At 71.7% G+C, this 56,688-nt stretch carries 50 protein-coding genes (1 of these 50 only partly in view); 30 read left to right on the top strand and 20 right to left on the bottom strand.

Going from position 1 to position 56,688, the window contains the following annotated elements; all coding sequences use genetic code 11:
- Both lpdA and sucB read left to right on the top strand, forming a co-directional pair.
- On the top strand, positions 1-641 hold the 3' portion of the coding sequence (lpdA, locus tag AQI94_RS04930) for a dihydrolipoyl dehydrogenase (RefSeq protein ID WP_031052248.1). The gene continues 748 nt to the left of window position 1, outside the view; 641 of the gene's 1,389 nt are visible here — the last part of the coding sequence; the start codon falls outside the window, past its left edge; the stop codon is at positions 639-641.
- Positions 642-707: 66 nt separating this feature from the next.
- Complete coding sequence (gene sucB, locus AQI94_RS04925; protein ID WP_062229597.1) at positions 708-2,501, top strand: 2-oxoglutarate dehydrogenase, E2 component, dihydrolipoamide succinyltransferase; 1,794 nt, start codon at positions 708-710, stop codon at positions 2,499-2,501.
- A gap of 58 nt (positions 2,502-2,559) precedes the next feature.
- Here sucB and AQI94_RS04920 read toward each other — a convergent pair whose 3' ends face one another.
- The gene (locus tag AQI94_RS04920) at positions 2,560-3,222 is read right to left on the bottom strand and encodes a hypothetical protein (protein WP_031049608.1); all 663 of its coding nucleotides are present in this window, start codon (positions 3,220-3,222) and stop codon (positions 2,560-2,562) included.
- A 213-nt stretch (positions 3,223-3,435) separates the two neighbouring features.
- Here AQI94_RS04920 and AQI94_RS04915 point away from each other — a divergent pair, with 213 nt between their 5' ends.
- The 4 genes from AQI94_RS04915 to AQI94_RS04900 all read left to right on the top strand — a co-directional run bounded on the left by AQI94_RS04915 (position 3,436) and on the right by AQI94_RS04900 (position 8,669).
- Positions 3,436-4,059, top strand: coding sequence for a GntR family transcriptional regulator (locus tag AQI94_RS04915; protein ID WP_020115869.1), 624 nt, complete (start codon positions 3,436-3,438; stop codon positions 4,057-4,059).
- 272 nt (positions 4,060-4,331) lie between these two features.
- Positions 4,332-7,034: a pyruvate dehydrogenase (acetyl-transferring), homodimeric type gene (gene aceE / locus AQI94_RS04910; RefSeq protein WP_031049612.1), complete on the top strand. Its 2,703-nt coding sequence runs from the start codon at positions 4,332-4,334 to the stop codon at positions 7,032-7,034.
- An 85-nt stretch (positions 7,035-7,119) separates the two neighbouring features.
- On the top strand, positions 7,120-8,094 hold the full coding sequence (locus AQI94_RS04905) for a helix-turn-helix transcriptional regulator (protein WP_031049614.1): 975 nt from the start codon (positions 7,120-7,122) through the stop codon (positions 8,092-8,094).
- Positions 8,095-8,150: 56 nt separating this feature from the next.
- Positions 8,151-8,669: a DUF4240 domain-containing protein gene (locus AQI94_RS04900; RefSeq protein ID WP_031049618.1), complete on the top strand. Its 519-nt coding sequence runs from the start codon at positions 8,151-8,153 to the stop codon at positions 8,667-8,669.
- Between the two features lie 65 nt (positions 8,670-8,734).
- On the opposite strand, the gene AQI94_RS04895 is transcribed toward AQI94_RS04900, so the two are convergent.
- The gene (locus AQI94_RS04895) at positions 8,735-8,977 is read right to left on the bottom strand and encodes a hypothetical protein (RefSeq protein WP_031049622.1); all 243 of its coding nucleotides are present in this window, start codon (positions 8,975-8,977) and stop codon (positions 8,735-8,737) included.
- 159 nt (positions 8,978-9,136) lie between these two features.
- Between AQI94_RS04895 and AQI94_RS04890 the strand changes: the two genes are divergently transcribed.
- Positions 9,137-10,264 carry a lipid II:glycine glycyltransferase FemX gene (locus AQI94_RS04890; protein ID WP_031049624.1) on the top strand — a complete coding sequence of 376 codons (1,128 nt, stop codon included), beginning with the start codon at positions 9,137-9,139 and terminating at the stop codon, positions 10,262-10,264.
- 21 nt (positions 10,265-10,285) lie between these two features.
- On the opposite strand, the gene AQI94_RS04885 is transcribed toward AQI94_RS04890, so the two are convergent.
- On the bottom strand, positions 10,286-11,038 hold the full coding sequence (locus AQI94_RS04885; protein ID WP_031049627.1) for a peptidoglycan recognition protein family protein: 753 nt from the start codon (positions 11,036-11,038) through the stop codon (positions 10,286-10,288).
- Between the two features lie 1,468 nt (positions 11,039-12,506).
- Here AQI94_RS04885 and AQI94_RS04880 point away from each other — a divergent pair.
- Complete coding sequence (locus AQI94_RS04880) at positions 12,507-13,691, top strand: MarP family serine protease (protein WP_031052978.1); 1,185 nt, start codon at positions 12,507-12,509, stop codon at positions 13,689-13,691.
- A gap of 154 nt (positions 13,692-13,845) precedes the next feature.
- Here AQI94_RS04880 and AQI94_RS04875 read toward each other — a convergent pair whose 3' ends face one another.
- Positions 13,846-14,334 (bottom strand): GNAT family N-acetyltransferase, encoded by a 489-nt coding sequence (locus tag AQI94_RS04875; RefSeq protein ID WP_031052980.1) that lies wholly within the window; start codon positions 14,332-14,334, stop codon positions 13,846-13,848.
- A 71-nt stretch (positions 14,335-14,405) separates the two neighbouring features.
- Here AQI94_RS04875 and AQI94_RS04870 point away from each other — a divergent pair, with 71 nt between their 5' ends.
- A complete protein-coding gene (locus AQI94_RS04870; RefSeq protein ID WP_031052987.1) occupies positions 14,406-15,299 on the top strand; it encodes a TIGR01777 family oxidoreductase in 894 nt (297 codons plus the stop codon).
- Between the two features lie 261 nt (positions 15,300-15,560).
- A complete protein-coding gene (locus AQI94_RS04865) occupies positions 15,561-16,985 on the top strand; it encodes an NAD(P)/FAD-dependent oxidoreductase (protein ID WP_062229596.1) in 1,425 nt (474 codons plus the stop codon).
- 102 nt (positions 16,986-17,087) lie between these two features.
- Here AQI94_RS04865 and AQI94_RS04860 read toward each other — a convergent pair whose 3' ends face one another.
- Positions 17,088-18,524 (bottom strand): hypothetical protein, encoded by a 1,437-nt coding sequence (locus AQI94_RS04860; protein ID WP_031061549.1) that lies wholly within the window; start codon positions 18,522-18,524, stop codon positions 17,088-17,090.
- A gap of 245 nt (positions 18,525-18,769) precedes the next feature.
- On the opposite strand from AQI94_RS04860, the gene lipB reads away from it, so the two are divergent.
- The 4 genes from lipB (at position 18,770) to AQI94_RS04840 (ending at position 21,848) form a co-directional block, all read left to right on the top strand.
- On the top strand, positions 18,770-19,570 hold the full coding sequence (gene lipB / locus AQI94_RS04855) for a lipoyl(octanoyl) transferase LipB (RefSeq protein WP_037945427.1): 801 nt from the start codon (positions 18,770-18,772) through the stop codon (positions 19,568-19,570).
- 74 nt (positions 19,571-19,644) lie between these two features.
- The gene (lipA, locus tag AQI94_RS04850; RefSeq protein ID WP_031061546.1) at positions 19,645-20,610 is read left to right on the top strand and encodes a lipoyl synthase; all 966 of its coding nucleotides are present in this window, start codon (positions 19,645-19,647) and stop codon (positions 20,608-20,610) included.
- A 267-nt stretch (positions 20,611-20,877) separates the two neighbouring features.
- Entirely contained in the window at positions 20,878-21,078 is a 201-nt protein-coding gene (locus AQI94_RS04845; protein ID WP_007381532.1) for an SCO2195 family GlnR-regulated protein, read from the top strand.
- A gap of 68 nt (positions 21,079-21,146) precedes the next feature.
- Entirely contained in the window at positions 21,147-21,848 is a 702-nt protein-coding gene (locus tag AQI94_RS04840) for a DUF4191 domain-containing protein (RefSeq protein ID WP_020115884.1), read from the top strand.
- A 72-nt stretch (positions 21,849-21,920) separates the two neighbouring features.
- On the opposite strand, the gene AQI94_RS04835 is transcribed toward AQI94_RS04840, so the two are convergent.
- Together AQI94_RS04835 and AQI94_RS04830 are read right to left on the bottom strand one after the other, a co-directional pair.
- On the bottom strand, positions 21,921-23,198 hold the full coding sequence (locus AQI94_RS04835; RefSeq protein ID WP_062229595.1) for a lipase family protein: 1,278 nt from the start codon (positions 23,196-23,198) through the stop codon (positions 21,921-21,923).
- Between the two features lie 148 nt (positions 23,199-23,346).
- Positions 23,347-23,817, bottom strand: a complete 471-nt coding sequence (locus AQI94_RS04830; protein ID WP_031048501.1) for an RDD family protein — start codon at positions 23,815-23,817, stop codon at positions 23,347-23,349.
- A 200-nt stretch (positions 23,818-24,017) separates the two neighbouring features.
- On the opposite strand from AQI94_RS04830, the gene glnA reads away from it, so the two are divergent.
- From glnA to pspAB, 5 genes are all read left to right on the top strand, one after another.
- Positions 24,018-25,427, top strand: a complete 1,410-nt coding sequence (glnA, locus tag AQI94_RS04825) for a type I glutamate--ammonia ligase (RefSeq protein WP_031048499.1) — start codon at positions 24,018-24,020, stop codon at positions 25,425-25,427.
- A gap of 130 nt (positions 25,428-25,557) precedes the next feature.
- Entirely contained in the window at positions 25,558-25,815 is a 258-nt protein-coding gene (locus tag AQI94_RS04820; RefSeq protein ID WP_031048496.1) for an SCO2583/SCO2584 N-terminal domain-containing protein, read from the top strand.
- A 91-nt stretch (positions 25,816-25,906) separates the two neighbouring features.
- On the top strand, positions 25,907-27,265 hold the full coding sequence (locus AQI94_RS04815) for a hypothetical protein (protein WP_031048493.1): 1,359 nt from the start codon (positions 25,907-25,909) through the stop codon (positions 27,263-27,265).
- A 168-nt stretch (positions 27,266-27,433) separates the two neighbouring features.
- Positions 27,434-28,351, top strand: a complete 918-nt coding sequence (gene htpX / locus AQI94_RS04810) for a zinc metalloprotease HtpX (RefSeq protein ID WP_031048491.1) — start codon at positions 27,434-27,436, stop codon at positions 28,349-28,351.
- Between the two features lie 2 nt (positions 28,352-28,353).
- Entirely contained in the window at positions 28,354-28,938 is a 585-nt protein-coding gene (pspAB, locus tag AQI94_RS04805; protein ID WP_031048488.1) for a PspA-associated protein PspAB, read from the top strand.
- 3 nt (positions 28,939-28,941) lie between these two features.
- On the opposite strand, the gene AQI94_RS04800 is transcribed toward pspAB, so the two are convergent.
- Complete coding sequence (locus tag AQI94_RS04800) at positions 28,942-29,253, bottom strand: hypothetical protein (RefSeq protein ID WP_031048486.1); 312 nt, start codon at positions 29,251-29,253, stop codon at positions 28,942-28,944.
- 103 nt (positions 29,254-29,356) lie between these two features.
- On the opposite strand from AQI94_RS04800, the gene AQI94_RS04795 reads away from it, so the two are divergent.
- Positions 29,357-30,988, top strand: coding sequence for an alpha/beta fold hydrolase (locus tag AQI94_RS04795; RefSeq protein WP_031048484.1), 1,632 nt, complete (start codon positions 29,357-29,359; stop codon positions 30,986-30,988).
- Between the two features lie 36 nt (positions 30,989-31,024).
- Here AQI94_RS04795 and AQI94_RS04790 read toward each other — a convergent pair whose 3' ends face one another.
- On the bottom strand, positions 31,025-32,368 hold the full coding sequence (locus AQI94_RS04790; protein ID WP_031048482.1) for a DUF2252 domain-containing protein: 1,344 nt from the start codon (positions 32,366-32,368) through the stop codon (positions 31,025-31,027).
- A 173-nt stretch (positions 32,369-32,541) separates the two neighbouring features.
- Between AQI94_RS04790 and AQI94_RS04785 the strand changes: the two genes are divergently transcribed.
- On the top strand, positions 32,542-33,741 hold the full coding sequence (locus AQI94_RS04785) for a winged helix DNA-binding domain-containing protein (RefSeq protein ID WP_199814340.1): 1,200 nt from the start codon (positions 32,542-32,544) through the stop codon (positions 33,739-33,741).
- 49 nt (positions 33,742-33,790) lie between these two features.
- Here AQI94_RS04785 and AQI94_RS04780 read toward each other — a convergent pair whose 3' ends face one another.
- Entirely contained in the window at positions 33,791-34,105 is a 315-nt protein-coding gene (locus AQI94_RS04780; RefSeq protein ID WP_031048475.1) for a hypothetical protein, read from the bottom strand.
- 165 nt (positions 34,106-34,270) lie between these two features.
- On the opposite strand from AQI94_RS04780, the gene AQI94_RS04775 reads away from it, so the two are divergent.
- Together AQI94_RS04775 and AQI94_RS04770 are read left to right on the top strand one after the other, a co-directional pair.
- Positions 34,271-34,633, top strand: a complete 363-nt coding sequence (locus tag AQI94_RS04775) for an arsenate reductase family protein (RefSeq protein ID WP_031048473.1) — start codon at positions 34,271-34,273, stop codon at positions 34,631-34,633.
- A 107-nt stretch (positions 34,634-34,740) separates the two neighbouring features.
- Complete coding sequence (locus AQI94_RS04770) at positions 34,741-35,391, top strand: RlpA-like double-psi beta-barrel domain-containing protein (protein ID WP_031048470.1); 651 nt, start codon at positions 34,741-34,743, stop codon at positions 35,389-35,391.
- 2 nt (positions 35,392-35,393) lie between these two features.
- On the opposite strand, the gene AQI94_RS04765 is transcribed toward AQI94_RS04770, so the two are convergent.
- On the bottom strand, positions 35,394-36,260 hold the full coding sequence (locus AQI94_RS04765; RefSeq protein ID WP_062229594.1) for an alpha/beta fold hydrolase: 867 nt from the start codon (positions 36,258-36,260) through the stop codon (positions 35,394-35,396).
- A gap of 67 nt (positions 36,261-36,327) precedes the next feature.
- Here AQI94_RS04765 and AQI94_RS04760 point away from each other — a divergent pair, with 67 nt between their 5' ends.
- Positions 36,328-36,777, top strand: a complete 450-nt coding sequence (locus AQI94_RS04760; protein WP_031040479.1) for a MarR family winged helix-turn-helix transcriptional regulator — start codon at positions 36,328-36,330, stop codon at positions 36,775-36,777.
- Between the two features lie 41 nt (positions 36,778-36,818).
- Here the strand turns inward: AQI94_RS04760 and AQI94_RS04755 are convergent, their stop codons facing one another.
- The 4 genes from AQI94_RS04755 to glnII form a co-directional block, all read right to left on the bottom strand.
- Positions 36,819-37,826 carry an NAD-dependent epimerase/dehydratase family protein gene (locus tag AQI94_RS04755; protein ID WP_031040476.1) on the bottom strand — a complete coding sequence of 336 codons (1,008 nt, stop codon included), beginning with the start codon at positions 37,824-37,826 and terminating at the stop codon, positions 36,819-36,821.
- A 60-nt stretch (positions 37,827-37,886) separates the two neighbouring features.
- The gene (locus tag AQI94_RS04750; RefSeq protein WP_031040473.1) at positions 37,887-38,441 is read right to left on the bottom strand and encodes a winged helix-turn-helix domain-containing protein; all 555 of its coding nucleotides are present in this window, start codon (positions 38,439-38,441) and stop codon (positions 37,887-37,889) included.
- Between the two features lie 77 nt (positions 38,442-38,518).
- Entirely contained in the window at positions 38,519-38,641 is a 123-nt protein-coding gene (locus AQI94_RS46195; RefSeq protein WP_020115901.1) for a hypothetical protein, read from the bottom strand.
- A 243-nt stretch (positions 38,642-38,884) separates the two neighbouring features.
- The gene (gene glnII, locus AQI94_RS04745; RefSeq protein ID WP_031040470.1) at positions 38,885-39,913 is read right to left on the bottom strand and encodes a glutamine synthetase; all 1,029 of its coding nucleotides are present in this window, start codon (positions 39,911-39,913) and stop codon (positions 38,885-38,887) included.
- Positions 39,914-40,227: 314 nt separating this feature from the next.
- Between glnII and AQI94_RS04740 the strand changes: the two genes are divergently transcribed.
- From AQI94_RS04740 to AQI94_RS04730, 3 genes are all read left to right on the top strand, one after another.
- Positions 40,228-41,490, top strand: a complete 1,263-nt coding sequence (locus AQI94_RS04740) for a sensor histidine kinase (RefSeq protein ID WP_031040467.1) — start codon at positions 40,228-40,230, stop codon at positions 41,488-41,490.
- Entirely contained in the window at positions 41,481-42,134 is a 654-nt protein-coding gene (locus AQI94_RS04735) for a response regulator (RefSeq protein ID WP_031040463.1), read from the top strand. The genes AQI94_RS04740 and AQI94_RS04735 overlap by 10 nt, the downstream gene beginning before the upstream one ends.
- Before the next feature lie 182 nt (positions 42,135-42,316).
- Positions 42,317-43,903, top strand: a complete 1,587-nt coding sequence (locus AQI94_RS04730) for a DUF1996 domain-containing protein (protein WP_031040462.1) — start codon at positions 42,317-42,319, stop codon at positions 43,901-43,903.
- A 59-nt stretch (positions 43,904-43,962) separates the two neighbouring features.
- On the opposite strand, the gene AQI94_RS04725 is transcribed toward AQI94_RS04730, so the two are convergent.
- Positions 43,963-44,397 carry a hypothetical protein gene (locus AQI94_RS04725; RefSeq protein ID WP_031040457.1) on the bottom strand — a complete coding sequence of 145 codons (435 nt, stop codon included), beginning with the start codon at positions 44,395-44,397 and terminating at the stop codon, positions 43,963-43,965.
- 129 nt (positions 44,398-44,526) lie between these two features.
- Between AQI94_RS04725 and AQI94_RS04720 the strand changes: the two genes are divergently transcribed.
- The 3 genes from AQI94_RS04720 to AQI94_RS04710 all read left to right on the top strand — a co-directional run bounded on the left by AQI94_RS04720 (position 44,527) and on the right by AQI94_RS04710 (position 47,779).
- Positions 44,527-45,036 carry a tetratricopeptide repeat protein gene (locus AQI94_RS04720; RefSeq protein ID WP_225890151.1) on the top strand — a complete coding sequence of 170 codons (510 nt, stop codon included), beginning with the start codon at positions 44,527-44,529 and terminating at the stop codon, positions 45,034-45,036.
- A 49-nt stretch (positions 45,037-45,085) separates the two neighbouring features.
- Positions 45,086-47,011: a hypothetical protein gene (locus AQI94_RS04715; RefSeq protein WP_031040451.1), complete on the top strand. Its 1,926-nt coding sequence runs from the start codon at positions 45,086-45,088 to the stop codon at positions 47,009-47,011.
- A 78-nt stretch (positions 47,012-47,089) separates the two neighbouring features.
- Positions 47,090-47,779 carry a TetR/AcrR family transcriptional regulator gene (locus AQI94_RS04710; RefSeq protein ID WP_078902654.1) on the top strand — a complete coding sequence of 230 codons (690 nt, stop codon included), beginning with the start codon at positions 47,090-47,092 and terminating at the stop codon, positions 47,777-47,779.
- On the opposite strand, the gene AQI94_RS04705 is transcribed toward AQI94_RS04710, so the two are convergent.
- From AQI94_RS04705 to AQI94_RS04690, 4 genes are all read right to left on the bottom strand, one after another.
- Positions 47,776-48,129: a 5-carboxymethyl-2-hydroxymuconate Delta-isomerase gene (locus AQI94_RS04705; protein WP_031040445.1), complete on the bottom strand. Its 354-nt coding sequence runs from the start codon at positions 48,127-48,129 to the stop codon at positions 47,776-47,778. The genes AQI94_RS04710 and AQI94_RS04705 overlap by 4 nt on opposite strands.
- A 28-nt stretch (positions 48,130-48,157) precedes the next feature.
- Positions 48,158-49,777, bottom strand: coding sequence for a SpoIIE family protein phosphatase (locus tag AQI94_RS04700; RefSeq protein WP_031040442.1), 1,620 nt, complete (start codon positions 49,775-49,777; stop codon positions 48,158-48,160).
- Between the two features lie 73 nt (positions 49,778-49,850).
- On the bottom strand, positions 49,851-55,256 hold the full coding sequence (gene pulA, locus AQI94_RS04695; protein ID WP_031040439.1) for a pullulanase-type alpha-1,6-glucosidase: 5,406 nt from the start codon (positions 55,254-55,256) through the stop codon (positions 49,851-49,853).
- A 245-nt stretch (positions 55,257-55,501) separates the two neighbouring features.
- Positions 55,502-56,688 (bottom strand): alpha-amylase (locus AQI94_RS04690; RefSeq protein WP_062229593.1); only part of this gene is annotated, 1,187 nt, incomplete at its 5' end.

Raw genomic sequence — 56,688 nt, 5'->3', positions numbered from 1 at the left:
TCGCCGACGGCAAGGAGTTCGAGGCCGAGCTGCTGCTGGTGGCCGTCGGCCGCGGGCCCGTCTCCGCCGGTCTCGGCTACGAGGAGCAGGGCGTCGCGATGGACCGCGGCTACGTCCTGGTCGACGAGTACATGCGCACCAACGTCCCGACCATCTCCGCTGTCGGAGACCTGGTCCCCACGCTCCAGCTCGCGCACGTCGGCTTCGCCGAGGGCATCCTGGTGGCGGAGCGTCTGGCCGGTCTGAAGACCGTTCCGATCGACTACGACGGTGTCCCGCGGGTGACGTACTGCCACCCCGAGGTCGCCTCCGTGGGCATCACCGAGGCCAAGGCCAAGGAGATCTACGGCGCGGACAAGGTCGTCGCTCTGAAGTACAACCTGGCGGGCAACGGCAAGAGCAAGATCCTGAACACCTCGGGCGAGATCAAGCTCGTCCAGGTCAAGGACGGTGCCGTGGTCGGCGTCCACATGGTCGGCGACCGCATGGGCGAGCAGGTCGGCGAGGCCCAGCTGATCTACAACTGGGAAGCGCTGCCGGCCGAGGTCGCCCAGCTCATCCACGCTCACCCGACGCAGAGCGAGGCGCTCGGCGAGGCCCACCTGGCCCTGGCGGGCAAGCCGCTGCACTCGCACGACTGACCCTCGGTCACAGCACGTCGTAGCGACGACTCAGACTTCCGCAATTCGTAAGGAGCAACCGAAACCATGGCGGTTTCCGTAACCCTTCCGGCGCTCGGCGAGAGCGTCACCGAGGGCACCGTCACCCGCTGGCTGAAGGCCGAGGGTGAGCGTGTAGAGGCCGACGAGCCGCTGCTCGAGGTCTCGACCGACAAGGTCGACACCGAGATCCCCTCCCCCGCCGCCGGCGTCCTGGCCTCCATCAAGGTCGCCGAGGACGAGACGGTCGAGGTCGGCGCCGAGCTGGCCGTGATCGACGACGGCACCGGCGCCCCCGCGGCCGCTCCGGCCCCGGCCGCCGAGCCGGTCGCCGAGCCCGCCCCCGAGCCGGCCGCTGCCGCGCCGTCCACCGAGCAGGCCGCCCCGGCGCCCGCTCCCACCGCCGAGGCCGCTTCCGGCGGCGGCTCCGCCGAGGGCACGGACGTCGTCCTGCCCGCGCTCGGCGAGTCCGTCACCGAGGGCACCGTCACCCGGTGGCTGAAGGAGGTCGGCGAGGAGGTCGCGGAGGACGAGCCCCTGCTCGAGGTCTCCACCGACAAGGTCGACACCGAGATCCCGGCGCCGGTCGCCGGAGTCCTGCTGGAGATCGTGGTCGGCGAGGACGAGACCGCCGAGGTCGGCGCCAAGCTCGCCGTCATCGGTGCCCCGGGTGCGGCTCCGGCCGCTGCCCCGGCCCCCGCCGCTCCGGCCCCGGCCGCCGAGGCCCCCGCCCCGGCTCCCGCCCCCGCGGCTCCGGCACCCGCTCCGGCCCCGGCCCCGGCCCCGCAGGCGCCCTCGGCTCCGGCTCCGCAGCAGCAGACGGCTCCGGCTCCCGACCCGGCGCCCGCCGCTCCGGCCCCGGCGCCCGCCCCGGTCACCCCGGCTCCGGCTCCCGCCGCGACCTCCGGTGACGACGGCGCCTACGTCACCCCGCTGGTGCGCAAGCTCGCCGCGGAGCACGGTGTCGAGCTCGGCTCCGTGAAGGGCACCGGCGTCGGTGGCCGGATCCGCAAGCAGGACGTGATCGCCGCCGCCGAGGCCGCGAAGGCCGCCGCTCCGGCTCCGGCCGCTGCCGCCGCACCGGCCGCCGCCAAGAAGGCGCCGTCCCTGGAGGCCTCCCCCCTCCGTGGCCAGACCGTCAAGATGCCGCGCATCCGCAAGGTCATCGGCGACAACATGGTCAAGGCGCTGCACGAGCAGGCGCAGCTGTCCTCGGTCGTCGAGGTCGACGTCACCCGCCTGATGAAGCTGCGCGCCCGTGCCAAGGACGCGTTCGCGGCTCGTGAGGGCGTCAAGCTCTCCCCGATGCCGTTCTTCGTCAAGGCCGCGGCCCAGGCGCTGAAGGCGCACGCGCCGATCAACGCCAAGATCAACGAGGGCGAAGGCACGATCACCTACTTCGACACCGAGAACATCGGTATCGCGGTGGACTCCGAGAAGGGCCTGATGACCCCGGTCATCAAGCACGCGGGCGACCTCAACATCGCCGGCATCGCCAAGGCCACGGCGGAGCTCGCGGGCAAGGTCCGCGCGAACAAGATCACGCCCGACGAGCTGTCCGGCGCGACCTTCACCATCTCCAACACCGGTTCGCGCGGTGCGCTCTTCGACACGATCATCGTGCCGCCGGGCCAGGTCGCGATCCTCGGCATCGGTGCCACGGTCAAGCGTCCGGCGGTCATCGAGACCGAGGAGGGCACGGTCATCGGCATCCGCGACATGACCTACCTGACCCTCTCCTACGACCACCGTCTGGTGGACGGCGCCGACGCGGCCCGTTACCTGACCGCGGTCAAGGCGATCCTGGAGGCGGGCGAGTTCGAGGTCGAGCTCGGCCTGTAAGCCTCAGAAGTGCCTGTACGGTGCCCCGTCCGGACCTCTCGGACGGGGCACCGTCGTCTCACCGGGGCGTCAGCGTCCGGTCCGACCAGCCCCACAGCTCCTCCACCCACACGTTGGGGACGGACAGCTTGGGCGCGGGCGTGAGGTGCTCGGTCCGGTACGCCTTCAGGACGTCGTAGGTGGCGTCCAGGCAGTCCCGGGAGGTGAGCTTGCCGGTCCTCGGATCGACCCCGACGAGGAAGCCGCGGGCCGCGACCGCGCGGATCACGGCCCGGGCGCGCCGCACGTCGTGCGTCGCCGACTTCGTGCAGCGGTAACGGCTGTACGGGTGCTCGGCGGTGCCGGGGTAATCGGCGTCCGTGGACATGTCGCTGAGCATGCGGTCGTACGACCCCTCCGCGTGCCAGGCTCCGATGTCGCCGCCCGGCGGGGTGTACAACGCGGCGCCGGGGTTCTCCACGGCGCCGTAGACCCAGCGGCCGGTGCCCGGGACCTTGAAGCCCCAGCCGACGTGGCCGAACTTCTGTGCCCCGTCGGGTTTGACGAACACACAGGCGGCCCCCCTGCCCGGCGCCGCACCCGCCATCCCGGTGATCGCTTCCGCGCTGCTCGGTGCCGTCGTCGCCGCCGCCCGCACGGCTGGCTGTGCGCAGCCCGCCACGCCGACGAGCGCGCCGATCACGGCCACGACCGCCAGTTGCCGCCGTCCCCCGATGTGCATGCCGTCCCCCTGTGGTGCGAAGGGGCGCCCCGTGCGGGTACCCCTGACGAACGCGACACTTCTCAGGGCCGTGGGGTTCCGTGTCTTGACAGAAGTCGTACGGCTGGGAGCGTGTAAGCCTCGTCTCACCTGCATGAAAGCGCCCCCGTGCGCCCCACCCGGACGGGCCCTCGGCCTTATTGTCTAAACGTCAAACGCCCTTAAGGAGCTCTCATGACCGCGCCCGTCGTCCACTCGCTGCGCGAACAGATCCGCGAGCACATCGTGGAGGGGATCGTCAGCGGGCGCTGGCAGCCGGGTGAGCGGATCGTGGAGCGCCGGATCGCGACCGAGCTGGAGGTCAGCCAGACGCCGGTGCGGGAGGCGCTGCGCGAGCTGGAGTCGCTGCGGCTGATCGAGTCCGCGCCGAACAAGGGCGTACGGGTGCGGAACCTGACGGCGGCGGACCTGGAGGAGAGCTATCCGGTCCGGGCCGGTCTTGAGGCGATCGCGGCGGAGCTGGCGGCGGAGCGGCTGGCGCAGGACTGCTCGGCGCTGGAGCCGCATGTGGCCGCGCTGTACGAGGCGGACCGGGACTCCGACGGCACCGGCCAGGTGCGGCACACGGTGGGTTTCCACCGCGAGCTGGTGCGGGCGGCCGGCAACTCGGTGCTGCTGCACACCTGGGAGGGCCTGGGCATCGAGGTCTTCACCGCGCTGTCGATCCGGTGGCTGGGGACGGTCCAGCAGTCGTACGCGGAGGAGCACGAGGAGCTGGTGGCGGCGTTCAAGCGCCGGGACCCGCGGATCCCGGAGATCGTGAAGGCCCATGTCCTGGGCTGCGCGCCGCGGGCTTGACGCAGCCGAGCGCACCTACGCTCACCTGCGAAAACCCTGCGAGAGCCCTTCGAAAACAAGGCACCCGGTGTCTCCCGTGGAGACACCCCGTGCCTACTTTCTCGTAATCAAGAAGTTTTGCCCCTCAACCCTTTGATCGATCATCGATCAGCGAGTTAGAGTCGCCGACGGGCCCTTACCGGGGCCCTCCGCCCTGTCCTGCCAAAGACAAAGGGCACCCCCGACACCCTGCCTGATTGAGGGAACCCCCTTCGACTGAGGAAGGCGGCGACATGACCGACCCCAACGCCATCCAGCCGAGCGAGCTCGACCAGCTCCCCGACCGGGACCCCGAGGAGACCGCCGAATGGCAGGCCTCCCTGGACGCGGTCGCCAAGGCGGCCGGCCCGCACCGTGCCGCGTACCTGATGCGCCGCACGCTGGAGAGGGCGGAGGGCAACGGCATCGCGCTACCGAAGCTCCTCGAGACGGACTACGTCAACACCATCCCCACCGCCGCCGAGCCGTCCGCGCCCGGTGACGAGGAGATGGAGCGCAAGATCACCGCGTGGAACCGCTGGAACGCGGCCGCGATGGTCACCCGCGGCTCCAAATACGGCGTCGGCGGCCACATCGCCACCTTCGCCTCCGCGGCCTGGCTCTACGAGACCGGCTTCAACCACTTCTTCAAGGGCAAGGAGGCCGACGGGTCCGGCGACCAGCTCTACATCCAGGGCCACGCCTCCCCCGGCATCTACGCCCGCGCCTTCCTCGACGGCAGGCTGGACGAGTCCCAGCTGGACAACTTCCGCCGCGAGTCGGGCGGCAACGGCCTCCCGTCGTACCCGCACCCCCGCCGCCTGCCCTGGCTGTGGGAGTTCCCGACGGTCTCCATGGGCCTCGGCCCGCTCTCCGCGATCTACCAGGCGCGCTTCAACCGCTACCTGACGGCCCGCGGCATCAAGGACGTCTCCGAGTCCCACGTCTGGGCCTTCCTCGGCGACGGCGAGATGGACGAGCCGGAGTCCACGGCGGCACTCGCGCTCGCGAGCCGCGAGGGCCTCGACAACCTCACCTTCGTCATCAACTGCAACCTGCAGCGCCTCGACGGCCCGGTCCGCGCGAACTTCAAGATCGTGCAGGAGCTGGAGGCGCAGTTCCGCGGCGCCGGCTGGAATGTCGTCAAGTCGCTGTGGGGCAACGCCTGGGACGAGCTCTTCCAGCTCGACACCACGGGCGCGCTGGTCCGACGCCTCCGCGAGGTGCCGGACGCGCAGGTGCAGACGTACCAGACGCGCGACGCCGCCTACATCCGCCAGGACTTCTTCGGCAAGGACCCGGCGCTCGCCGAGATGGCGAAGCTGCTGTCCGACGACAAGATCCTGGAGTGCTTCCACCTCTCCCGCGGTGGCCACGAGGCCCGCAAGGTGTACGCCGCCTACAAGGCCGCCGTCGAGTTCAAGGGCGCGCCGACGGTCATCCTGGCCCAGACGGTCAAGGGCCACACCCTCGGCGAGGGCTTCGCGTCGAAGAACGCCAACCACCAGATGAAGAAGCTGTCGGTGGACGAGTTCAAGACCATGCGCGACCTCCTTGAGCTGCCCATCAAGGACAGCGACTTCGTCGACGGCGTGGTGCCCTACGGCCACCCGGGCGCCGACTCCCCCGAGGTCCGCTACCTCCAGGAGCGCCGCGCGGCCCTCGGCGGCCCGGCCCCGGCCCGCCGGGTGCACCCGGTGGCCCCGCTGCCGGCCCCGGCGGAGAAGGCCTTCGCCTCCTTCGACAAGGGCTCGGGCACGCAGAACGTCGCGACCACGATGGCCTTCGTCCGCCTGATCAAGGACCTGGTCCGCGACAAGGAGACGGGTAAGCGCTGGGTGCCGATCGTCCCCGACGAGGCGCGCACCTTCGGTATGGAGTCGCTGTTCCCGTCGCTCGGGATCTACTCCCCCAAGGGCCAGACGTACGAGCCGGTCGACCGCGACCAGCTGATGTACTACAAGGAGGCCCAGAACGGCCAGATCCTCAACGAGGGGATCACCGAGGCCGGTTCGATGGCCGACTTCATCGCCGCGTCCACCGCGTACGCGACGCACGGCGAGGCGATGATCCCGTTCTACATCTTCTACTCGATGTTCGGCTGGCAGCGCACGGCCGACCAGATGTGGCAGCTCGGCGACCAGCTCGGCCGCGGCTTCCTCGTCGGCGCCACGGCGGGCCGTACCACGCTGACGGGCGAGGGCCTGCAGCACGCGGACGGGCACTCGCCGGTGATCGCGGCGACGAACCCGGCGGCGCTGACGTACGACCCGGCGTTCGCCTACGAGGTCGCCACGATCGTGCGCGACGGCATCCGCCGCATGTACGGCGAGGCGGCGCCCGGCGAGGACCAGAACGTCTTCTACTACCTGACGGTCTACAACGAGCCGCTTCCGCAGCCCGCCAAGCCGTCCGGCCTCGGCATCGACGAGGGCATCGTCAAGGGCCTGTACCGCTTCAACACGGCGGAGTCCGCGGGCCTGTCCCCGGTCGCGAACGCCCCCCGCATCCAGCTCCTCGGCTCCGGCACCGCGATCCACTGGGTGCTGAAGGCACAGCGGATGCTGGCCGAGGAGTGGGGCGTGGCCTCCGACGTCTGGTCGGCGACGTCCTGGACGGAACTGCGCCGCGACGCGCTGGAGGCCGACGCCGGTCTGCTGCGCGGCGAGGAGCGGGTCCCGTACGTCCGCCAGGCGCTGCACGGCGCCGAGGGCCCGGTGCTCGCGGTCTCCGACTACATGCGCCAGGTCCCCGACCAGATCGCGCAGTGGGTCGAGCAGGACTGGTCCTCGCTCGGTGCGGACGGCTTCGGCCTCTCCGACACCCGTGAGGGCGCCCGCCGCCACTTCGGCGTCGACGCCGAGTCGGTCGTGGTCGCGGCCCTGGCCCAGCTGGCCCGCCGCGGCGAGGTCAAGGCGACGGCGGTGAAGGAAGCACGGGAGAAGTACGGGCTGTGAGGGCCTGAGCTTCGACGCTTTCGGTGAAGGGGTACGGCGGCCGCCGTACCCCTTCGCTGTCAGTGGGCCCCGGCATCATGGCGGTATGCGTGCTGCCCGACTCATCAAGATGGTGCTGTTGCTCCAGTCCCGGCCCTCCATGACCGCCGCCGAGCTGGCGCGCGAGCTGGAGGTGTCGGAGCGGACGGTGACCCGGGACGCGCAGGCGCTGTCGGAGGCGGGCGTCCCGGTGTACGCCGACCGGGGGCGGGCCGGCGGGTACCGGCTGATCGGCGGGTACCGGACCCGGCTGACCGGGCTGGCGCGGAGCGAGGCCGAGGCCCTGTTCCTGTCCGGTGTACCGGGGGCGTTGCGCGAGATGGGGCTGGAGGACGCGGCCTCCGCGGCCCGGTTGAAGGTCTCGGCGGCCCTAGTGCCGCCCCTGCGGGACGCTTCCCGTACGGCGGCCCAGCGCTTCCACCTGGACGCGCCGGGCTGGTTCACCGAGCCGAAGTCCCCCGAGCTGCTGCCCGCCGTCGCCGACGCGGTGTGGGACGACCGAGGGGTCACGGCGCGCTACCGCGGCCGGGAGGGCGAGGTGGAGCGGGAACTGGAGCCGTACGGGCTCGTGCTCAAGGCGGGCGTCTGGTACCTGTGCGCACGGGTCCCGGAGGGTGGTTCCTTCCGGGTGTACCGGATCGACCGCTTCACGGCGGTGACGGCCGGCGAGGCCCGCTTCGAGCGCGACGAGGAGTTCGACCTGCCCGGCTTCTGGGCGGAGCGCGCCGAACAGTTCGCGCGCTCGATCCTGCGGGCCGAGGTCGTCGTACGGCTGTCCGGGGACGGCGTGCGCCGGCTTCCGCACGTCGTCGATCCGGCGTCCGCGCGGGAGGCGCTGGCGGCCGCGGAACCGGCTCCCGAGGACGGGTGGCGGACCGTGACGCTCCCCGTGGAGTCCGAACAGGTCGCCCACACCCAGCTGGCGGGGCTCGGACCCGAGGTGGAAGTGCTGGCTCCGGAGAGTCTGCGGGCTCGCTTCGCCGACGACGCGAGACGACTGGGCCGCCTGTACGGGACATAACAATCCGCCGCACTCCACGTGCGCCCCACCCTTCCAGGCCCGATGCTGGACCCGTGATGGACGAGACGGAGTTCTGGGAGCTGGTGGACGCCACCCGCGAGGCCGCCGACGGCGACCCCGAGGAGCAGGCCGACCTGCTGGTGGACCGGCTGCTCGCGCTGGACCCGGAGATGGTCCTCGACTTCGCCCGTCACTTCGAGGCGCGCTTCAACCGCGCGTACACATGGGACCTGTGGGGCGCCGCCTGGATCCTGCTGGACGGGGCGAGCGACGACGCCTTCGACTTCTTCCGCTGCTGGCTGATCGGCCAGGGCCGCGAGGTGTACGAGGGCGGGGTGCACGATCCCGACTCGCTCGCCGACCTGCTGCTCGACTTCGACGAGGAGATCGACGGCGACGGCGAGGAACTGGGCTTCGCCGCGGACGAGGCCTACGAGCAACTCACCGGTACGGTCGCGCCCGACCTGGGCATCCGGCCCGCGGCCTCCGAGCCGCTGGGCACGCCGATCGACCTGGAGAGCGACGGGGTGCTGGCGGAGCGGTACCCCAAGTTGTGGGACCGCTTCCGGGGCTGAGCCCCCATCAGGACCCCTTTCAGGACCTCTTCGGACCCCTTTCGGCCCCTTCGGGCCGCTCCTCGTCAGGCCGCCGCGTTCCGGCGGCGGGTCGTGTCCGCCGGGATGTACGCCTGCGTCTCGTCGGCCTTCACCGCGTGGTGCATCGGGGCCGCGTTGGCCTGGTCGAGCGCGGACGCGGTGACGGCGGCCGGACCGAGGACCACGGCCGCGACGGCGCAGACGACCGCCCAGGGGCCGCGGGCGGTCCAGAGCCGGCCACCGGTCCGCTCCGTGGCGTTCGTGGTGTCCATGTGACTGCTGTTCATTTCTTCCCCACCTCCAGTCAGTGCGTGTGCATGACGATAGGGCGGCTGTTTCGGCGTGGACCTTGAGCCGCCTACGAGCAACCTGTGAGGGCTCGGGCTCTTGACCCCCGCCGTGACTCCCGGCGTACCGTGGCCGCCCCGAACAGGAGCACCCCGCCCATGACCAGCCCGTATGTGCGCGAGATCACGCGCGAGGAACATCTCGCCCACCTGCGGCTGCATCCCGACGCGAGCCATCTCCAGATCCCCGAGTGGGCCGACGTGAAGCCCGACTGGCTGGCGGAGAGCGTCGGCTGGTTCGAGGACGGGACCAGGATCGCGACGGCCCTCGTCCTGTACCGGCCGCTGCCCGGCACCCGGCGCTGTCTCGCCTACCTCCCCGACGGACCGACGATCGACTGGCTTGGCCCGCGCCCGGAACGCCTGCTGGATCCCCTGGTCGCCCATCTGGAGAAACGCGGGGCGTTCTCGGTACGGATCGGGCCGCCCGTCGTCGTCCGGCACTGGGACGCCGGCACGGTGACGGCGGGCCTCGCCGACCCCGACGTCCACCATGTGCGCGAGCTGCCCGCGGCCGGGGTCGACGGGTTCGCGCTGGACGCCGGGGAACGGCTGCGCGGACTCGGGTGGCGCCGGTGCGCGCAGGACGAGGACAGCGGCTTCGGCCTCGGACAGCCGCGGTACGGCTGTCAGATCCCGCTGGCGGGCCGCTCGGTGGACGAGCTGCGCGAGGCCCTAGCGCCGCACTTCGAGCAGTCCCTGCGCACGGCCGAGTCGGCGGGCGTCCGGGTCTCCTGGGGTACGGCCGCCGATCTGCCCGACTTCTACCGCCTCTACGCGGCCACCGCCGCCCGCGACGGCTTCCGGGCCCGGCCCCCGGCCTACTTCCGGCGCATGTGGGAGGCCCTGAACGCCGAGGACTCCGACCGGCTGCGGCTCTATCTCGCCGAGTACGACGGCGAGGTGCTCTCCGCCGCGCTGATGATCAACGTCGGCTCCCAGGTCTGGCACTCCTACGCCGGGTCCGGCCGCCGGGGTCGGGAACTTCGGCCCAGCAGCGCGCTGTTGTGGCGGATGCTGTGCGACGCGCGGGCCGCCGGTGCCGCGACCTACGACCTGCGTTCCGTCACCCCCTCCCTCACCGAGGACCGGCTGCTGGGCCGGCTCCACTTCAAGACGGGGGCGGGGGGCCGGGTCGTGGAGTACCTCGGCGAGTGGGAACGACCCGTGGGACTCCAGGGGCGAGTGTTGCAGCGGGCCCTGGGGGTGTACCTCGGCCGCAGGTGACGCGACCGGGCGCGGGCCGGGTCACGTTCTGCCCTGGAGGCGGGCCGCCTTCTGTCTGATCTCCGGCAGCAGGGCCTTGAGCGCGGCGCCGGGGCAGGTCGTCATGTAGGCGTCGCCGTGGGCCGCGAGGGCGGGCAGCGCCACGGTGGTGCCTTCGGCGTAACGGCTGAGGCTGTTGCTGGAGGTGAGACGGACGGTGGAGCGCGGGTCTACGCCGGCGAGGCCCAGCTTCCAGGCGACCAGGGAGGCGATCGCGTCGGCCATGGCCCGCGGGACGGTGACGCCCGCGGTGAAGGTGCCCAGGGCGGCGATGCCCGCGGTGCGGTGGTTGAAGCCCAGGGTGTGGGCGCCGGTGACCGGGCGGTCCACGCCGCCCGCACGGCCCTCGTAGATGGTGCCGCAGCGGTCGACGAGGAAGTTGTAGCCGATGTCGTCCCAGTTCCGGGCGCCGGTCTGACCGGCGGCGAGGTAGCGGATGATGCGGGGCGCGTCGGCGCAGTCGTAGTCGTTGGGCGAGTCGGTGTGGTGCACGAAGACCGCGATCACCTTGTCGTCGTAGCTCGGGGGCGGTGGGGTGCGGGCGGTGGAGTTCGCCTCACCGCCGACGGCCCACACCGACCTCGGCACGATGTGCGGCCTGGCGGCGGCCCGCACGACGCCCGGCCTTACGACCGCGGCCCCCCGGGCGGCCCCGTCCTCCACCGCCCGCTCGACCCCACTGACACACAGCACAAGCCCGAGAACGACAGCGAGCCCGGGAACACAGGCCAGCAGACAGGTAACGGCCCGGGGGGCACGCCGTCGCCTTCCGGCGGGGGGTGGGGGCTCGGTGGGGGCGGGGGTCGCTGGGGCCACGGGGGTCGCCGGGGTCGCCGGGGTCGCCGGGGTCGCCGGGGTCGCCGGGGTCGCCGGGGTCGCCGGTTGCGAGGGTGCCAGAGGCTCGGAGGAGGCCCCAGACCCGGCGAGTGCGGCGGAGGCGGCAGCTCCAGCGGGGGCTGCCGGCCCCGTAGACGTGTCGGTCTCGGTGGGGCGGGCGGGAGTCCCGGGCCCAGTCGACGCCTCAGCCCCGGATGGACGAGAGCGAGTCCCCGGCCCGGCAGACGCCTCAGCCCCGGATGGATGCGCGGGAGTCCCCGGCCCAGCAGGCGCCTCAGCCCCAGCAGAAGCCGCGCCCCGGGCAGAAGCCTGATCCCCGGCGGACGCCGTCAGGCCGGCAGGAGCAGCCGGCCCGGTGGGCGTGGCAGATCCGCCAGAAGCGTCCGCTCCAGCCGGGACCGCAGATCCCGCGCCGGCCTCCTCCCCGGCCGACACCTCAGCCCCGGATGGACGAGAGCGAGCCCCGGGACGGACCGGAGTCCCCGGCCCAGCAGGCGCCTCAGCCCCAGCAGAAGCCGCGCCCCGGGCGGACGCCTGATCCCCGGCGGACACCGTCGAGCCGGCAGGAGCGGTGCGTCCTGCGCCAGCGGCAGGCCCCCCGGAAGCCCCCGCCTCGGAAGACGCCGTCAGGCCGGCAGGAGCAGCCGGCCCGGTGGGCGTGGCAGATCCGCCAGAAGCGTCCGCTCCAGCCGGGACCGCAGATCCCGCGCCGGCCTCCTCCCCGGCCGACACCTCAGCCCCGGATGGACGAGAGCGCGCTCCAGGCCTGGCAGAGGCCTCAGCCCCGGCAGGACGGGCAGGAGTCCCAGGCCCGGCCGACACCTCAGCCCCGGTGAGACGGGAGCGAGCCCCAGGACGGGCGGGAGTCCCCGGCCCAGCAGAAGCCGCGCCCCGGGCGGAAGCCAGATCCCCGGCGGACACCGCCGGGCCGGCAGGAGCGGTGCGTCCGGCGGCAGCGGCAGGCCCACCGGGAGCCCGAGGAGCGGCTGGCCCGGTGGGCGTGGCAGATCCGCCAGAAGCGTCCGCTCCAGCAGGGACCGCAGGCGCGGCAGGGGGTGGCGGCCGGTCGCGGTGTCGTTGGGGGAGCCGGTTTTGCAGCGCGAGCCGTATACGGCTCGCGCCGGGTATTCGGGCCGACCGCCGCCTTCGCATCCCCCGAGCTCTTCGGACGCGCATGGTCCCACTGTCGGACGGATCCGCTCCGTCCGCGATGTGTGCTGTGCCACCCGGTGGAACCATCGTCCTGGTCCGCGACGTTTTTCCAGGTGCACGCACGCGTGGCCGGTTCCCGGTGCACGCGTGCGCGTAGCTGATCACTGGACGCCTCGCCTGCGTACTGAAGGTTCCGAGAGAGAAGGGCGGCTCCGTGGACGTGCTCGACATCCTGCTGTTGCTGGTGATCGCCGCCTATGCGGCCTCCGGCTACCGGCGCGGCCTGGTGGCCGGCTGCGTCTCGCTGGCCGGTTTCGTCGGCGGCGCGGTCGTGGGCGTGTGGGTGCTGCCGTGGATCATGGACCTGGTGACACCGGGGAGCACGGCCGCGACGGTGACCGCGGTGCTGACCGTGCTGGTCCCGGCCGCCGTGGGGCACGAACTGGCGGGACGGCTGGCTCTCAGGCTGCGCAGGGAGCTGGACCAGGGGCCGCTGCGCGTCGCGGACGGCGTCGGCGGGGCCGCCGCCAACTCCGTGGCCGTGCTCATCGTGGCCTGGGTCGCCGCCAGTGTGCTCGGCGCGTCCTCGTCGCCGCTGGTCACCACCGCCATCCGGGACTCCGCCCTGCTCGGCACGGTCCAGGACGCCATGCCGGACACCACGCCCTCCTGGTTCTCCCGGGCCACCTCCGCGCTCACCGAGGCGGGCTTCCCGCAGGTCTTCAACCCGTTCGAGAACGAGTCGACGGCCGAGGTCGCGAGGCCCACCGGCGACAGCGTCACGGCCGCCGCCACCGACGCCGCCAAGCTCAGCACCGTCAAGATCGAGGGCGCCTCCGGCACCCAGGGCCGTGAGGGCAGCGGCTTCGTGTACGCGCCGCAGCACGTGATGACCAACGCGCACGTGGTGGCCGGCATCGACGAGCCCAGCGTCCGGATCGGCGGGGTCGGGCAGGTGTACGAGGCGCGGGTGGTGCTGTTCGATCCGGACCGGGATGTGGCCGTGCTGTACGTCCCGGAGCTCCGCGCGCCGGTGCTGCGCTTCGACGACGGCGCCTCGCGGGGCGACTCCGCGGTGGTCGCGGGCTATCCGCAGGACGGCGACCTGAACCTCCAGGCGGCGACCGTGGCCAACCGGGTGAAGGCGACCGGCCAGAACATCTACAGCGACGCCACCGTCACCCGGGAGATCTACTCCATCCGCTCGACCGTCCGCCCCGGCAACTCCGGCGGCCCCCTGCTGACCACCTCCGGCAAGGTCTACGGCGTGGTCTTCGCCCGTTCCACCTCCGACGACGAGACGGGCTACGTCCTGACCGCCGACGAGGTCGCGAAGGACGCCGAGAAGGCCGCGGACGCCACGTCACCGGTGGACACGGGCGAGCTGGTCACGTCCTGACGCGGCGTCCTCCCGGATGATGGGACCACGGTCCCGCTCGGCTTCCCGGAGGCTCCTGTGCCCGTGTTCTTCCTGATCTCCCTGCTGGTGGCGGGGATCGCGCTCCACCTGGTGGTGCGCAGACGCCGTACGACCGCCGCGGCCGACCAGGTCCTCAGAGACGGCGCCCCATGAGCACGTCGTCGACGTACTCCCCCGCCAGCAGGAACTCCTCGGGCAGCACGCCCTCGACCGCGAAGCCCTCGGACTCGTAGAGCCTGCGGGCCGGGGTGTTGTGGCCGAGGACGCGCAGGGTGAGGCGGCGAGCGCCCCGGCGACGGGCCTCCTCGGTGATCGCGCGGACCAGGGCCCGGCCGACGCCGCGGCCGCGTGCCGTGGCGCTGACGACGAAGCCCTGGATCTGGCGCACATGGGCGTTCGCGTCGAGCCCGGTCGGGAAACCGAGACGGACGTACCCGAGGATCCGGCGGTCGGCCTCGGCGACCAGGCAGTCCTCGGGGAGGTGACGCTCGTCGAAGAACGGCCGGTAGGGCGGCCGCTGTTCGGGCAGGACCTCGTGCAGGGGCGACCATTCGGCGCGGTCGAGGCGGGCCAGCTCCTCTTCGTCGTCGGGGAGGGCGAGGCGTATGGACAGTTGGGACATGTCCGCCAGCCTAAAGCGGGGGTACCGGAACCAGACATCGCTTTTACCCACCCACCAGGCAGGATGAGGTCATGCAACTTTCAAGAATCGCGGTGGCCGGGGCGTCCGGACTGATCGGCTCGGCCCTGGTGCGCTCCCTCACCGCGGACGGGTACGAGGTGGTGCGCCTGGTGCGCCGGGAGCCCCGGGACGACACCGAGGTCCGATGGGACCCCGAGGCCGGGCGGGTCGACACGGCCGGGCTCGCCGGGTGCGACGCCGTGGTCAACCTCGCCGGGGCGGGCGTCGGTTCGCGCCGCTGGACGGAGACGTACAAGAAGCGCATCCACGACAGCCGGGTCAACGGCACGACCGCCCTCGCCAAGGCCGTCGCCTCCCTGGACGAGCCGCCGCGGGTCTTCGTGAACGGCAGCGCGATGGGCTACTACGGCGAGACCGGCGACCGGGTCGTCGACGAGAACTCCCCCGCCGGGCAGGGGTTCCTGCCCGAACTGTGCGTGGAGTGGGAGGCAGCTGCCGCGCCCGCGCACCAGGCGGGCGTGCGGACCGCGTTCACCCGCACCGGTCTGGTGGTGGGCCGCGGGGGCGGGGCCTGGGGCAAGCTGTTCCCGCTGTTCCAGGCGGGGCTCGGCGGGCGGATGGGCGACGGGCGGCAGTACTGGTCGTTCATCGCGCTGCACGACGAGGTCGCCGCGATCCGTCATCTGCTGGAGACGGACGGGCTGTCGGGACCGTTCAACCTCACCGCTCCGGAGCCCCTGACGAACAGCGAGATCACCGAGGCCATGGGCCGCGTGCTGCACCGGCCGACGCTCTTCACCGTGCCCGCGCCCGTGCTGCGGACCGTGCTCGGCGAGATGGCCGGGGACGTGCTCGGCAGTGCCCGGGTGCGGCCGACGCGGTTGCTGGAGTCGGGGTTCACCTTCGCGTTCCCGGACATCGACGGGGCGATCCGGGCGGCGTGAGGGTTTCCCCGACCGGCCACGGCCGGCCACGGACGTCCGCGGTGGTGCGGGGCCGGTCATGGTGGCGCATAACCGGCCATGCTTGCGCAGAGCCGTCCGTGGCCGACTGTGACGACATGCGACCGGTGTGCGACCGTGCCCTGCCGATGCGCGACTGTTCCTGACCGAACGCAGCCCTACCCTCGACCCGAACTCGGGTATCCCCGGAGCCTGTTGGGGGCATGACGTCCCCATCGGCCGCGCAACCTCGAGGAGGGGCACGTGCTTGAGCCCGCGTACCAGGCGGACGTCGTGATCGTGGGAGCCGGGGTCGCCGGCCTCTCCGCGGCGCATCGACTGACCAGCCAAGGAGTGACCGTCGCGGTGTTGGAGGCCGCCCCCTGCGTGGGCGGCCGCATGTCGACCGAGAAGATCGACGGCTTCCGGCTCGACCGGATCGGACAGCTGCTGTCCACGGCGTATCCCGAACTACGGCTGACACCGGGGCTCGACGGGCTCGTCCTGCGCCCGTTCGCGCCGGGGATCCTGCTGCACGGCGACGGGCGCCACCACCGGGTGGACGCTCCGGCGGGCGCCCGGAGCGCGAGGGGCGCACTGCGAGCGGTGCGCGCCCTGGCGAGCGCCCCTCGGGGGATGCCGGGGCCGGGGCTGGTGGCGGCGTCCCGGAGGGCCGCGTTCCGGGTGCTGCCCGGTGCCGGTCAGGCAACCGTGGCCCGGGCCGCCCGCGGGGCCGCGCCGCTCGGCGGTGCCGTCGATCAGGCCCGGCTCGGGGCCGCGCTCACCCGGCTCGCCCACCTGCCCGTCGAACGCCTCCTCACTCGTCCCGAACTGCCCGCCGGGCAGGCACTCGCGGCCCGGGGGCTGCCCGCGCGCACGATCGACGGGTTCCTGCGCCCACTGCTCGCCGCGCTGCTGTGCGACCCCGCGCTGACGACGTCCAGCCGGTGCGCCGACCTCGCGCTGCGGGCGTTCGCGGGCGGGCGGCTGTGTGTCCCGGAGGGGGGCGCGGAGGCGCTTCCGGAGCTGCTCGCGCAGACGTTGCCGGCGGGGAGCGTGCACACGGGGGTGCGGGTCACGTCCGTCGCGACCACGTCCGTGGCCACCGCCGAGCACGGCGAGATCCGCTGCCGGGCCGTGCTGCTGGCGACGGACGCGCGGGCCGCGGCCCAGCTGCTGCCGGGGCTGCGGGTACCGGACTTCCACCCGGTGACGGTCGTCCACCACACGACGGACGACCCGCCCCGCACGGGTTCCGCGCTGCTGCTCGACGCCGACCGGGGCGGCCCGGTGGCCCACACGGCGGTGATCAGCGAGGTCGACCCGAGCCGGGCCCCGTCGGGCCGGGCCCTGATCTCCTCGACGGTCCTGGGCACCCCTCCCCCGGACCTGGAAACGGCCGTGCGCACCCACCTGGCCCGCCTCTACGGCACGCCGACCCGTCGCTGGGAGACCCTCGCGGTCCACCACACCCGGGAGGCGGTCCCGGCCATGCCCGCCCCCCACGACCTGCGCCGCCCGGTACGCCTCCTGGCCGGCCTGTACGTCTGCGGGGACCACCGGGACACCAGCACGGTCCAGGGCGCCCTGCACTCGGCCCACCGGGCGACGGCGGCCATCCTGAAGGATCTGGGCGCAGCGGGCTCGATGCACCGAGCGAACCCCGTCCCAGCAGCACAAGCAGCCTGACACCGGCGGTCACCCGCGCCCTTCAGGGGCGCGGGGAACTGCGCGACCAGCCACGACGAGGCCGCACCCGCCACCGGACCGTGGAGCTGCGGCGAGACGGCGCTACCCCAGCGCGGCCACCTTGTCCCGATAACTCCGCACCGGCGCCGCGTCCTTGTACGGCTCCAACCGCCGCTCGAAGTCCCGCACGTACTCCACCGCCCGCACCGACCGCATCTCCGCGGCCTGCCCGGCGGCCTCCGCGGCCAGGGAGCAGGCCTGGTCCAGCTCCCCCAGACCCAGCCGCGCGGAGGCCAGCACCACCCGGCAGAACAGCCGGCTGCGCGCGTACGAGGGCGCCCGCAGCTGAAGCGAGCGCTCGGCGTGCTGCGCCGCCGCCCGGAACTGCTGCAGATCCCGGTGACAGTGCCCGAACTCGTCCGCCAGCTGCGCCTCGTCGAAGAACCGCGCCCAGTGCGGGACCTCGTCACCGGGACGCGCCGCCTCCAGGGCCCGCTCCGCGCGGACCAGGGACGCCGTGCACGCCCGCACCTCCCCGAGCACGCCGTGCGCGCGCGCCTCGGCCGAGTGCAGCAGCGCCTGGACGACCGGCGGCGCGGTCGTGCCGACGCCCTGCTGGGCCACCCTCGCCAGCTGGATCGCCTCCCGGCCGTGCCCCAGGTACACGGCCTGCCGGCTCATCGTGACCAGTACGTACGCCCCGTACGCCCGGTCCCCCGCTGCCTGTGCGAGCCGCAGCGCCTGGACGAAGTACCGCTGCGCGAGTCCGTGCGCCGCGATGTCGTACGACGTCCAACCCGCGAGCCGGGTCAGGTCCGCCGCCGCGGCGAACAGCCTGCGTCCGGTCGTCTCCCCGTACGTGCCGCGCAGCATCGGCTCGCACTCGTGCTCCAGGTAACGGACCAGGGCCTGCCGGGCATGTCCGCCGCCGTACTGGTCGTCGAGGGTGCGGAAGAGGTCGCCGACCGAGCCGAGGGCGGCGATGTCGCCGCCGGTGACCTTCTGGCCGGGCCCGCGCTCGGCCTGGCCGCGCTGCCGGGGCACCACCGGGCGCCCCTGGGCCGGGACCCGCAGCGGAGGCTCGCCGCGGGCCACCCTGTCGTCGGGGCGGCCGATCAGCCAGTCCCGGCTCGGCACGACCAGTCCGGCGGGCGTGAAGGCGATCTTGCGCAGTTCGGCGTGGCTGCCGGAGTCCTTGCGCCACAGCCCGCTGACGATGTCGACGGCTTCCTCGGGTCCGGCGGCGAACTCCAGCCCGGCGTAGACGGGAGCGCAGGCGTCGAGGCCGAGGTCCTGCGCGGAGAGCCGGCGTCCGAGCCGTCGGGTGAAGACCTCGGCGATGAGGGCGGGCGTGGTGCCGCGGGGCTGCTGCCCGCGCAGCCACCGGGTCACGGAGGTCTTGTCGTATCTGAGATCCAGCCCGTGTTCGAGACCGAGCTGGTCCACACGTCGGGCGAGACCCGCGTTGGAGAACCCCGCTTCTGCGATGAGCGCGGCGAGCTGTCGGTTGGGAGTGCGCTGCGCGGGTCGTTCCGTCATCTGCGGTGCGGTCTCCTGCCTTTCGGGCCGTCACGTGGTCACGTGGTGCCCGGATTGCCTGTGAGCTGCCCTTATGGCCTCTGCGAACGGCGCGAATGTAGCGGAGAGTGAGCAGACGATCGCACACTTCGACGCTCGTTCATCCGATCGTGTGAGGATTGCCCCCAGGGCTGACGCCCGCGAGGCGGACGTACAGTGGCGTAGGCACCTTTCGTGCCTTACGACCTTCTAGGGAGGCGCTTGCCGTGAGTGGGTTGCGGTTCGTCCGCATGGGGTTCGGTGCGGACGCGGTCGAGTACCGGGAAGCCTGGGACGAGCAGCGCCGGGTGCACGCGGCGCGGTTCGAGGACGAGATCCCCGACACGGTCCTGCTGCTCGAACACCCCCCTGTCTATACGGCGGGCCGGCGCACCGCGGACAACGAGCGCCCCCTGGACGGCACCCCGGTCGTCGACGTCGACCGCGGCGGCAAGATCACCTGGCACGGACCGGGCCAGCTGGTGGGCTACCCGATCCAGAAGCTCCCGCGCCCGGTGGACGTGGTGGCGCACGTGCGGCGCCTGGAGGACGCCCTGATCCGCACCTGCGCCGAGTTCGGCCTGGAGACCACCCGGGTCGAGGGCCGGAGCGGCGTGTGGGTGCTCGGCGACCCGGTCGAGCAGCGTCCGTCCCTGGGCGGGCTCTCCCTGGACTTCGACCCCCGGCTCACGGACGAGGAGTTCGACCCGCGCCTGAACGGCCCGGAGTACGCCCCCTCCAACGCCGGTCAGCGCCGCGAGGACCGCAAGATCGCGGCGATCGGCATCCGCGTCGCCAAGGGCGTCACCATGCACGGCTTCGCACTGAACGTGAACCCGGACAACAAGTGGTTCGACCGGATCATCCCCTGCGGCATCCGGGACGCGGGCGTCGCCTCGCTCGCGGGCGAGCTCGGCCGGGACGTGACCATCGACGAGGTGCTGCCGGTCGTCGAGCGGCACCTGAGGGACGTACTGGAGAACGCGGACCTCAAGCCGAGGGTGATCGAGACGACACCTGCGGCCTGAGACAGGCAGTGGGCTTTCAAATCCACGGGCGTACCCTTGAGCACGCCGAAGAATCAATCGCTAGGGAGCCGGTCGTGTCCGCAGTCGCACCCGACGGACGCAAGATGCTGCGCCTGGAGGTCCGCAACGCTCAGACCCCCATCGAGCGCAAGCCCGAGTGGATCAAGACCCGGGCGAAAATGGGCCCCGAGTACACCGCCATGCAGAAGCTCGTGAAGAGCGAGGGCCTGCACACGGTCTGCCAGGAAGCCGGCTGTCCCAACATCTACGAGTGCTGGGAGGACCGCGAGGCGACCTTCCTCATCGGCGGCGACCAGTGCACCCGGCGCTGCGACTTCTGCCAGATCGACACCGGCAAGCCCGAGGCCCTCGACCGTGACGAGCCGCGCCGCGTGGGCGAGTCCGTGGTCACCATGGACCTGAACTACGCCACCATCACCGGCGTCGCCCGCGACGACCTGGAGGACGGCGGCGCCTGGCTGTACGCGGAGACGGTCCGCCAGATCCACGAGCAGACCGCGGGCCGCGAGGCCGGCCGCACCAAGGTCGAACTGCTCGCCCCCGACTTCAACGCCGTGCCGGAGCTGCTCCAGCAGGTCTTCGAGTCCCGCCCCGAGGTCTTCGCGCACAACGTCGAGACGGTGCCCCGGATCTTCAAGCGGATCCGCCCCGGCTTCCGCTACGAGCGCTCGCTGAAGGTCATCACCGAGGCCCGCGACTTCGGCCTGGTGACCAAGTCCAACCTGATCCTCGGCATGGGCGAGACCCGCGAGGAGGTCAGCGAGGCGCTCCGGCAGCTGCACGACGCGGGCTGCGAGCTGATCACCATCACGCAGTACCTGCGGCCGTCGGTGCGCCACCACCCCGTGGAGCGCTGGGTCAAGCCGCACGAGTTCGTGGAGCTGAAGGACGAGGCCGAGCAGATCGGCTTCTCCGGTGTGATGTCCGGGCCCCTCGTCCGGTCCTCCTACCGGGCGGGCCGGCTCTACCAGATGGCGGTCGAGAAGCGTGGTTCCTACGTCGCCTCGCAGGCGGTCTGAGCCCGTTCGGATGGCACGGAGTGCCACTCCAAACGTGTGAATCCGAGCACAAGCAACTACCCCTCGGTAGTGGCCGATTGGCGCGGTCCCGGACATCCCCGCAGATAGGGGGGTCATCGGGGCCGCGTCTGCGTTTTCGGGCGGAGCATCAAGGCTTCATGGGCGTTTGACCGGTCGGTCACGCACTGGTAACACCAATCAGTGACGCTGGTTGTACACCCCGTGCACCACTCACCTGAGCCGCCATCCCGAGGGGGGACCTCCATCATGCAGGCCGCGCCGGTTCGCGCCACCGCCATCCCGTCGTTCTCCACTGCACTGCGTGCCGTCGAGTCGCTGCTCATGAGCAGCGGTCAGCGCACCGCCCGCCGCAACGCCTGGACCTCCGTCCTGGAGGACCGCCGCCGCGCCAAGGACCGGGTCGAGGTGCAGCGCGTGCTGGACCAGACCTTCACCGTCAGCTCCTGAATCCCTCCCCTTCCGAGGGGCGGACACTGCCGTCGTCGGCGTCTGCGGGGCCACGTAGACTTCGGGGCATGGCGAGAAGTGACAGTGCGGCGGATGCCGCGAACAGCGGGCGACTGAAGCAGATCGCCCTGACGTACAAGATGACCCGCAAGGCCGACAAGAAGATCGGCCTGGTACTCGCGGGTGTCTTCCTCCTCATCCTCGGCGTCTTTCTCGCCATCGGTTTCCTGATCGGCCACCCGGTCTACCTCGGCATCCTGGGCTTCCTGCTCGCCTTCCTCGGGACGGCGATCATCTTCGGGCGCCGGGCCGAGCGGGCCGCGTTCGGGCAGATGGAGGGCCAGCCGGGTGCCGCCGCGGCCGTACTGGACAACATCGGCCGGGGCTGGACGACCACCCCCGCGGTGGCGATGAACCGCAGCCAGGACGTGGTGCACCGGGCCGTCGGCAAGGCCGGCATCGTCCTGGTCGCCGAGGGCAACCCGAACCGGGTCAAGGGTCTGCTGGCCGCCGAGAAGCGGAAGATGAACCGCATCGTCGCGGACGTACCGGTGCACGACATCCTCGTCGGCACGGGCGAGGGCCAGGTCCCGCTCAAGAAGGTGCGGACCACGATGCTCAAGCTGCCGCGCGTGCTGACCGGCCCCCAGGTTACCGCCACCAACGACCGGCTGCGCGCGATGGGCGACCTGATGAGCAACATGCCGCTGCCCAAGGGCCCCATGCCGAAGGGCATGAAGCTGCCGAAGGGCGGCGGCAAGGCCCGCTGAGTCTTCTCCTACGACGAGGGGGCGCCCGGTGTGACACCGGGCGCCCCCTCGTCGTAGACGCTTCGCAGCGGATCAGCAGTCGCTTCGGGCCGGCCGGCCCGCGAACCGGTCGCCGAGCCAGGAGACGACGTCGCCGACGGCCTGGTTGTCGGTGAGCAGATGGTCGCCGGCGTAGATCTTCCAGCCGGTGCGCACGCCCGCCGCGCAGTAGGCGGAGCGGACGGCGTCCTCGGTGGCGGTGGGGATGACCTCGTCGAGGGCGCCGCGGTACTGGAGGACGGGGAAGGCGATCCGGTAGGTCCCGAGGTTCACGCCGAGTTTCTGGGCGTCCAGGACCTGGCCCCAGGTGCGGCCGTCGCTGCCGCTCTGCCGGTAGAGCTGGTCGAGGGTGAGCCCGGCCGTGGTGAAGTCCTTGATGCTCTTGCCCGCGAGGGCGGTGACGGTCCCGGCCAGGCACACGGACTTGGCGGTCCGCACGCTGTCCCGGCCCTGGTCGTTGAGGAGCGAGTCGAGGGGAAGGGCGGGGTAGGCGGCCTGGATGCCGACGGCCGCGTCGGCGAGGAACCCGGCGAAGGCGCTGCCGTCGAGCCCGGCCGCCACCTCCTTCAGATCACCGGGGACGCCCCCGGACGCGTCCCCGACCACGTTCAGACCGGGTGCGTAGGAGGCCGCCAGCTGGGCCGCCCACAGGCTGGCCGCGCCGCCCTCGGAGTAGCCCCACAGACCGACGCGGGCCTGCCGGGACAGACCGCTGCCCGGTACGGCGGGGGCGGCGCGGGCGATGTCGAGCAGGGCGTGGCCGGAGTCGGTGCCGGCGACATAGCGGTGCGTCTGGCCGTCGAGGTACCCGGGGCCGTCGGTGGCGGCGACGGCGTACCCGGCTCTGAGCAGGGCCGCGATGTTGTCGCCCTCGTACTCGTCCTGGTAGGCCCCGGCGAGCTGTTTGGAGAAGGCGCACTGCGGGCCGAGGCCGAGGGTGCCGGGGTGGAAGGCGACCACGGGGCGGGGGCCTGGGCCGGTCCAGGGCGCCGCGGGGACGGCGAGGGTGCCGGAGACGGCGACGGGCCGGCCCTGGTTGTCGGTGGAGCTGTAGCGGACCTTCCACGCGGACATGGCGAGGTCGCCCGGCACCTGGCTCAGCGTCACGGAACGGCAGGCCAGCACGGTGCCCGGGGTGGCGGGGGCGGGGGCGGGGGCGGGGGGTGCGTAGATGTCCGCGTCGGCGGCGGTGCAGGCGGAGACCTGGGGGGCAGCGGCCTCCGCGGTGGGGGCCCGCGAGACGAGAGCGCCACCCAGCAGGGCGGCGGTGGTGACGGCGGTGAGGGCGGTGACCAGGGCGGATCGGCTCATCGGTCGGGCGTGTCCCTTCGCAACGGGGGGAGGTTGCTTGGGTGCTCGACGCTAGGAGCCGGGCCCGTCGCCCCATAGTCAGCCGCCGCGCGTGTTCGGCGCGACGGCTGTCAGGACGCGACAAAGGCGGGGCGGGCGGGGGGCCTCGTCAGATGCGGACTTCCACGGTCTTCGCGAGCCGGTCGTGCAGGCCCCTGCCGTCGCGGTCCCAGATCAGGGCCGGGACGGCGAGGCAGAGCAGCACCGTGCGCAGCAGGGCGCGGGCCGGGTGCACGCGGCCGGTGTCGAGGGCGACCACGCGCAGGCCGAACAGGCGCTTGCCCGGGGTGAAGCCGATGGTGCCGACGGTGAGGACGCCCATCACGAAGAAGACCAGCAGCGACCAGTTCGAGGTCGAGGGGTCGCCATAGCTCTGGGTGATCAACCGGGATGCAATCAGGACGCTCATGGCCCAGTCCACGGCGAGGGCGCCCAGCCGTCGCCCGGGGCGGGCGATCGACCCCGGCCCCTCCTCCGGCAGGCCGAGCTGCTGTCCGCGGTATCCGAAGTCGATACCGGCATCCTCGGCGGCCGCGCGGGGGCCGGAGAGCCACGATCCGATTGCTTCCCTCTTGTCCACGCGTCCACGGTACCGCCGGCGTTTCGGGATACGGACAGCTGGGGCCGTACCGACGATGTCCGGTTAACTTGTGCGAAACAAATGGGTCACGCCCGAGAAACCACCCGTCCCTAGGGTCGTGGACAGCGTGTGCCACCGCACTGGCCGCACGAACGAACTACCACCCCGGTCCAGGAACGGTCGGGAGTAGGAGGAGCTGGATGTTCCAGAACGCCGACGAGGCCAAGAAGTTCATCGCGGACGAGGACGTCAAGTTCGTCGACGTCCGTTTCTGCGACCTGCCGGGCGTCATGCAGCACTTCACGCTGCCCGTCGAGGCGTTCGACCCGGACGAGGAGCTCGCGTTCGACGGCTCGTCGATCCGTGGCTTCCAGGCCATCCACGAGTCCGACATGGCGCTGCGCGCGGACCTGTCGACCGCCCGGGTGGACTCCTTCCGCCGCGACAAGACGCTGAACATCAACTTCTTCATCCACGACCCGATCACCGGCGAGCAGTACAGCCGTGACCCGCGGAACGTGGCGAAGAAGGCCGAGGCCTACCTCGCCTCCACCGGGATCGCCGACACCGCGTACTTCGGCCCCGAGGCCGAGTTCTACGTGTTCGACAGCGTGCGCTTCGCCACCTCGTCGAACGAGTCCTTCTACCACATCGACTCCGAGGCGGGCGCCTGGAACACCGGTGCGCTGGAGGACAACCGCGGTTACAAGGTCCGCTACAAGGGCGGCTACTTCCCGGTCCCGCCGGTCGACCACTTCGCCGACCTGCGTGCCGAGATCTCCCTGGAGCTGGCCAAGTCCGGCCTCCAGGTCGAGCGCCAGCACCACGAGGTGGGCACCGCCGGCCAGGCCGAGATCAACTACAAGTTCAACACGCTGCTCGCCGCGGCCGACGACCTCCAGCTCTTCAAGTACATCGTGAAGAACGTGGCCTGGCGCAACGGCAAGACCGCGACCTTCATGCCGAAGCCGATCTTCGGTGACAACGGCTCGGGCATGCACGTCCACCAGTCGCTCTGGGCCGGCGGCTCCCCGCTCTTCTACGACGAGGCCGGTTACGCGGGCCTGTCGGACACCGCCCGCTACTACATCGGCGGCATCCTCAAGCACGCCCCGTCGCTGCTGGCCTTCACCAACCCGACGGTGAACTCCTACCACCGCCTGGTCCCGGGCTTCGAGGCCCCGATCAACCTGGTGTACTCGCAGCGCAACCGCTCCGCGGCCATGCGTATCCCGATCACGGGCTCCAACCCGAAGGCCAAGCGCGTCGAGTTCCGCGCGCCCGACTCCTCCGGCAACCCGTACCTCGCCTTCTCCGCCCTGCTGCTCGCGGGTCTGGACGGCATCAAGAACAAGATCGAGCCGGCCGAGCCGATCGACAAGGACCTCTACGAGCTCGCTCCCGAGGAGCACGCGGGCGTCGCGCAGGTCCCGACCTCCCTCCCGGCCGTCCTCGACCGCCTTGAGGCCGACCACGAGTTCCTCCTCCAGGGCGACGTCTTCACGCCGGACCTGATCGAGACGTGGATCGACTTCAAGCGCACGAACGAGATCGCCCCGCTCCAGCTGCGTCCGCACCCGCACGAGTTCGAGCTGTACTTCGACGTGTGATCGACCCGTAGGCCGTCCCACGGCGGTCTCACGGTGGTTCTACGGCGCCCCCGTCCCGGTTTCCCGGGACGGGGGCGCCGTCGTATGGTTTGTGGCACGACTGTTCGAGAAGGCTGACGGGGGTTGGGCGATGCCCGAACAGGGCGACGGGGAGCGGGAGTTCGACCTCAGGTGGGCCGACGGGGCCGAGTTCAAGGAGCCCTCGGCACGGGCGCGGATGCTCGCCGCCCGCTGGAAGGAGAACCCGCCGCGGCCCCAGCCGTTCCGCGCCGATCCTGGGCCGAGGACGCCTCGGCGTTCGTCCTGGCGGTCGACGGCGATCGTGCTCGGGAGTGTGGCCGCGGTCATCCTGCTGCTGGGGTACGTGAACTTCCGGGCGTCCTACTAGCGCCGCGTCACGGGGCCGAGCCGGTAAATCGCGGGGCCTTTCGCGCCGGTCCCGCCTACGATCTCCGGACGGATCGAGGCCGGGAGCGGGCATGGGCGGGGACGGCGGGACCAGCGGGAACGGGGCAGCGGCGGCGGTGCGCCTCGCCGAGGGGGCAGCACTGCGGGAGGCGGTCGACACGGCCGACCCGGCCGCCTGGACCGCGCTGGACGCCGGGGTACGGGAGATCGCCTGGCGTTCGGACGAGCCCCGGTGGCTGCCGGCCTGGGAGCGGACCGAGGCCGGACGGGCGCTGCCGGAAGCACTCGCCGACGGCTCCGGCGCCCGGCCGCTCACTGCGGAATGGCTCGCGCTCGGTCTCTGCCACCGGCAGGGCCGGATCCGGGCAGCCGCTCTGGAGCGGGCCGCCAGGCGTCCCGAGCTGCTCCCGCTGCTGGTCGTGCGGTGCTCCGACTGGGCACCGCCGGTGCGTGCGGAGGCCCGACGGCTGCTGGCAGAGGTACTCGACGCCGAGTCCGCGGTACGGCTGCTGCCACTGATCCTGCGCGTCGGGCGCCGGGACCGGGGCGACGTCGTCATCGGCCTGGCCACCCGGCTGCTGCGCGCCGCGCCCCGGGGGACGCTCACGCCGCTGTACACCGATCCCGACCGGACCGCACGGCGGTACGCGTACCGCCTGGCCGTCGAGGAGGGGTGCCTCTCCCCCGCCGAGCTCGCCCGCGCCGCCGCCCGGGACACCGACACGGTCATCCAGTCCCTGTGCGCGGACGCGGCCCTGGCGGGGCTCGCGCAGCCGGGTGCGAGCGGGCAGGCCGCCGCCGCCTTCGACGACGTACTCGCACCGCTGCTCGGTGCCCGTGGGGCGCAGCCCCGGGCTGCCGGGGTCACCGCGTTGCGGCGGGCCGGGCGCAGTGCGGAGGCGGAGGGTTTTCTCGGGGACCGGGCCGGGGTGGTGCGGGCCTGCGCCCGGTATGTCCTGCGGCAGGGGGGAGGCGATCCGCACGCCTGGTACCGGGAGCGGTGCGCGGCGGCTGGTCCCGCGCTGCCGGCCGGGGCCGTGAGCGGGCTCGCGGAGTGCGGGGACCGGACCGATGCCGAGCTGTTGTGGGCGCTCACCTCGCACGCGGTGGCTGCGGTGCGGGCCCGGGCCGTGGGCGGGCTGCGGGCGCTGGACGTGACGGACGTGGCGCGCATGCGGTCGCTGCTCGACGACCCCGCGCCCGGTGTGGTGCGGGAGGCGACCCTGGCGCTGGTGCCGTCCGCGCGGATGCTGGACGAGCGGTGGCTGATGGAGCGGCTGGCGGCCGAGCGGCCCCGGCAGGTGCGCCTCTCCGCGTTCCGGCTGCTCGACGCGCACGAGGGGCTCGTACCGCTGCGGGCGGCCGTCGCGCTGCTCGACGACCCGGACGACAGGCTGCGGTACCGGGCCCGGCAGTCCGTGGGGCGTTGATCTCCCACGGCGGATGTGCCGCGCGGGTCCGCGGAGCTGGGCGAGCTACTGAGGCCGGGATCAGGGCCTGAGCCTTTGCTGGTCCTAGGGCTGATCGGGACCGCTTCATGGGCGGGGCCGGGTGCACACTGAAAGGTGGGGCGAGTGCCTGACTGCGGGGTGGTGGAGATGCGGAGTCGTTTCCGGAGCGACCGGCGTTTGACCGTGCGGATGACGGTCACGATGTTCCTGCTCGGGCTGCTGTACGTGGCGTTCGTCGTCGCCTTGATCGTGGTGCTGAAGTCCTGGCTGCTGGTCGTCGGGCTGCTCGCCATGATGTTCGTGGCGCAGTTCTGGTTCTCCGACAAGATCGCGATGTTCGCGATGCGCGGGCGGGTCGTGGGCCCCGTGGAGTATCCCGAACTGCATGCCGTGGTGGACCGGTTGTGCGCCCTCGCGGACATGCCCAAGCCCGTGGTGGCGGTGTCCACGATGGGCATGCCGAACGCGTTCGCCACCGGCCGCAACCCGGAGAACGCCGTGGTGTGCGTGACGACCGGGCTGCTCGACCGGCTGGAGCCCGCCGAGCTGGAGGGTGTGCTCGCGCACGAGTTGTCGCACGTGGCGCACAAGGACGTCGCCGTGATCACCATCGCGTCCTTCCTCGGGGTGATCGCCGGGCTGATCGTGCGGTTCGCGTTCTACAGCCAGCTGTTCGGCGGGCGGAAGGACCAGAACACCGCCGTGATCTTCGCCGCCGTGATGGGTGTCTCGGCGGCCGTGTACGCGCTCAGCTTCCTGCTGATCAGGGCGCTGTCCCGGTACCGGGAGCTGGCGGCGGACCGGGCTGCGGCCCTCCTCACCGGCCGGCCCTCGGCCCTCGCCTCCGCGCTCACCAAGGTCACCGGAGACCTCGCCCGCATCCCCACCAAGGACCTGCGCACCGCCCAGGCCTTCAACGCCTTCTACTTCACCCCGGCCACCGGCAAGGAGCCCGGCATCGAGCGGATCTTCTCCACCCACCCGTCGCTGGAACAGCGGCTGGAGCAACTGGGGCGGATCTCCACGGAGCTGGGTGAGCCCGTGGAGCCCGGGAAGGCGGGCTGAGGATGGGGCTGCTGGACATCCTGCTCGGGCGTACGAAGCCCGTCGCGCCCGATCTCGACCGGCTCTTCGCGCTGCCGTCGGCGGCCGTCACCCTGGAGGCGGCCGCCTCCTTCACGCCGACCGGGCGCGGGGCGGTGTGCTTCGCCACGGTCGAGGGCGCGGCCTTCGAGCAGTCGCACCGGGAGGTCCAGGCCCTGCTGGACGCGGACGCCGACCGGGACGGTCCGCCCGTGCGGCTCGCCAGGGACGAGTTCGGCTACTCCTGGCTGGTCTCCGAGCGCACCCCGGACCAGCTGCCGCAACTGGTCAACGACCTGCACGCGGTGAACAGTTCGATGGAGGTCAACGGCTTCGGGCCGCAACTGCTGTGCTCGCTCGCCGGGTTCCAGAACACCGAGGGCCAATCCCTCGCGCTGGTCTACCTCTACAAGCGCGGCACCTTCTACCCCTTCGCGCCGCTGCCCGGTGCCGGACAGCGGCGCGACAACTCCCTGGAGCTGCGGGTGAAGGCCGCGCTCACGAACGATCTGCGGGTCGAACAGGACCTGAACCGGTGGTTCCCCCTGTGGGGCGCTCCCGGTCTCTGAGCCCTAGCCGTTTCTCTCGCGCGCCTGCCGGCGGGACTCCAGGGGACGCTCGCGGCGGTACCGGCGGTCCCATCTGGCCTGCTTGTCCCGGCGGGCGCGGTAGGCCCGGTAGCTGCCGGGCGCGGCCCCCGAACCACCGCCGGACGACGCGCCGGACGAACCGCCCCCTGAGCCGCCTGACGAGGACGCCGAGGCACCGCCCCGGCCGTACTGCATGTACACGAAGAGCAGGGCGACGGCGACGAGCCACCAGGTGTGGTTCCCGAAGCCCAGGATGACCAGGACGACGGTCCCGGAAAGGACAATGGTGCCCATGACGGGCCTCCGTGTGCGTGGGTGTGGTGTAGAAGACTAGCCCCGGACAGGCGTGCTGATGCCTGCCCTGCGCGCAGCTTTTCGCCGTACCCGGAGTTGAAAGATGCACGAGCACGTGACACAGGAATACGCCGGTGAGCGCCTCGCCGGCGTGTATGGCGGCGGCTCTTTCGTGGCCGGGAATCCGACCGCCGTGCTGCTGCACGGAGCGGGCCGCGGGAGCAAGCAGCGACTGCTGCCGCTGCTCGACGAGTTCGTGGCGCACGGCTGCCGTGCGCTCGCCTTCGACTTCTCCGGGCACGGCCAAAGCTCGGGCGTACTCGCCGAGTTGAGTCTGCGGCGACGGTTCGAGCAGGCGGTCGCCGTGATCGACGCGCACACCCCGGCGGACGGGCCGCTGGTGCTGGTGGGGTTCAGCATGAGCGGGCAGACGGTGGCGGACCTCGCCCGGCACTACGGCGAGCGGGTGGTGGCTCTGGGGCTGTGCGCGCCGGCCGTGTACGCCGGTGAGGCCTGGGACGTGCCGTTCGGGCACGGCGACGGGGAGTTCAGCGAGATCATCCGCCGGCCGGACAGCTGGCGGCGGGCCCCCGCGCTCGATGCGCTGCGGGCCCACGAGGGGCGGGCGGTGCTCGCGGTACCGGGCACGGACGCGGTGATCCCGCCGGAGGTGACGGAGGCCGTGCAGGAGGCGCTGGCCTTCCGGTCCCAGTTCACGCGCCTCGAACTGCCGGATGCCGACCATCAGTTGGGGCGGTGGCTGGGTGATCACGCGGACGCGCGGCGGGCGTTGGTGTCCGAGTTGCTGACGGGGCTCGGCGACGGGGGATGGACGGCGACGCGGGGCTGGGTGGCCAAGCAGCTCCCCGAGGGCCGTTCGGTCGTCGACTCGGGGTGCTTGTCAGGAGGCTGGAGCTCCCAGATGCGCCGGCTCGAACTCGACGACGGCACCGAGCTGGTCCTGCGGTCGTTCGTGAAGCCCTTCTTCCGCCGGCACGCCCCCGGACTGCTGGGCCGCGAGGCCTCGGTCCTGGCGCTGCTCGCCGACGTCGAGGGCGTTCCGGCCCCCGCGCCCGTCGCCGTCGACGCCTCAGGCGAACACTGCGACCATCCCTCGCTGTTGATGTCCCGGCTGCCGGGAGGTGTGCGGGTCGACGAGGAGGATCTCGACCGGCGGCTGGACCTGCTGGCGGCCCAACTCGTGCGGATCCATCAGGTCGTCCCCGAGGAGCGGCCGCGTACCTACCAGGCGTGGGCCTGGCCGGAGAAGGTGCGGGGCGTGCGGGGCCCGCTGTGGGAGCGGGCCGTGGACGTGATCCGCCAGGACCCGCCGCCGTACGAAGGGTGCTTCCTGCACCGGGACTTCCATCCCGGGAACGTGCTGTTCACCGGGGTGGGCGCCGAGCTGCGGATCAGCGGGGTGGTCGACTGGGTGGAGACCTCCTGGGGCCCCGCCGATCTGGACGTGGCCCACTGCTCGACCGCCCTCGCCCTGCTGCACGGCCCCGCACACGGTCTCGCGTTCCGGCAGCGGTACGAGGCGCACGGCGGGCGCCGGCTCGCGGACGGACCGGACCACTTGTACTGGCGGCTCCTCGACGCGCTCGCCTACTGCCCCGACGCGGCGAAGCTCGCCGGGCCGTGGCGCGAACTCGGGCGGACCGAGCTGACGTCCGAGGTGTTGAGCGGGCGACTGGAGTTGTATGTGCGGGAGTTGATGGAGCAGTACGGGTGAGCATGGAGCAGTACGGGTGAAGGGGGAGGCCGGGGCTCACTCGCCCGGGGCGGCCCTGACGACGCCTGCCGCGATGGCGGCGCACAGGGTCGCGTGGTCGGACGTGGTCCGGGCGGCGTAGGCGAGCGCGAAGTCGGCGACCGCCCGGTCGAAGGTGTCGGCGCCCCCCAGGTACGCGGCGATGGCGATGCGGTCGCCGGAGCGTGCGTGGGCGTGGGCCAGCGTGCCGCCGCACAGGCGGGCATAGGCCCTGAGGTCCGCCGGGGACATGCCGGCGACCTCCGCGGCCCCCTTCATGTCACGCAGCCGGCGCCAGTAGAAGGCCCGCCCCTGTGGTCCGCTCATCCAGCCCAGGAAGATGTCGTTCGTCGCCTGGAGCAGACGCTGGCCCACGACGACACGGCGGCCGGGATGGACGTAGGGGCCGTGCGGCAGATGTTCCTCCAGGACGGACGTCCGCGCCTCCTTGATCTGCAGGAACAGCGGGTCGTCGAGGTCCCGTCCGGCCAGCAGCACGATGAAGCAGCGCAGGCCGACGCTGCCGACGCCGACGACCTTGCGGGCCGCGTCGACGAAGCGGTACCGGTCCAGGAGCAGCCGGCGTTCCTCGGAGAGCGTGGAGCGGTAGTCGCAGAAGATCTTGCGCAGGCCGGCCATGTCGGGAACGCCGGCCGGTTCGAGGAGCGGCGGGTCGTGGATGATGCGGCGGCGGCCGTCGACGACCTCCGTGAGCTTGCCGAGGGCCTGGAGGCTGGTGCGGCGGCGGGCGCGGGTGAGGCTGGACTCCACGCGCCGGCGGCCGGAGCGGACGAGGGGCAGCAGGCTGTCGGCGTCGACGCTCGCGTGCCAGACCTCCAGCTCGCCCATGCGGGCCAGCCGGTGCATGGCCGCGCGGTACGCGGTGACCGCCTCCCCCGCCGCCCGGTGGGCCTTGTCCTCGCTGTGCCCGTTCTCGCGGGCGGCCACGGCGACGCTCGCGGCGAGCCGTTTGACGTCCCACTCGAAGGGGCCGGGGAAGGTCTCGTCGAAGTCGTTGACGTCGAACAGGAGGGAGCGTTCCGGGGAGGCGTACAGACCGAAGTTGAGCAGATGGGCGTCGCCGCAGAGCTGCACGGTGAGGCCGGTGTGGGGCTGGGCGGCGAGGTCGGCGGCCATCACGGCGGTCGCGCCGCGCAGGAAGGCGAGGGGGGAGGACGACATCCTGCCGTACCGGATCGGCAGCAGTTCCGGGAGGCGGTCGCGGCCCTGGCGTTCCAGTACGGCGACGGGGTCGTGGCGGTCGGCGGAGGGGATCCAGCCGGCGTGGGCGGAGCGGGGGACGCGTCTGCGGGCGGCCCGGCCGTGCTCCGCTCGGCCGGCGGGGGTGCCGGGGGTGTTCATGCGCCCTGCCTGTGCGTCATGGCCGCCTCCTGGTCCCCGGTGTCCTCCACCTCCTCCTCGCAGTGAAGGGCCGGAGGGGCACGGTGCGCATGCCGGGTACGGCGATCGGGTGACCTGCCCGGCCCCGCGCCCTCCGGGGCGCGTTGTCAGTGCCTTGGGCCAGGATGGGCCGTATGGGCCTGGACGACGAAGTGCGATACATCGGGGTGGGCGAGCGGCGGGCTCGGCTCGGGCTGCGGCAGCAGCTGGCCGGGGCGGCCCGCGTGGGAAGTCCCGAGGAGGTGGCCGACGCGCTGGTGGCACTGCACGGCTCCGACCCCGCGACCGTGTATCTGGCGGTCGGCGCGCGGCTCACGGAGCCCTCCCGGACCGTCGCCGAGACCGAGCGGGCGTTGTACGAGGACCGGTCCCTGGTGCGGATGCACGGGATGCGGCACACCGTGTTCGCGTTCCCGACCGAGCTCACCGCGGTCGTGCACGCCTCGACCGGCCTCACGGTCGCGGCACGGGAACGGGCCGCGCTCATCAAGGACATGGCGAAGGCCGGTGCCCCGGACGCGACCTGGCTGAAGGAGGTCGAGGAGTCGGCGCTGGCCGCGCTCGCCCGGCGCGGGCAGGCCACGGCGACGGAGCTCGCCGAGGACGAGCCGCGGCTGCGGGAGCAGTTCGCGTACGCGGCCGGGAAGAGCTACGAGGGCGTCCACACCGTCGCGAGCCGCCTGCTGCGGGTGCTCGGCGTGGAGGGCAAGGTGGTCCGCGGGCGGCCGCTCGGCACCTGGATGTCCTCGCAGTTCCGCTGGGCGGTGGCGCCGCCGCACCCCGAGCTCGATGTGGCCGAGGCCCAGGCGGAGTTGCTGCGCCGCTGGCTCGCCGTGTGCGGGCCGGCCACGGAGGCGGACCTGAAGTGGTGGACGGGCTGGAAGGTGACCGACGTGCGCCGCGCCCTTACGGCGGTCCGCGCGGTCGCGGTTTCCGTCGACGAGGGCCGGGCCTACGTCGTCGAGGGCGACGACGGTCCGGTCGCGGAACCCGGGGAGCCCTGGGCGGCGTTGCTTCCCGGACTCGATCCGACGGCGATGGGCTGGCAGCAGCGGGACTGGTATCTGGCCCCGGCGCTGCGGCCCCCGCTCTTCGACCGCAGCGGCAACGTGGGGCCGACGGTGTGGTGGAACGGACGGGTGGTGGGTGGTTGGGCTCAGCGGCCCGACGGGGAGATCGTCTGGCGGTTGCTGGACACCGAGGGCGTGGGGCGCGACGCGGAGGCGGCCATCGCGGTGGAGGCCGCCCGGCTGCGGGAGTGGGTCGGGGCGACCCGGGTGCGGCCGCGGTTCCGGACACCGCTGGAGAAGGAACTGGCCGAACCCGCGGGCTGACCGCGGCGCCGGGCGCCCCCTCACGGGGGAGGGCGCCCGGCGCCGAGGCTCACCGCGCGTATCGCATCAGCGCCCGCACCATGTGGCACGTGGTGTCCGACGGCGGGTGGACACCGATCGTCTCCGCCGTGTCCCGGATCGTCTCGTTGCGGGCCTGGTTCGGCACGTAGACGCCGGAGTCGAGCAGGGCGATCGCGAGCCGCATCGCCTTGAGGCGGCGGTTGTGGGTGACGTACCACTCGCGGGGGCGGCCCGGCGGCAACGGGCGCTTCTCCACGGGGGTGTACGGCAGGTCGAGCAGCACGGGGTGCTTCGCGGTGGACTGGGTCGGGAACGGCTTCGGCTTCAGTGCGGCAGCGGGCACAGGCATCCTCCTGTCGCGGTAAGGACGACCGCCGGGGACTCCGGCGACGCCCTCGAACACTGGTTTTATTCTACCGCCCGCCACTGACAAAAGCCCCTGGCCACAAGGGCTTTCGGGGGTGCTGTGACGCAGGTGGAAGACGGGTTTTCGCGTACCGTGAGAGGCATGGAGATCTGGATCAATCCGGCCTGTTCGAAGTGCCGCAGCGCGATCAGCCTGCTCGACGCGGAGGGTGCCGAGTACACCGTCCGCCGCTACCTGGAGGACGTCCCGAGCGAGGACGAGATCCGTGGGGTGCTCGACCGGCTCGGCCTCGAACCCTGGGACATCACCCGCACCCAGGAGGCCGCCGCGAAGGAGCTCGGCCTCAAGGAGTGGGCCCGGGACGACAGTTCACGCGATCGCTGGATCGCCGCGCTCGCCGCGCACCCGAAGCTGATCCAGCGGCCCATCATCACGGCGGACGACGGCTCCGCGGTGGTCGGGCGCAGCGAGGACGCCGTACGGGATGCCCTGGCCAGGAAATAGCGGGGTGTGACGCAGGTTACGTCTGATGACTCCTGTCATCGCTGAGCAACCTCGTTCGGTATCTCGTACATAGCGGCGTACGCTCCCCTACCTCTCAGGAGGCGCGGATGTCGCGCAGGAGAACACTCGGTACGAAGAAGAAGGTCGCGCTGCTGGTGAGCGCGGCGGCGGTGGCGGGTGGTGGGGCCTTCGTGCTGGCCGGCACCTCGAACGCCGCGCAGAGTCCGCAGACGGCGGCGGAATCCACGGTCTGCCAGGGGCTCGCCACCGCGCTCGGCAACAACCAGCGGTTCATCGAGGGGCAACGCGCCACCCCCGACGCCCAGTCGGCGGCCCGGATCGCCAACCGGGAAGCGGTGATCGCGCAGATCAAGGTGCAGCAGAAGGCGTCCGGTTGTGCGGTCGGGGAGTCGGCTCAGGGCTCCCAGACCGCCGCGGGCCAGCCCTCACAGGCCGCCACCGCGTCCGCGCCCGCCGCCCAGGCTCCCCCCGCGGGGAACGCCGCGTCCGGGCAGCAGGTGTGCAACGGCTCGACCGTGACGCTGTCCGGCGAGGCCGGGGCGCCCGCCGCGTCCAGCAACCAGTTCCCGATCGGCACGAAGCTGAAGGTCACCAACCTGGACAACAACAAGTCCACGACGGTGAAGGTCACTTCGCCCTCGGGTAGCTGCGCCCTGCTCAACAACGCGGCCTTCGAACAGGTACGGGAGCCGGGCAAGTTCCTCATCCGCCGGGCTCTGATCGAGAAGGTGGGGTGAGGTCATTCGGAGCGACCACCTAGGAACTCGCTGAGGCGGCGGGCCAGTTCGGGAGGTGCGGACTGCGGCAGCGCGTGGTGGGAGACGCCGGGGACGACGTCGATCTCCGCCCGCGGCAGCAGTTCGCCGGCCTGGGCCGCCACCTCGTACGACGCATGGGTCCTGCTGTTCGCGGCCACGAGCAGCAGGACCGGCGCGTTCAGGACGCGCAGTGCGTCCGGGGCGGGGCGTGGACCGGTGACCGGTCCGGCGGCGGGGAACCCGGCGGCGGCCTCCTGGAGGCGGAGCCAGTCGGGGTCCAGGGCGGCCGCTCCCCCGGTCTCCCAGTCCAGGAAGGCCCGCACCCGGGCGGGCGTGGGGCGCAGCAGCATCGGCAGGGCGTGCAGCAGATACGCCGCCTTGAACCCGGCGAAGCACTGGGTCGGGTCCAGGAGGAACAGGCGGCGCATCCGTTCGGGGGCGCGCAGGGCGTAATGCAGGGCGATCCAGGCGCCGTAGGAGTGCCCGCCGAAGTCGGCCCGCGTGACGCCGAGTCCGTCGAGGAGGGCGTCGAGCCAGGCGGCCAGGTCGGCGACCGTACGGGGGTGACGGTCGGTGGCCGGCGCGCTGTGGCCCGGGGCGCCGACCAGGTCGACGGCGAGGACGCGGCGGGTGCGGGCGAGGGGGGCGGCCTGGGCGTACCAGGACGCGGAGGTCGCTCCCCCGCCGCCCGGCAGCAGGACGAGCGGGGGCGCGTCCGCCGGGCCGCACGCGTTGACGCGGGTCGTGCCGAACGGGGTGCGCACGCGCAGCGCCTCCCGGTCGGCGGGCCACCTGGTCAGCACCTGGTCGTAGGCGGCCTCGAACGCGCCGCCGTCGTATCCGGCCATCGGACCCTCCCGTATCATCTCGTTCAGCGAGATACTCGATGAGCGAGATGATAACCGGAGGGTGCACATGCCGTCCCAGGGACCCGAGGTGGAGATCGTCCATCTCCTGCGCGCGGTGACCGTCGAACTCGGCCTGCACAGCGCCCGGTTCGCGCAGCGCAACGCCATGCATCCGACCGACGTACGCGCTCTCATCGCCCTCATGGACGCCTCCCGCGCGGGCGAGGAGATGACGGCGGGCCGGCTCGGAGCGGAGCTCGGGCTCAACTCGGCCGGGACGACCTCGCTGATCGACCGGCTGGAGCGGGCCGGTCTGGTGCGGCGGGTGCGGGGGCGTCAGGACCGGCGCAAGGTGGTCGTCGAGGTGGACGAACGCGCGGTGGAACTGGGCCAGGCCTTCTTCGGACCGCTGATCGGGCGGGCGGTGGAACTGCTCCGGGGATACGACGAGCGGGAACGGGCGGCGATCCGGGGGTTCTTGGCGGGAGTGCGGGAGGCGGCGGCCGAGGGGGCCTGACCTCCGCCGCCCCGGGCCCCGCGCGCACCGGCTCCTGCTTCTCAGCCGTGCGCTCCGGCGGCCAGTGCCTTCGCCTCGGTGTCCGGATCGATGCCCACCGCCGGCCGGTCCGGGCGCTGCGGTGCCACCCCGCCGATCTTCAGAAGCCACTGCCAGGTGTCGGCCACCGTCTCGGTGACCGGACGGCAGCGCAGGCCCGCGGCGGCGGCCCGGGAGGTGTCCGCGCCGTGCAGGGTGGTGTGCAGGTCGGTGTCCGGTGGGACCCACACCGGCAGGCCGGTCCAGGGGGCGATGCCGGCGGCGAGAACGGTGTCCGGGTCGGTCCAGCACAGCTCGGCCGTCGAAGCGGTCACGGTCACGCAGGCGTCGAGGAGTTCACCCATCGTGGTGTGGCCCCGCGGACCGACCAGGGTGTACGGACCGCTGCGTCCCGCCGCGGAAGCCTCAAGGACCCACTGCGCCAGGTCGCGGACGTCGACGTACTGGAGGGGAAGGTCCCGTGGGCCGGGCGCCAGGACCCGGCCGCCGCGGGCGACGCGGCCCAGCCACCACGGCAGGCGGCCGATGTTCTCGTACGGGCCGAGGATCAGCCCGGCCCGTACCAGGAGGGAGCGGTCCGGGCCGAAGGCGTCCAGGACGGCCAGTTCACCGCCGCGTTTGTCCCGGGCGTAGTCCGTCGCGTCCGCGTCGGCCGAGGCGCCCTCGACGACAGGCGCGTCCTCGGTGTGTCCGGCCGGCTGCGGCCAGGTGTACACCGAGCAGCTCGACACGTACGCGTACCGGTCGGCTCGGTCCCGCAGCAGCCGTGCCGTGTCCCGGACCGCGCGGGGCGCCGCCGACCAGGTGTCCACGACCAGGTCCCAGGGACCCCCGTCGGCCAGGGCGGTGAGGCCGTCGGGCGCGGTGCGGTCGCCGTGCAGCGACCGCACGCCGGGCACGGGCGCGTGCCGTCCCCGGTGGAAGGCGGTCACGTCCCAGCCGTGGGCCAGGGCCGCCTCGGCGACAGCCCGGCCGACGAACTCCGTGCCACCCAGCAGAAGAAGTCTCATGCCGGTGACTGTGCCCGCCCGAGCGCCGTGGGGGAACCCGGATCTGCCGTGGGCAGAGGGTCAGTCGCCGGTCGGCGGCGTGTACTTGTAGCCGACCCGCCGCACGGTCTGGATCGCGCCCCGGAAGTCCGCGCCCAGCTTGCGGCGCAGCCGGGCGATGTGGACGTCGACGGTACGGCCGTCGCCCACGTGACCGTAGCCCCAGACGGTGGTGACCAGTTGGTCGCGGGTGTGCACCCGGTGGGGATGCTGGACGAGGTGGGCGAGGAGCTCGAACTCCAGGTAGGTGAGGTCGAGTTCGCGTCCGTTCACCTCGGCGGTGCGCTGCACGGTGTCGATCCGCACGAGGCCGGCTTCGGCGTCCGCGGTCTTCGGCTCCTGCGGGAAGGGCGGGTGCTGGTCGGCCGGGACGAGCACCAGGTAGCCGATCATCGGGGGCTGGCCCGGCAGGGTGGGCAGGGTGTGCTGGGGCGCGGGCAGCCAGGTGGCGCCCGGCGGGAGGAACTCCGCCACGGACGGGACCTCGTCCGGGCCGACGGCTCGGAGTCGGTGCCGTGCGCCGTTCTCGGCCGGGGCGGGGAGGGTGGCGGTGGAGAGGGAACGAGTGGTCGCCATGAGGTCAGCTCTTTCGCGCGAGAGGGTCGTCGGAGGACGTACGTCTGCGCGCTGGCCGAAGGCCGGGGTGTACGGCTTTAGAGGGCCGGCGCGTTCGTCGCGCGGCAACACACCCGGTCGAAGTCGTGGTGCTGACGGGAGGGCCAGAAGGGCTCGAGGTCATGGCGACCCGTCGCGGTGATCTTCTGGAAGCTGGCCATGAACCCATTGAAGCAGACACCGGCCCGCGACAGGAGCCTCCTCTCACTGGTCGGACGCTTCCCTGGCGTGAAATGTGCGTGACCCGTCCCAACCGACCAGGCGTCTGCGCCAGGTCAGGGGCCTGACCTCGATCACCCTGCCCGGATCGCCGTCCATGCCCCCACCATGCCGGGCACCACTGACAACGCGCCGAGGGGCGCCCACCGTGGCCGGTGGGCGCCCCTCGGGAGCAGTGGCGGGGATCAGACCTGTCCGGCCTTCTCCAGCGCGGAGCAGCAGGTGTCGACGATCAGACGGGTCACCAGGTACGGGTCCACGTTGGCGTTGGGACGGCGGTCCTCGATGTAGCCCTTGCCGTCCTTCTCGACCTGCCACGGGATACGGACCGAGGCGCCGCGGTTGGAGACGCCGTAGGAGTACTCGTTCCACGGGGCGGTCTCGTGCAGGCCGGTCAGGCGGTCGTCGATGCCGGCGCCGTAGTTCTTGACGTGGTCGAGGGGCTTGGAGCCCTCGCCGAGGGACTCGCACGCGGTGATGATCGCGTCGTAGCCCTCGCGCATCGCCTTGGTGGAGAAGTTGGTGTGCGCGCCCGCGCCGTTCCAGTCGCCCTTGACCGGCTTGGGGTCGAGGGTCGCGGAGACGCCGAAGTCCTCGGCGGTGCGGTAGAGCAGCCAGCGGGCCACCCACAGGTGGTCGGAGACCTCCAGCGGGGAGACCGGGCCGACCTGGAACTCCCACTGGCCGGGCATGACCTCGGCGTTGATGCCGGAGATCGCGAGGCCCGCCTTGAGGCAGTTCTCCAGGTGCGCCTCGACGACGTCACGGCCGAAGATCTCGTCCGCGCCGACACCGCAGTAGTAGCCGCCCTGCGGGGCCGGGAAGCCGCCCTTGGGGAAGCCGAGGGGGTAGCCGTCCTTGAAGAACGTGTACTCCTGCTCGATGCCGAAGATCGGCTCCTGGGCGGCGAACTTCTCGGCGACCTCGGTGAGCGCGGCACGGGTGTTGGACTCGTGCGGCGTCATGTCGATGTTGAGGACCTCGCACAGGACGAGGATGTCGTCGCCGCCGCGGATCGGGTCGGGACAGGAGAAGACCGGCTTGAGGACACGGTCCGAGGAGTGCCCCTCGGCCTGGTTCGTGGAGGACCCGTCGAAGCCCCAGATCGCAAGCTCCGCGCCCTTGGCGTCGTCCGCCAGGATCTTCGTCTTGGAACGGAGCTTGGCCGTCGGCTGGGTGCCGTCGATCCAGATGTACTCAGCCTTGAAGGTCACGGGCCACTTCCTTCGGGGATGTGTCTACGCACTGCGGGTGCTGCGGCGCTGCGGCACTGAAACGCCGCCTCCTGGTGCCCGCGAGCCTGTCAACAGGCGATTTCCCGGTCATTGCTCGAATGTGAACCCCGTGTTACCTGGTGGTGCTGTGGCGCGATTCACGGTGTGAGTGCGACGAGCGGCGCGAAAGTCGACAGGGCGACACGGCGTCCGCGGAGCGGGTGCCTCGTATGCAAAGGGTGTACCTGGCACCACCCCTGGTCCGGGCGGTCAGGCCCCGTGACCCCGGTCGCCCCCTCGACCAGACTGGCGGCATGAGCATGCAGACGCGGAGCGGCGGTATCGGTACGAGGGCGCGGGCCATCGGGCTCGCGGCCGTACGGGGGTTCGGGCTGGCGCTGGTGACGCTGCCGGGGGCGCTGCTCGGCTTCGTGCTCACGGTGGTGTCCCTGGCGCTCGTACCGATCGGGATCGGGCTGGTCACCACCCCGTGGGTACTGACGGGGGTGCGGGCGTTCGCGGACTGGCGGCGGGTGCTGGCGGCCGAGTGGGGCGGGGTGCGGATCCCGTCGGCGTACCGTCCGGTTCCGCGGGACGCCAATCCCTGGACGCGCACCTTCGGTCTGCTGCGCGACCCGGCGACCTGGCGGGATCTGCGGTGGCTGCCGGTGGACATGACGGCGGGGTTCGTGACGGCCCTGCTGCCGGCGGTGTTCGTCCTCTACCCGCTGGAGGGGCTCGCGGTCGCGGCGGGCCTGTGGCGGCCGCTCGCCGCGTCGGGCGGCTACTGGTACGGCTTCGTGCGCGTCGCCGACCAGAGCTCCGCGCTCGCCGCCGGCGCCCTGGGCATCGCCCTGCTGGCCCTGGCCCCGCTCGCGCCGCGGCTGCTGACCGTCCACTTCCGGCTCACCCGGACCGTACTCGGCGCCGGGCAGGGCGAGTTGGCCGAACGTGTCCGCGTCCTCACCGAGACCCGACGGGACGCCGTGGACACCTCCGCGGCCGAACTGCGGCGCATCGAGCGGGACCTGCACGACGGGGCACAGGCCCGTCTGGTCGCCATGGGCATGGACCTCGGCACCATCGAGGTGCTCCTCGACAAGGACCCCGCGCAGGCCAAGCGGCTCCTCGCGCAGGCCCGTCAGTCCTCCGTGGACGCGCTCGCCGAACTGCGCGACCTGGTGCGCGGTATCCATCCGCCGGTGCTGGCCGAGCGTGGCCTGGGCGACGCGGTAAGGGCGTTGGCGCTCAGGATGCCGGTCCCGACTGAGGTGATCGTGGACCTGCCGGGCCGGGCGGACGCTCCTGTGGAGTCCGCCGCCTACTTCGCCGTCAGCGAGGCGCTCACCAACGCGGTCAAGCACTCGGGCGCCGACCGGATCTGGATCGACCTTCACCACAGCGAGGGAATGCTGCGGATCACCGTCACCGACAACGGCCGGGGCGGCGCGGTCGTCGCGGCCGGTTCGGGGCTGGCCGGGGTGGAGCGGCGGCTGGGTACATTCGACGGCGTCCTGGCCGTCAGCTCACCCGCGGGCGGCCCCACCATGGTCACCATGGAGATCCCTTGCGTGTAGTCCTGGCCGAAGACCTCTTCCTGCTGCGCGACGGTCTCGTACGACTCCTCGAGGCGCACGGCTTCGAGATCGCCGCGGCCGTCGAGAGCGGGCCCGAGCTGACCCGCGCGCTGGCCGAGCTGGAACCGGACGTAGCGGTGGTCGACGTACGGCTGCCGCCGACGCACACCGACGAGGGGCTCCAGTGCGCGCTGAACGCCCGGCGGGACAGACCCGGGCTGCCGGTGCTGGTGCTCTCGCAGCACGTGGAGCAGCTGTACGCGCGCGAGCTGCTGGCCGACGGCAGCGGCGGGGTCGGGTATCTGCTCAAGGACCGGGTGTTCGACGCCGAGCAGTTCGTGGACGCCGTACGGCGGGTCGCGGCGGGCGGTACGGCGATGGACCCGCAGGTGATCCAGCAGCTGCTGGCCCGGCGGGCGGCCGACGACCAGCCGCTCGCCCGGATCACGCCCCGTGAGCGGGAGGTCCTCGAACTGATGGCGCAGGGGCGGTCGAACGCGGCGATCGCCGGCAAGCTCGTCGTCACGGAACGGGCCATCGCCAAGCACACCGCCAACATCTTCGCCAAACTGGGCCTTGAGGTGTCGGACGATGACAATCGCCGCGTGCTGGCGGTGCTCGCGTTTTTGGACCGGGGCCGGTGAGCAGATCCTCATTCTCTGTAACTCCTGCTGTTCAGGCGGCTGTTGTCGTCCCGGTTCCCGGCAAACCTCTGATTTGTTTGTGGGACGGCTGAACACCCTTGGGACGCCATGCGTATGGGATGGCGCCGCTTCACTCCTGTCGGGCGCCTCGATGGCCCGGAAAAGGAAGTCAGAGGAGTTCCATGGGACGCAATACACGTAAACGCCGCTCGTCGATGGCCACGAAGGCCATAGCCGCGTCGGCGGCCCTAGCGCTCGGTGGGGGCGGGCTGATCTGGGCGAACTTCTACGCTTCGGCGCACGAGTCCAACAACAACGGCTGGTCCCAGAACCAGACCAAGGCCGCCGCCGCGCAGGTGGCGACCATCTCGTGCCCCGACGTCGGTCAGAAGCTGACGAACGTGCCTCAGAACGCGCGTCAGGGGGTGGCCACGGAGCTGGCCAACCTGGACAAGCAGATCACCGAGGCCTACGCCAGGCTCGCCTCGACGCGGCAGGCCCAGGCGGGTGACTCGGGCTTCGTCCAGAACGCCATCGTCGGTCCCCTGAAGGAGAAGCGGGCGGCCACGATCGACCGGATCCGCATCGACATCCAGCGGGTCGGGGGTCAGTTCAACACCTCGCTCAGCCAGTTGGCGGCCTGCACCACGCAGAACGCGCAGACGAACGCCGGCCAGAACAACGGCGGTCAGCAGCAGAACGGCGGCCAACAGCAGAACGGCGGCCAGCAGCAGAACGGTGGTCAGCAGAACAACGGCGGCCAGCAGAACGGCGGTCAGCAGAACGGTGGCCAGCAGAACGGTGGCCAGCAGCAGGGCAACGGCGGACAGGGCGGCAACGGCCCGGTCGCGGCCGACTTCGTGGACATCACCAAGGTCCAGGGCAACGCCCAGCTCGGTGTGGGCCAGAACGGTCTGCCGGCCAACGGCAACTCGGGCTCGCGTGGCACCTTCACCACCAAGTGCGGCACCAACGCGAACAAGAACCACAACACGGACAACGTGATCGTGGCTCCCGGTGTCGCCAACGGTGCCCACCACCTGCACGACTACGTCGGCAACCAGAACAACGACGCTTTCGCGAGCGACCAGGAGCTGGCGGGGGCCTCGACCACCTGCCAGAACCAGGGCGACAAGTCCTCGTACTTCTGGCCGGTGCTGCGTCTGCAGAACGGCACGCAGGACTTCGACCAGAACAACGACGGCGGTGGCAAGGAAGGCAACGTCGGCAAGATCCTGCAGGCCTCCCAGGCGCAGATCAAGTTCGTCGGCAACAAGAAGGGCAACGTCGTCGCGATGCCGACCGCCCTGCGCATCATCACCGGTGATGCCAAGGCCTTCGTCAACGGCAACGCCAACGCCAACGTGAACTGGTCCTGCACCGGCTTCGAGAACAAGGTGCAGCTGCACGACAAGTACCCGATCTGCCCGCAGGGCAGCCAGGTGGTGCGCACGACCGACTTCCAGAGCTGCTGGGACGGTCAGAACATCGACAGCGCCAACCACCGCACCCACGTGTCCTTCGTCCAGGCCGACGGCACCTGCGCCAACGGCTTCAAGGCGATCCCGCAGCTCCAGGTCCGGCTCGTCTACAACGTCCCGGCCCCGAAGCTGCAGAACGGCACGGTCGTCAACCCCTACGCGGTGGACACCTTCCCGGAGAACCTGCACAAGCCGATCACCGACCACAACGACTTCATCAACTTCTTCTCGCAGAACACGATGAACAAGATGGTCAACTGCATCAACACCGGCAAGAACTGCCAGTGACGCACTGAGAAAGCCGGCGGTGAGAATCTCTCACCGCCGGCTTTCGCGTGTCCGCGTCCTCAGTGGGACGAATGCGTGGCACCCATCTTCGAGTGGTCCGTGCCCTCCTCGATGTCCCCGCCGAGCGTCTTGCGCAGCACCGTCACGGTCCGGGTGGTGTCACCGACGGCGACCCACTTGCGGCCGACCAGGAAGTGGCCGCCGTAGTCCTTGGCCCCGTTGATCCACTCGCGCTGGCCGCGGTCGGTGGCGAAGGTGGCGAGGATGAACTTGCCGTCGGCGTCCTTGGCCTTCTTGCACACGGCCTGGCGCAGTTCGTCGGCGTCGATCTGGATGTCGGGCGTGCACTTCACCTCGGCGGCCAGGTGCTCCAGGCTGCCGGTGGCCGCCTGCGGCACCGCGGCGGCCTTCGCGTCACCGCCGGATCCGCAGCCCGCCAGCGCCAGCACCGCGGCCGCGCCGGTCAGCGCGAGCATCGGTCGGGTCAACCTCATCTGTTCCTCCGGTCACGGGGTCACGTCGGACGGGCCCCGGCGGGGGTCCGTCTCCCCCCATACGGCTGCGGGGCGCGGGACGCTCAAATCCTGGTGTCACCACGGGTACGGCTGTGCGAAAGTGTGCCGGTGAACGAGGACTGGGAAAAGCGCGTGGTCTCCGCCTGGGCGACTTTGGACGACTATCCGCAGGAACGGGCGGCCGAGTTCCGGGCCGTGATCGACGCGCTCGTGGCCGAACTGCCGGACGGCAGTCCGCTCGGCCCCTTCGAGCAGGCCTGCGCCTGGGACTCGACGGGGCACTCGGACAAAGCGGTCCCGCTGTACCGGGAGGCGCTCGCCAGGGGGCTCAGCGAGGAGAGCGGCTACAAGGGGCGACGGGCCAAGATCCAGCTGTCCAGTTCGCTCCGGAACACCGGGCGGGCGGAGGAGGGCGTCAAGCTGCTCACCCCCGAACTGGACGCCCCGTCCGACGAGTTGGACGACGCGGTACGCGCCACGCTCGCGCTGTGCCTGTCCGGCCTCGGCCGCGACCGCGAGGGCCTCTCGCTGGTCCTGGGCGCACTCGCCCCCCATCTGCCGCGCTACCAGCGGTCGATGGCCAACTACGCGCGCGCCCTGGTCGATCCGGAGGGCTGATTCGTCCGGGCGGCGGTGACCAACCACCGATTCGCTCGTTCTGCTGAACGTGCAGTCACAGGATGTCGCCCCGCGCCCCGCACCCGCCGCCGGCTCCGCCGCGGACCCCGTAGTCGATGTCGAGCAGGCCGAGGCCGCGCTCGTCGAGCACTACCCCCGGCTGGTCAGGATCGCCTATCTGGTGCTGCCGCCGGGTCTCGGCCGGGGCCGGCGGGTCCTGACCGCGCACGCCCTCACCCAGCGTGCCCTGCCGCGGGGCCGGACGGCGACGCCCGTGATCCCGGCCCAGTCGGCGGGCCGCGAGGGCGACCCCGGCTACGCCTTCGTCCGCCTCCAGGTGGTGCGTACGGCACTGGAGGCCGGCCTGCCGCTCAGGCGCCGGGCGCGGCCCCGGCGTTCCCAGCTCCCGCCGCTGCTCCCCCAGGTGTGGGGCCTCAGGCTCTTCCCGCGCTCCGGCGGCGCCGACGAACTCGCCCTGGACCAGCGGCTGTCGGCGCTGTCCGGCCCGGCCCGCGCCGCCTGTGTCCTGCGCGGCCTGGAGAAGCTCCCCGACGGTGACGTACGGGAGCTGCTGGCGGCGGCGGGCGTGACCGACGTGGACGCGGCGCTCGACGAGGCCGCCGGTACCGAGGACGGGTACGCCCTCCTCGGCTCCGCCGAGTTCGACCCCTGTTCGCTCCAGGCCCGCCCGACCGACCTGATGCGGCGCAGGCAGCACATGAAGGCCGCGCTCGCCGCCGCGGCGGCAGTCGCCGTGTGCGGGGCGCTGCTCGGTCTGCCCGGCGACGGCTGGGGTCCCGACGGCGCCGCCGCGCCGCCCTACGCGCAGAACCCCGCGGCCCAGGCCGCCCTGAACCCGGCCCTGCTGCTCAAGGTCCCGGCCGCCGCGTGGGAGTCCTCGGCGCGCACCGACTTCTCCGTGTGGCCCGCGCGCGGCGACCTCACCGGCGACACCGCCCTGCTGCGCCGCGCGCTCGCCGTCTGGGCTCGCCCCGGCGAGCGCGTCCAGGTCTCCGCGACCCCCGGCACCCCGTCGGGCGGCCCCTCCGGCCCGCCGCAGCTCCTGTACGCCGGGACCGTCGACAACGCGCGCGTGGTGCTCCTCTACGACGGTCTGCGCGTCGTCCGCTACGCCGAGCCGCGGGACGGCACCGAGGGCGCCGCCCTCGACTTCGCCCGGGTCGACGGCGCGGACCGGGCCGGGGCGGGCGCGGTCGTGCTGGGCCGCTCCGACGGCAACATCCGCTATCTGACGGCCCCTTGGGTGACGAAGGCCGCCGAGCGGGACCTGCTGAAGCCGGGCGCCGGCGCCATGGATCTCACGCTGACGGACGGCACCACCGCGCCGATGGCCGGCCCGGCCCAGACCGGCGCCTGCACCTCCTGGAACGTGCTCCAGCTGACGGACGCCGCCGGCACCCGGCTGCTGACCGACCTCGGCGAGCTGGTGCCGGCCCGGCTCACCACCGGCCGCCCCGGGTCGGCGAAGGACGCGTCCGGGCCGGGGGCATTGCGCGCCTGGGCGCCGTACGCCTGCTCGCTCGGGACGATGCGCTCCTCGGGCGTGCGCAGTGTGAACACCTGGGTGTACGCCTCGCAGCCGCTGCCCGACACGAGCGGCACGGCCGACTGGGTGTGCACCCGTGCCGAGACCTGGCAGGGCGGCGGCGAGCGGGTGCTGGCCCAGTTCCACACGCCCGGCTCGGCGTACGGGGCGGTCGCGGCGAAGGCCGAGAACGTGCCGGCCTGCGGGGCGAAGGATCCGCAGGTGCTGGCCGGGGTGCTGTGGAAGTCCGGGACCGGTTCCTGGTACCTGCTGGCGGCGGGGAGCCGCGGGACCTCGTCGATCAGCGCGACCGGCGGGGTGACGGGTTCCGCGCAGGGCGATCTGCTGGCCGTGAAGACGCGGCAGGGAGCCCAGGCCGAACTGAAGGGGACCCTGGAGGACGGGCGGGCGGTCAGCGGGCTCCGGTAGCGGGCCGGTGCCCGACCGAGGAACACCGCCGTCCGGACCGGACCGTTCCGGGCCGGATTCGATCGGTAAGGTGTTCGTATGACAACCGGGGTCCGTCGAAGAATGGGAGTCGAGGAACGGCGTCAGCAGTTGATCGGCGTCGCCCTCGAACTGTTCGCCCGCCGCTCGCCCGACGAGGTCTCCATCGACGAGATAGCCGCGGCGGCCGGTATCTCACGACCGCTCGTCTACCACTACTTCCCCGGCAAACTCAGCCTGTACGAGGCCGCGTTGAAGCGGGCGGCGGAGGATCTCGCGAGCCGCTTCGAGGAGCCGCAGCAGGGTTCGCTGGGCGGCCGGCTGCTGCGGGTGATGCGCCGGTTCTTCGACTTCGTGGACGAACACGGGCCGGGCTTCTCGGCGTTGATGCGCGGCGGGCCCGCCGTAGGCTCCTCGGCGACGAACGCGCTCATCGACTCCGTACGACAGGTCGCCTACGAGCAGATCCTGTCGCATCTGCGGGTGACGGACCCGCCCGCACGACTGGAACTGCTCATCCGCTCCTGGATCTCGCTCGTCGAGTCGACGGCCCTGATCTGGCTGGACGGCCGCCGTGTCCCGCGTGCCGAGCTGGAGATCCAGCTCGTGCACGACTTCGCCGCACTGGCCGCGGTGAGCGCGGCCTACGACGAGGAGATGACCGCGCTGCTGCGGCACATGCTGAAGGACGAGCCGCACGACGGCCCGTTCACCGACCTCGCCACCCGGCTGATCGCACTGGCGTCCTAGAGCACGGCCTTTGTGTAGGAGGCGTCCAGGTCGCGTACCTCGGCGGAGAGGTGCACGGTGAGGCCGTCCTCGGGTCCGACGTGCTTGCGCAGGAGTTCCACGACGGCCTCGGTGAGCTTCGCCTTGGTCTCCTCGGACCGTCCGGCGAGCAGGGCGAGCGTGACGTGCACGATCGCGTGGTTCCTGGTCTCACCGCCGACCGCCTCGTCCTCAGTGCGCAGGACCCGGGTCTTGCACGCCTCGAGCTTGGCGGCCGCCGTCTCGACGACGACCGGGTGGAGCGCCAGGGCGAACTCCTCCCAGTGGACATGGTCGAGATGCGGGGAGTGTTCGACGGTGATCTGCGGCATGGGCACTCCTGTTCTAGGGCGACACACGTCACCCTAGCCTCAGCGCCAGCATGGCGATGTCGTCCTCCCGGTCGTGGCCGAAGGTGTCCAGGAGGGTGTCGCACAGCGCGTCCAGTCCGGGCAGGGCGCCCGAGGAGGCCGCGCGCAGGTGTTCCAGGGAGGCCGTGAGGTCGGTGCCCCGGGTCTCGATGAGGCCGTCGGTGACCATGAGGAGCCGGTCGGTGGGCTGGAGGAACAGCTCGGTGGCCGGCGGATGGGGCAGGCCGATCCCGAGCAGCGGGCCGGACGCCTCGGCGTAGTCGGCGGTGCCGGTGTCACGGACGATCAGCGGCGGGATGTGACCGGCGTTGGCGATCCGGGTGCGCCCGGTCTCCGGGTCGATCAGGGCCAGGCAGACGGTGGCCGTGGTGTCGGGGTGGTAGCGCCGCAGGGTCCGGTCCAGGCGCTCGGCGAGCACGGCCGGATCGCTCTCGTCGACCGCGTAGGCGCGCAGCGCGTGCCGGAGTTCGACCATGACGGTGGCCGCGTCCAGCGAGTGCCCGACGACATCGCCGACCGCGGTCAGCACCCCCTCGTCCACGCGCAGCGCGGCGTAGAAGTCGCCGCCGATCTCGGTCTGCCGGGAGGCGGGGACGTAGCGGACCACGACGTCGATGCCCGGCAGGTCGGGCAGCCGGTGCGGCTGGGGCAGGAAGCTGTGCTGGAGGGTGAGGGCGACATGCCGCTCGACCTTGTACATGAGCAGCGGCTCGGCGGCCAGCGCGGTGGCCTGGGCCAGCTGGGCCAGCAGGGCCTCGCCCTCCAGGCCCACCCTGCGCATCCCGCGCGCGGGCGCGGCCAGGCACACCGGGGCCCGGCCCTCCTGGCTGACGACGAGCGCGAGGCGGGCGTCGTGCTGGACACCGGGCCGGAAGAACCCGGCGGGCCACAGCGGCGCCGGCACGGTGGTGAGCTGCACTCCGGCCTGCCCCTGGGTCAGCCGGCGCAGCAGCCGGCTGACGGCCCGGTCGGCGCCCTCGTCGGGCAGCGCGACCGGGATGCGGTCGCGGGACAGCCCGCGGTAGAGCTGGTCGTCCTGGTCGAGGACGAAGACCGCGGCCGGGGTTCCGGTGAGCCGCGAGACCCCCTCGGCGGCCGCGTCGGACAGTTCCTGGAGGGTGCGTGCGGACTGGATGGTGACGATCGTCTCGGACAGCAGGGTGAGCCGCCGTACGAGTGCCCGGTCACCGGCCCGCAGTTGCGCGTTGCGTACCGCGGCCCGGACCACCGCCTCGATCTCCAGGGGCTCGGCGGGCACCTGCAGATAGGCCTCGACGCCCGCGTCCAGCCCCTGGCAGAAGGCGGCCGGGGGCGCGGCCGCGGCGGAGAAGTGCACGACGGGCATCGCGGCCGTGTGCGGGCGTTCCTTGAAGAGCCGGCACAGGTCGAAGCCGCTCATGTCGGGCAGCCCCACGTCGACCAGCGCCACGTCCGGCAGGGTGCCCTTGAGCAGCCGGGTGTCGAGTTCGGCGAGGGCCTCGCCGCCGGTGGCGACCGGGACGACCCGGTGCCCCGCGCGGCTCAGCACGGTGCCCACGGCGTACCGGCTGGCCTCCATGTCGTCCACGACCATCACGGTCGTGCCGGTCAGCTTGCGTTGTGCGTCCATCTGTCACCCCTCGGGCAACACCGGTGGAGCAGACCGGGGTTCGGGGTCTGCTCCACCAAGGTAATGCGTTCGGCTACGGATGGCGGAGGAAAACAGCCACGGTCCGGGCCGGAACGGCGAACGTACCGGATTCCTTCTCGTACGTCGCCGCCTTGACGGTAGAGTCCGCCCCTGCCTGCTGCACGGGGTGCAGACGGTAGTCGCTGCCGGCGAGGGCGTCGACCCGCTGGCTCTGCGCCTTCGGCGTCGCGTTGAAGACGACGACGAGGTCACCGAGCTCCATCGTGATCACACCGGGCGTCTCGTCCTTGCCGGAGAGCGGGAAGGACAGCCGCGACTGCACCTGGTCCGCCGTGCCGAGCGAGAACGCCTTCTCCGTCGTACGGATCCTCAGCAGGTCGCGGTACGCGGCCGACGCCCCCTCGATCTGCGCGCAGCCGACCTTCACGGAGCTCAGCAGCGGCTTGGCGTACGGCCACTTGGAGGCGTTGTCGGCCGCCATGGGCAGTCCGCGGCCGAAGCCGTTGCCGTCCTGGCAGTTCCAGTGGATCGCGTTGAACCAGTCGCCGCTGTCGAAGGAGTTGCGGTCCAGGGACTTGGAGCGCAGCAGGTCGGTGCCCGCCTGGGAGAGCGCCGGGCCCTGCGAGAGGGCGGCGGTGGCCAGGGCGAGGACCTGCATCCGGGCCCGGTCGGAGGCGCTGGTGCCGGCGGGCAGCTTGTACGTCAGCGCGTCGAACAGTGACTCGTTGTCGTGCGCGTCGGCGTAGGCGAGGGCGTCGCCGGGCGCGTCCGCGTATCCGGCGGGCTGCCCGTTGTAGTCGACCTGGTCGCCGGTGACCTCCTTGCCGTCGCTGTCGGTGAAACGGTACTTCGCGAGGTTGCCGGAGAGACCCACCTTGATGAGGTCCTGGTAGTGGAGCAGGCGGGTCTTCTGTTCCGCCTCGGTTCCGTTCGAGGCGGACCCGTTGGGATCGGTGTACAGCCCGGACGCGAAGCCCTGGACCCCGGGGTCCTCGTCGAAGGGGCCGCCGCCGCGTACGGCGTCACGGGCGCGGTCGGAGAAGGTCGCGATCCCGGTCCCGGCCATGTTCTTCTGCGTGGCCTGCACGAAGCGGGCGTCGTCGGCGACCTCGCCGAAGTTCCAGCCCTCGCCGTAGAGGATGATCTTCTTGCCGTCGACGCCGTCCTTCGTGAGGGTCAGCGCGTCGAGGGCCTTGCGCACGGCCAGGATGTTGGCCTTGGGGTGGTGGCCCATGAGGTCGAAGCGGAAGCCGTCGACCTTGTACTCCCTGGCCCAGGTGACGATCGAGTCGACGACCAGCTTGCCCATCATCGCGTTCTCGGTCGCGGTGTTGGCACAGCAGGTGCTGTTGGCGACCGAGCCGTCGGCGAGAAGCCGCTGGTAGTAGCCGGGCACGATCCGGTCGAGCACGCTCGTGGCCGCCTGCCCGCTCGCCGCGGTGTGGTTGTAGACGACGTCCATGACGACCCTGAGGCCGTCGTCGTTGAGGGACCTGACCATCTTCCGGAACTCGACCGTACGGCCGGTGCCGTCCGGGTCGCTCGCGTACGAGCCCTCCGGGACGGTGTAGTGGTACGGGTCGTAGCCCCAGTTGTAGGCGTCCTTCGCGGCGGTCTTCGCGACGCACTCCTGCTGCTGGTCGGAGTCGGCCGGGTAGGAGGCGAGGTCGCAGGCGGGGGTCGCCTGGTCCTGGCGGCGTTCGGGGACGGTGGCGAGGTCGAAGGCGGGCAGCAGGTGGACGTAGCTCGTCCCCGCCTCGGCGAGCTCCTTCAGGTGCTTCGAGCCGTCGCTGTTCTTGTCGGTGAAGGCGAGATAGGTGCCCTGGTCCTTCGCGGGCACGGTCTTGTCCGCCACCGAGAAGTCCCGGATGTGGAGTTCCTGGATCTCGGCGTCCTTGAGCGGAACGGCCTTGGGCTTGGTGTACGTGGTCCAGCCGCGCGGGGCGAGGGACCGGTCGTCCAGGTCGACGACGAGGCTGCGCTCGGAGTCGGTGGTCAGGGCGACCGCGTAGGGGTCGGTGACCTTGTTGGTGACGACCTTCCCGACGCTGGGTGCCCAGACCTTGACCACGTACCGGTAGGGCTTGCCCTTCCAGGACCCCGGACCGGTGACGGACCAGACGCCGGTGCCGGCGTCGCGCTTCATGGCGACCGTGGAGCCGCCGAGTTCGAGCTTCACCGACTGCGCGGTCGGCGCCCAGACCGAGAGCGTGGGGCGTCCCTTGCTGAACGTCGGCCCGAGGTCGGCCTTCGTCGCCTTCGGGTACAGGTCGTCGAGGACGCCCGCGATCTGCACGCCGGTGGCCGCCAGCACGGCTCCGTTCGCGGCCCGTTGGGAGGCGACGAGCTGGCCCCCGAGGGCCTGGCGTACGCGGTCGCGGTCACGCGGGTCCACGGACCAGGCCGTGTAGTCCTTCAGATGCGGGAACCTGGCCTTCTGGGTGTCGGTGAGGGCGGTCTTGGTGAGCCGCAGCCACCGCTCGTCGTCGCTGGTCAGCGCACCGCCCTGGACGGCGATCGAACCGTCGTGGGAGTACAGCAGCTGGGTGGAGGCGGCAGCCTCGGAGCCGTTCCAGGCGACGGTGTCCCGGTCGATCCAGACCGCCTTGGAGGTGGTCAGGTCGAGCGCGGCCGCGGACCCGGCGGGCTGCGGGAGGAGGTACTTCTCCTGGCCGTTCAGCAGCCACACCTCGTGGCCGTTGGCCGTGAGGTCCAGGGACTGATCGGTGGGCAGGTCCTTCTGGTCGCCCTTGTGGATGATGTAACTGAGGCTTGTGGCACCGTCGTTGAGAGGTACCTCGTAGACCGCGCCGTAGGCGTCCGTCCGCACCGGCGTCAGCGGCTTCGACCAGTCGGTGGGGTTCGCGGCGCCCGTCCAGACGTGCAGACCCCAGCCGTCGTAGTCGCCGTCGGCGCGGTGGTAGTGGACGACCGCCTTGGTCCTGTCCTGCGCCGGGTAGTCGGGCCGCTCCGTCCGTACGGTGTCCTTGCCCTGCTCGATCCAGATCTCACCGGTCTTGGTGACGTCGATCGTGCGGTCGGTGGAGACGTCCTTGGTGCCGTCCTTGTCGATGACGAGGAAGCCGACGTTCGAGGCACCGGGCTTCAGCTTGACGTAGGCGAAGGCGCCGTACGCGTCCCGGCCGACGAAGGGATGGCTGTCCGGCCAGGTGGTGGACTCGCCGTCGGCGAGGTCGCCCCAGGCGTACAGGCCCCAGTCGGCGTAGTCGCCGTCGGTGCGCTGGTAGTGGACGACCGCGTAGTCGCGGGAGGAGACGGTGGGGATCTCCTCGGCGGGCGGGGTGCCGGTGACGGACTCCGCCGTCGCCGAAGCGGTGCGTCCCGTCGAGTCGATGACAACCGCCTTGTAGCGCAGGGCTGTTCCGGCCGGCACGGCCTTGCCCACGGTCTGTGTGACCTTGTACGGGGCGTGGTCGGCGGAGCCGAGCGTCCGCCATGTGCCGCCGCCGACCTGAGCGGCGAAGACGACCCGGTCGAGCTGTCCGCCGTCCACGTCGGCGGTGAGCTCGACGGTGCCGGTGGCACCGGCGGCCGGGGCCTTGAGGGTGAGCGTCGGCTTGGCGGCGGGCTTGGCGGGCTTGCCGGCCGCCTTGAGGACGATCGCCGAGCCGGCGGGGACGGTGACGGTGATCTTCTTGTCGGCGTCGGTCTTCGTCGTGACGTCGGTGCCGTGGATCCCCTTGAACGCCATGTTCGCCGCACCGGTCGCGAACGTCGCCGACTTGGCCTCGCCCGCGTTGTTGAAGGCGATCACGTACTCCTGGCCGGTCTTCGCGTCGGTGCGGGAGAAGGCGTAGACCCCGGCCCCGTCGGCCGCGTACCGCTCCTCCTGGACGCCGTCCGTCAACGCCGGGTTCGCCTTGCGGAGCTTGGCGAGTGCGGCGATCTGGCGGTACAGCGGGGCGCTCGTGTCGTACGCGTCGCTCGCGTGGGTGCGATCGGTGCCGATCTCGTCGTCGTCGAGGTAGTCCGCGGTCCTGGACGCGAACATCGTCTGGCGGGCGTCCTTGTCGCCGCCCGCGCCGGTGAAGCCCTGTTCGTCGCCGTAGTAGACGACGGGGTTGCCGCGGCTGAGGAACATCAGCTCGTTGGCGAGCCTGTCCTTGGCGAGCAGTTCGGCGTCGGTGGCCTTCGGGTTGTCCTGGTTCAGGAAGTACCCGACGCGGCCCATGTCGTGGTTGCCGAGGAAGGTGACCTGCTCGTAGGCGTTGGCCTTGTCGGTCGTGTACTTGTAGTCGTCCCCGAAGACGGCGCCGAGCTTCTGTGCGCTTCCGCCCTGGGAGGCGTACTGCCGTGCGGCCTCCTGGAAGGGGAAGTCCAGCGTGGCGTCGAGGCGGCCCTGGGTGACGTACGGCGAGGTGACCGCCGTGTCGGCGGAGTAGACCTCGCCGAACATGAAGAAGTCCTTGCGGCCCTGCTTGGCCGCGTAGGCGTCGAGGGCCGTGGCCCACTGGGTCCAGAACTCCATGTTCACGTGCTTCACGGTGTCGATCCGGAAGCCGTCGATGTCGAAGTCCCTGACCCAGCGCTGGTAGATCTTCTCCATCCCGGAGACGACCTCGGGGCGCTCGGTCCACAGGTCGTCGAGGCCGGAGAAGTCGCCGTAGGTCGTGGACTCGCCGGCGTAGGTCGAGTCGCCGCGGTTGTGGTACATCGTCGGGTCGTTGAGCCAGGAGGGGACCTTGGCGTTCGCGCCGGTGACCGTCGGTGTGCGCGGGAAGGAGTCGGCGTCGACCGCCGGGAACCTCCGGTCGCCGGCCGCGTGGTCCGCGTCGTCGAAGGGCTCGCCGTCCTTCGTCAGATACGGGAAGGCGCCCTTGGAGAGGTACTCGTAGGACTTCTCCTCGTAGTCGACGACGTCGGCGGTGTGGTTGGTGATGACGTCGAAGAAGACCTTCATGCCCTTGGCGTGGGCCTTGGAGATCAACGTCTCCAGGTCCTTGTTGGTGCCGAAGTGCGGGTCGACCTGGGTGAAGTCGGTGATCCAGTAACCGTGGTAGCCGGCGGAGGCGTTGGACCCCGTCCCCTGCACGGGCCGGTTCTTGAAGATCGGGGCCATCCAGATGGAGGTGGTGCCGAGGCCCTTGATGTAGTCGAGCTTCTTCGTGAGGCCCTTGAGGTCGCCGCCCTGGTAGAAGCCCTTGTCGGTGGGGTCGTAGCCGGTGCTCAGCCGTGAACCGGTGAGCCCGCCGCGGTCGTTGGAGGTGTCGCCGTTGGCGAAACGGTCCGGCAGGACGAAGTAGAACTGCTCACGGGTGGCGTCGTGCCGGGCCGGTTCCGCGGCGAGCTTCGCGTCGGAGGGCGGTGGCGGCGGGGTGTCCGCGCGGGCGGACAGCGGCTGGACGAGCGCTGCGGCCAGCGCGGTCACGGTGACCGCGGCGACCCGTCCGGCATGCGTGGTGCGGCGCTTGGCCGGCACCGGCCATCTCGGTATCACAGACGTGGACTCCTTGCGATGTACGGCTCTGCGGGTCCGACCCCGCGTGACCGTATCGCCGCCGTAAGGATTACAGCAAGAGTCCTGAAACGACCGGAAAGAACTTTCAGCGCCGGACGGTGCAGGTGACGAGCGCATGAGGCACGACATGGACGTCCGGCCGGTCGGCCGAGATACTCGGACGACCGCCCCCGCGCCGGCACGGACAGCCGGAACAGGGGCGGTAGCCGGGGGGCGGGAGCGGCTCAGCAGCTCGACTTGCCCGCGTAGATCGCGAGCGCCGTGTTGGCGCCCAGGGTGGCGGTGAACTGGCCGCTGGAGTTCACGGTCACCGTCGTGTTGTTCTGCACGTTGCAGTACGTCCCGGCGGGCAGCGAGGTCTGGTACGTGCGACTCAGGCTGCTCGACTCGTGGTTGATGGCGACGTACCCCTTGGCGCCGCGCCCGAAGGCGATCGCGTCGCCGCCGTTGTCCCACCAGTTGGAGAGGGACTCCCCGCGGGTGGCGTTGCGGAAGGCGACCATGCGCAGGATCTCCGGCCAGGCGTGCTGGCACTTCCAGCCGTCCTGCCAACAGGCGCTCACGGAACCGCTGTTGGGTGGCCCGGCGTCCGTGTCGGACCACTCGTAGCCGGAGTTGATGTCCGGGGAGCCGTACGGATGGGCGAGCATGAAGACGTTGGCGAGGGTGTAGTCCGCCCCGTCCTTGTAGTTGAGCGTGGACCCGTTGCGCTCGGTGTCGTGGTTGTCGACGAAGACGCCCGCGACCGAGCTGCTCAGGTAGCCCCAGCCCTCGCCGTAGTTCTTCAGATAGGCGAGGTTCTCGTTGTTGAAGACGCGCTTGAGGTCGTAGGCGTAGCGGAACTCCTGCACATCGCCGTTGCCCGTGTACTCGGTGGGCTGGACGGCCTCTCCGCTGCCGTAGATGACCTCCTGCTTCCAGTAGACGGAGCTGTTGCTCAGGCGCGACTTGATGTTGGCGAGGTCGCCGGCCGGGATGTGCTTGGCCGCGTCGATGCGGAAGCCGTCGACGCCGTAGCCGAGCAGGGAGTTCATGTACTTGGCGATGGTGGCGCGGACGTACTCCTCGCCGGTGTCCAGGTCGGCGAGGCCGACGAGTTCGCAGTTCTGGACGTTGGCCCGGTTGGTGTAGTCGGAGATCGTGGCGGTGCAGTCGTCCATGTCGGCCGAGGAGTACAGGCCGGGGTAGGTGTACTTCGTGTACGACGAGCCGCCGGTACCGGTGCCGCTGCCCGCGGACATGTGGTTGACGACGGTGTCGACGACGACCTTCACACCGGCCGCGTGGCAGGTGTTGACCATGTTCTGGAAGGCGGTGGCGTCACCGAGCCGTCCCGCGATCTTGTAGCTGACCGGCTGGTACGACGTCCACCACTGCGAGCCCTGGATGTGCTCGGCGGGCGGGGAGACCT

The sequence above is a fragment of the Streptomyces pseudovenezuelae genome (genome assembly GCF_001513955.1).
In the GTDB taxonomy this organism is placed as follows: Bacteria; Actinomycetota; Actinomycetes; order Streptomycetales; family Streptomycetaceae; genus Streptomyces; species Streptomyces pseudovenezuelae.
This window is presented reverse-complemented; position numbering and strand designations above follow the sequence as displayed.

Bases quoted from the DNA above. Each gene is read 5' to 3' on its own strand.
- sucB (WP_062229597.1), top strand. From the start codon at position 708: ATGGCGGTTTCCGTAACCCTTCCGGCGCTCGGCGAGAGCGTCACCGAG.
- AQI94_RS04920 (WP_031049608.1), bottom strand. From the start codon at position 3,222: ATGCACATCGGGGGACGGCGGCAACTGGCGGTCGTGGCCGTGATCGGC.
- AQI94_RS04915 (WP_020115869.1), top strand. From the start codon at position 3,436: ATGACCGCGCCCGTCGTCCACTCGCTGCGCGAACAGATCCGCGAGCAC.
- aceE (WP_031049612.1), top strand. From the start codon at position 4,332: ATGACCGACCCCAACGCCATCCAGCCGAGCGAGCTCGACCAGCTCCCC.
- AQI94_RS04905 (WP_031049614.1), top strand. From the start codon at position 7,120: ATGCGTGCTGCCCGACTCATCAAGATGGTGCTGTTGCTCCAGTCCCGG.
- AQI94_RS04900 (WP_031049618.1), top strand. From the start codon at position 8,151: ATGGACGAGACGGAGTTCTGGGAGCTGGTGGACGCCACCCGCGAGGCC.
- AQI94_RS04895 (WP_031049622.1), bottom strand. From the start codon at position 8,977: ATGAACAGCAGTCACATGGACACCACGAACGCCACGGAGCGGACCGGT.
- AQI94_RS04890 (WP_031049624.1), top strand. From the start codon at position 9,137: ATGACCAGCCCGTATGTGCGCGAGATCACGCGCGAGGAACATCTCGCC.
- AQI94_RS04875 (WP_031052980.1), bottom strand. From the start codon at position 14,334: ATGTCCCAACTGTCCATACGCCTCGCCCTCCCCGACGACGAAGAGGAG.
- AQI94_RS04870 (WP_031052987.1), top strand. From the start codon at position 14,406: ATGCAACTTTCAAGAATCGCGGTGGCCGGGGCGTCCGGACTGATCGGC.
- AQI94_RS04860 (WP_031061549.1), bottom strand. From the start codon at position 18,524: ATGACGGAACGACCCGCGCAGCGCACTCCCAACCGACAGCTCGCCGCG.
- AQI94_RS04845 (WP_007381532.1), top strand. From the start codon at position 20,878: ATGCAGGCCGCGCCGGTTCGCGCCACCGCCATCCCGTCGTTCTCCACT.
- AQI94_RS04840 (WP_020115884.1), top strand. From the start codon at position 21,147: ATGGCGAGAAGTGACAGTGCGGCGGATGCCGCGAACAGCGGGCGACTG.
- AQI94_RS04835 (WP_062229595.1), bottom strand. From the start codon at position 23,198: ATGAGCCGATCCGCCCTGGTCACCGCCCTCACCGCCGTCACCACCGCC.
- glnA (WP_031048499.1), top strand. From the start codon at position 24,018: ATGTTCCAGAACGCCGACGAGGCCAAGAAGTTCATCGCGGACGAGGAC.
- AQI94_RS04820 (WP_031048496.1), top strand. From the start codon at position 25,558: ATGCCCGAACAGGGCGACGGGGAGCGGGAGTTCGACCTCAGGTGGGCC.
- AQI94_RS04815 (WP_031048493.1), top strand. From the start codon at position 25,907: ATGGGCGGGGACGGCGGGACCAGCGGGAACGGGGCAGCGGCGGCGGTG.
- htpX (WP_031048491.1), top strand. From the start codon at position 27,434: ATGCGGAGTCGTTTCCGGAGCGACCGGCGTTTGACCGTGCGGATGACG.
- pspAB (WP_031048488.1), top strand. From the start codon at position 28,354: ATGGGGCTGCTGGACATCCTGCTCGGGCGTACGAAGCCCGTCGCGCCC.
- AQI94_RS04800 (WP_031048486.1), bottom strand. From the start codon at position 29,253: ATGGGCACCATTGTCCTTTCCGGGACCGTCGTCCTGGTCATCCTGGGC.
- AQI94_RS04795 (WP_031048484.1), top strand. From the start codon at position 29,357: ATGCACGAGCACGTGACACAGGAATACGCCGGTGAGCGCCTCGCCGGC.
- AQI94_RS04790 (WP_031048482.1), bottom strand. From the start codon at position 32,368: ATGAACACCCCCGGCACCCCCGCCGGCCGAGCGGAGCACGGCCGGGCC.
- AQI94_RS04785 (WP_199814340.1), top strand. From the start codon at position 32,542: ATGGGCCTGGACGACGAAGTGCGATACATCGGGGTGGGCGAGCGGCGG.
- AQI94_RS04775 (WP_031048473.1), top strand. From the start codon at position 34,271: ATGGAGATCTGGATCAATCCGGCCTGTTCGAAGTGCCGCAGCGCGATC.
- AQI94_RS04770 (WP_031048470.1), top strand. From the start codon at position 34,741: ATGTCGCGCAGGAGAACACTCGGTACGAAGAAGAAGGTCGCGCTGCTG.
- AQI94_RS04765 (WP_062229594.1), bottom strand. From the start codon at position 36,260: ATGGCCGGATACGACGGCGGCGCGTTCGAGGCCGCCTACGACCAGGTG.
- AQI94_RS04760 (WP_031040479.1), top strand. From the start codon at position 36,328: ATGCCGTCCCAGGGACCCGAGGTGGAGATCGTCCATCTCCTGCGCGCG.
- AQI94_RS04755 (WP_031040476.1), bottom strand. From the start codon at position 37,826: ATGAGACTTCTTCTGCTGGGTGGCACGGAGTTCGTCGGCCGGGCTGTC.
- AQI94_RS04750 (WP_031040473.1), bottom strand. From the start codon at position 38,441: ATGGCGACCACTCGTTCCCTCTCCACCGCCACCCTCCCCGCCCCGGCC.
- AQI94_RS46195 (WP_020115901.1), bottom strand. From the start codon at position 38,641: ATGGCCAGCTTCCAGAAGATCACCGCGACGGGTCGCCATGACCTCGAG.
- AQI94_RS04740 (WP_031040467.1), top strand. From the start codon at position 40,228: ATGAGCATGCAGACGCGGAGCGGCGGTATCGGTACGAGGGCGCGGGCC.
- AQI94_RS04730 (WP_031040462.1), top strand. From the start codon at position 42,317: ATGGGACGCAATACACGTAAACGCCGCTCGTCGATGGCCACGAAGGCC.
- AQI94_RS04725 (WP_031040457.1), bottom strand. From the start codon at position 44,397: ATGAGGTTGACCCGACCGATGCTCGCGCTGACCGGCGCGGCCGCGGTG.
- AQI94_RS04710 (WP_078902654.1), top strand. From the start codon at position 47,090: ATGACAACCGGGGTCCGTCGAAGAATGGGAGTCGAGGAACGGCGTCAG.
- AQI94_RS04705 (WP_031040445.1), bottom strand. From the start codon at position 48,129: ATGCCGCAGATCACCGTCGAACACTCCCCGCATCTCGACCATGTCCAC.
- AQI94_RS04700 (WP_031040442.1), bottom strand. From the start codon at position 49,777: ATGGACGCACAACGCAAGCTGACCGGCACGACCGTGATGGTCGTGGAC.